The organism is Stenotrophomonas sp. SAM-B, assembly GCF_013387485.1.
Lineage (GTDB): Bacteria > Pseudomonadota > Gammaproteobacteria > Xanthomonadales > Xanthomonadaceae > Stenotrophomonas > Stenotrophomonas maltophilia_AA.
In genome coordinates this window covers 112,194-169,864 of the sequence record NZ_JABBXB010000007.1, presented here as the reverse complement: position 1 = coordinate 169,864, position 57,671 = coordinate 112,194, and the positions used below count along the sequence as shown (strand labels likewise).

The window sequence follows — 57,671 nt, the reverse complement described above, 5'->3', positions numbered from 1 at the left end:
CCGTCGCTGTCGCCGATGCAGCTGTGGTGCAACGAATCGCAGGAACGTTACGTGCTCGGTGTGCCGCAGGCGCGCCTGGCCGAGTTCGCCGCGCTGTGCGCACGCGAGCGTTGCCCGTTCGCCGCGGTCGGTGTCGCGACCGCCGAAGAGCGTCTGGTCGTGGCCTATGGCGCGACCGTGGGCAACACCCCGGCCGATGCCCCGATCGATCTGCCGATGGACGTGCTGTTCGGCAAGGCGCCGAAGATGCACCGCGACACCGTGCACCCGGCTGCACCGCGCTGGCCGGCGCTCAAGACCGCCGGGCTGGACCTGCACGAGGCCGGCCTGCGCGTGCTAGCGCATCCGTCGGTGGCCTCGAAGAACTTCCTGGTCACCATCGGTGACCGCAGCGTCGGTGGCCTGACCGCACGCGAACAGATGATCGGCCCGTGGCAGCTGCCGCTGGCCAACGTCGCCATCACTCTGGCCGGTTTCGATACCGTCGCCGGTGAAGCGATGGCGATCGGTGAGCGCACCCCGCTGGCCCTGCTGGATGCGGCCGCCTCGGCGCGCATGGCGGTCGGTGAAGCGATCACCAACCTGTGCGCGGCCCCGGTCGATGCGCTGGAAACGGTGAAGCTGTCGGCCAACTGGATGGCCGCGGCAGGTCACCACGGCGAAGACGCGCTGCTGTATGACGCGGTGCGTGCGGTCGGCATGGAACTGTGCCCGCAGCTGGACCTGAGCATTCCGGTCGGCAAGGACTCCCTGTCCATGCAGGCGCAGTGGCAGGCCGACGGCCAGGCGCACAAGTCGGTCTCGCCGGTGTCGCTGGTGATCTCCGCGTTCGCGCCCGTCGCCGATGCGACCGGCCAGCTGACCCCGCTGCTCGACCGCGATGCCGACAGTGAGCTGTGGCTGATCGGCCTGGGGGCTGGCAAACAGCGCCTGGGCGGTTCGATCCTGGCCCAGGTGCACGCCGATCATTCCGCACTGCCGGCCTTCGCCGGTGCCGTGCCGGACCTGGACGATGCGCAGCGCCTGCGTGCCTTCTTCGAGCTGATCCGCGACGCGCGCCAGGCCGGCCTGCTGCTGGCCTACCATGACCGCAGCGACGGCGGCGCGTTCGCCGCACTGTGCGAGATGGCCTTCGCTTCGCGTCTCGGTCTGGACATCACCCTCGATGCCTGGGGCGATGATCCGTTCCGCAGCCTGTTCAATGAAGAGCTGGGTGCGGTGGTGCAGATCGCCAAGGAAGACCGCGCGGCGTTCGCCGATCTGGTCGAGCGTCATGCCCTGACCGAATGCGCGCAGCGCATCGCGCGCCCGACCACCGCTCCGGTGGTGCGCGTCTCGCTGCAGGGCGACAGCCTGGTCGAGTGGCGCTGGGAAGCGCTGTTCGATGCCTGGTGGTCGGTCACCCACGCGATGCAGAAGCTGCGCGACAACCCGGACAACGCCGACCAGGAGCGTGCGATCGCGCGCAACTTCAACGCGCCGGGCCTGAAGCCCAAGCTGACCTTCGATATCAGCGAAGACGTGGCGATGCCCTTCATCAACACCGGCGCGCGTCCGCGCGTGGCGGTGCTGCGCGAGCAGGGCGTCAATGGCCAGATCGAAATGGCGAACGTCTTCGAACGTGCCGGCTTCAGTTCGTTCGATGTGCACATGAGCGACCTGATCGAAGGCCGCGTCGCGCTGTCCGATTTCACCGGCCTGGTGGCCTGTGGCGGCTTCAGTTACGGCGATGTGCTCGGTGCCGGCCGCGGCTGGGCCACCTCGGTGCTGGAGCGCAGCGCGCTGCGGGATGCCTTCGCGGCGTTCTTCGCCCGCGAGGACAGCTTCGCTCTGGGCGTGTGCAACGGCTGCCAGATGATGAGCCAGCTCAAGGACATCATCCCCGGTGCCGAACACTGGCCGCAGTTCCGCCGCAACCGCAGCGAGCAGTTCGAAGCGCGCACCGCGTTGCTGGAAGTGGTGGAATCGCCGTCGATCCTGCTGCGCGGCATGGCCGGCTCGCGCCTGCCGGTCGCGGTGGCGCATGGCGAGGGCCAGGCGGTGTTCGCCAATGCGGTCGATCAGGCCGCGGCGCGCGTGGCGCTGCGTTACATCGATGGCGATGGCAACGTGGCCACCCAGTACCCGCTGAATCCGAACGGCTCGCCCGACGGCATCACCGGCCTGACCACGACCGATGGCCGCACCACGATCATGATGCCGCATCCGGAACGCACCCCGCGTGCGATCAACCACAGCTGGCATCCGGACGACTGGAACGGCGATTCGCCGTGGCTGCGGATGTTCCGCAACGCAAGAGTATGGTGCGGCTGATACTGCGCACCGCATCGCATTCGATGCAGTGAAAGTCGCGTGAAGAAACCGCCGGCCTGTCCGGCGGTTTTCTTTTGCATGGCCGACAAACTGATCGACAGCAATGAGTTACATCGCGTTACAGCGTGAAAACGCGTTATGGCGATTGCTCACATACAGCTAACAGAATCAGGCAATAACACGTCGTTTCTGTGACGCAATTCGCGGTCATATGAATTTCAATGTCAAAGTCTTGACGTTGTTCAAACTGTACGTTAACACTGCATCCTCATTTCGACAGCGTTCAGTTCCGCAGTAAGCGCATGGATGGCGTGCACGCTGTAGGTATCTGCCAGCCATTGCGCACAACGCAGTAAATCAAGCGAAAAAACGCCCCCAGGGGACGTTGGACCACGCGGTCCGGCGTTGGCGTCGCTTTGCTTAAAACCAGCCTAATCAGGAGCCGCATCGATGAATCGGATTTATCGCAAGGTCTGGAACAAAGCACTGGGGCAGATGGTCGTCGCCTCGGAATTGGCCAGCAGCCAGTCCTCGGGTGTCGTCATCGATCAGCGCCGAACCTCTGGCGGACGCAACACCGCACTGCTCTCGGCCGCCGTCGCGTTGACGCTTGGATTGGGCACGGCAGGCGCCGTGCAGACGGCGTACGCGCAATCGGTGGAAGTGGGGGGCAATGCGAACTGCCTAGTGCTCAACAGCGGCATCGTCGACAGCTGCGTGGTCGATGGCAACGCCACGGCATCGGGCACCAACGCGGTCGCCATCGGCAGCAACAGCACGGCGTCGGCGGCCAACAGCGTGGCGCTCGGCGCCGGCTCGAAGGCCAACCGGGCCAACACCGTGTCGGTGGGGGATGCCGGCAAGGAACGCCAGGTCACCAACGTCGCCGCCGGCACGGCCGCGACGGACGCGGTGAACAAGGCACAGCTGGACAAGGTGGCGGTCGCGGCCGAAGGCGCGACCCGCTATTTCAAGGCCGACGGTGACGGCAGCGACGCCGATGCGGCAAAGATCGATGGCGAGGGTGCACTGGCCGCAGGTGCCAGCGCCAACGCCGATGGCGACGGCGCAACGGCGCTGGGTCGCAGCAGCCAGGCGGTCGGCAATGCCACCACGGCAGTGGGCAGCGAAGCGCTCGCGATCGGCCTCGGGGCGAGTTCGTTCGGCCAGGGCAGCATGGCCTTCGGTGATGCCAGCATCGCGCTTGGCCAGAGTGCCGCGGCGTTCGGTCTCGGCGATGTCGCCCTCGGCGCATCGGCCGTGGCGGCCAGTGAAAACGGTGCGGCCACCGCGATCGGCGGCCTAGCGGAAGCCAGTGCCGATGGCGCGACCGCGATCGGTGGGGGTGCCTTGGCCATCGGGCCGGGCAGCACCTCGCTCGGCCGCGGTGCGGCCAGTGCCGGTGAAGCCTCGGTCGCGGTCGGCGCGTTCAGCGTCGCGGTCGCGGATTTCAGCGCGACCCTCGGCGCGAACTCGGCTGCGGTGGCGGTGGGCAGCGTGGCGCTCGGCGCCGGTTCGTACGCCGATCGCGTCGATACGGTATCGGTCGGCAATGCGGAAAACGGCCTGCGTCGCCAGATCACCAATCTTGCCGATGGCACCGAAGACAGCGACGCGGTGAACAAGGCGCAGCTGGACCAGGTCGGTGCGGTCGCAGCCAACACCGACAAGCGCTTCCAGGCCACCGGCAGCAGCGACAGCGATGCCGGTGCCCTCGCAGCAGGCGACAACGCGACCGCGATCGGTGAAGCCGCCAACGCGCTGGCCAACGGCGCGACCGCGCTCGGCAGCGGTGCCACGGTTACCGCGCAGAACGCTACGGCCGTCGGCTACAACGCCAGCGCCACCGGCCAGAACAGCGCGGCGTTCGGCACCAATGCGCAGGCCAATGGCCCGGGCAGTGTGGCAGTGGGCGGTGCAGCGGTGGATGCCGATGGCAACCCGCTGATCACCAACGGCGGCGTGCCGGTGGATACCGGTGCGACCAGCGCCGGCGTTGGCGGCACGGCCGTCGGCGCGAGCGCGGAAGCCTCGGGTTTCGCTGCATCGTCCTACGGCGTCGGCGCATACGCGGCCGGTGCACAGGCCTCGGCGTTCGGGGCGGTGGCCAATGCCACCGGCGACTATTCCACCGCCGTCGGTACGCAGAGCGTGGCGACCGGCAACAGCAGCACCGCCATCGGCGGTCCGGCGGATCTGCTGCCGGGCCTGGGCTTCTTCGTGCAGACCCAGGCCAGTGGCGAAGCGGCCACCGCGGTGGGCGCAGGTGCGATCGCCAGCGGCGATTACGCGGTGGCCAACGGTACCCTGAGCGAAGCCTCGGGCACCGAAGCTACCGCCGTGGGCTACTTCGCCTACGCCCCGGGCGAGGGCGCCACGGCGCTCGGCGCGGAGACCTGGGCCAGCGGTGAACTGAGCACCGCGGTGGGCTTCTACAGCACTGCGCGCGGCGCGAACAGCGTTGCGCTGGGCGCCAACTCCACCGCCACCCGCGACAACACGGTCTCGGTCGGTGATGTCGGCAACGAGCGCCAGATCACCAGCGTCGCGGCCGGTACCGAAGCCACAGACGCGGTCAACAAGGCGCAGCTTGATGCGGTTGCGACGTCGGCCTCGGCGACCTCGGCGCAGTTCAAGGCGAACGGTGCGGCCAGCGGTGCGGTTGGTGCATTCGCCGATGGCGAGGATGCGCTGGCGGCCGGTGAAGCCAGCAATGCGCTGGGTGCCGGCGCCACTGCCGTGGGTGGTGGTGCGACCGCAGTCGGCGATGACACCGTCGCGCTGGGCCGCAATAGCAGCGCCACCGGCACGGGCAGTGTCGCCATCGGCGGCCTGGGCCAGGCGTATGACGAATACAACCAGCCGCTGGTCGATGACCAGGGCAATGCGATCCTGATCGGTGCCACTGCCGCGCCGGACAGCGTGGCGGTCGGTGCCGGCGCGCAGGCGACGGGCATCACCAGCAATGCGTTCGGTAGCGGTGCACAGGCTACCGGCAGCAACAGCCTGGCCAGCGGCTACAAGGCGCGCGCCACCGGCGATTACAGCGTGGCGCAGGGCGACAACGCCTTCGCCAGCGGCGAGGAAACCACCGCGACCGGCGCGTATGCGTGGGCCACCGCAGATGGTGCCACCGCCTTCGGTTCCAGTGCGTGGGCGACCGAAGCCAACGCCACAGCGGTCGGTCAGTCGGCCTGGGCCAGCGGCACCGGCTCGACCTCGATCGGCTACAACAGCTGGGCGCGTGGCAGCAGTTCCACCGCGCTCGGCCGCGGTGCTTTCGGCTACGGCGACAACAGCGTGGCCGTCGGTTTCCAGGCATTGGGCAACAGCATCAACAGCATCGCCATCGGCACCAACGTGGTCGCCGGCGGCGAGAGCGCGATCGGCATCGGTGCCGGCAGCAGCGCGACGGCGTCCAATGCGGTCGCGCTCGGGGCGGGTGCGGTCGCCGACCGTGCCTACACCGTCTCGGTCGGCAACGATGACCGGCAGCGCCAGATCACCCAGGTGGCCGCCGGTACCGAGGGCAGCGATGCGGTCAATCTGGATCAGCTGACCGCGGCAACCGACCAGTTCCAGGCCAGTGGCGAGGGTGTGGCCGTCGCCGGTGGCCAGGAAAGCGTGGCCGCCGGTGCGAACGCGGCCACCGATGGCGATTACGCCACCGCGGTCGGTTCAAGCAGCTTCGCGGCGGGCACGGGCGCGTCGGCGTTGGGCAGTGGCGCCTTCGCCCTGGCCGACAACGCCAGTGCCGTCGGCTTCAACGCGGTCGCCAGCGGTGCCAATGCGATCGCGGTCGGCGCCAATGCGCAGTCCACCGCCGAGTACGCGACGGCGACCGGTGCCGAAAGCCTGGCCTCCGGCGAGCAGAGCACCGCGACCGGTGCGGCCAGTGTCGCCTCCGGCGCCGGCAGCCTGGCCGGCGGCGCGCTGTCGGAGGCGGCCGGTGAAGAATCGGTGGCCCTGGGTTACTTCAGCAGCGCGAGCGGCGAAGGTGCGACCGCGGTCGGTGCGGAAAGCGTGGTCAGTGGGACGCTCTCGGCCGGTTACGGGTTCGCCTCCGAAGCGACCGCCAACTACACCACCGCGATCGGTGGCTACGCGGTGGCGTCGGCCTTCAACGCGACCGCACTGGGCAGTTTCGCGCAGGCGACCGGCTCCAACAGCGTGGCACTCGGTGGCGATGCCGAAGCCTCCGGTGCGTACAGCACCGCGACCGGCCAGGGCAGCCTGGCCAGCGGCATCAACAGCGTGGCCGTCGGTGGTGCGCTGTTCGGCCTGCTGCCCACCGAAGCCTCCGGCAACTACTCGACGGCCGTCGGCGGTGGTGCATGGTCGCCGGGCGTCAACAGCACCGCGCTCGGCAATGCGGCCACCTCGAGCGGCGCGAACAGCGTCGCCCTCGGCGCCGACTCGATCGCCGACCGCGATGACAGCGTCTCGGTCGGCAGTGCCGATGCGCAGCGGCAGATCACCAACGTCGCAGCGGGCACCGACGGCACCGATGCGGTCAACGTGAACCAGTTGAATGCAGTGGCCGATGCGGCCGCCACCACCAGCAAGTACTTCCAGGCCAGTGGCAGCGCCGACAGCGATGCCGGTGCCTACGTGGAGGGTGACAACGCGCTGGCCGCCGGTGAGGCGTCCAACGCCATCGGCAACGGTGCCACCGCGCTGGGCAGCGGCAGCACCGTGATCGGCACCGAATCCACCGCGCTGGGCTTCAACGCCACGGTCAGCGGGGACAACGCGGTGGCGATCGGCAGCAATGCGAGCAGCAGCGCCGCAGGCGCGGTGGCCATCGGCGATCTGAGCGCGGCGTCCGGCGCGGCCAGCGTCGCCATCGGCGGCGGTTCGCTGTCGCAGGGCTTCGGTGCGGTGGCGATCGGTGCCGGCTCCGAGGCTGCGGGCCTTGCCGCCACGGCGGTCGGTTACGGCGCCTGGGCGCTGGGTCGCGAGTCCACCGCGATCGGCAACTTCGCCACCGCGGACGGCTGGCAGGCCAGTGCGTTCGGCGCGAACGCCACCGCAGGGTTCTTCGGCACCGCACTGGGCAGCAATGCGCAGGCCGCCGACGTGGCGACCGCGGTAGGCCAGGGCACGCGTGCGGATGTCGCCGGTGCCGCCTTCGGCGTGCAGGCCAACGCAGGCCTGTATGGCGTGGCGGTGGGTAACAACGCCGCCACCGGGGAAGACGGCGTGGCCGTCGGCTTCAACGCGCTGGCCGGTGCGGATGCGGGCAGCGTCACGCAGGGCATCCAGACCACTGCGATCGGCAGTGAAGCCTGGGCGACCGAAGACGGTGCCACCGTCGTCGGCTACAACAGCTACGCACAGGCGGTGAATTCCACCGTGGTGGGCAGCAACACCTGGACCACCAAGGACGCCGACAACAGCGTCGCGCTCGGCGCCGGTTCGCTGGCTGATCGTGCCAACGCCGTCTCGGTGGGTGCCGCGCAGGCCTGGACCGACGCGGCGGGCGTGGTGCATGAGGCGATTGATCGGCAGATCACCAATGTCGGGGCCGGTACCGAAGACACCGATGCGGTCAACGTCGCGCAGCTGAAGGAGGTGGCAGCAACGGCTGAAGCCACCAGCAAGTACTTCCAGGCCAGCGGCAGCGCTGACAGCGACGCCGGTGCCTATGTGGAAGGGGACAACGCGCTGGCCGCCGGTGAGGCGTCCAACGCCATCGGCAACGGCGCCAGCGCGCTCGGCAGCGGGGCAACGGCCGTCGCCGACAACGCCACCGCGGTCGGCTTCAACGCCTTGGCAAGCGCCGAAGGCGCCGCGGCCCTGGGCAGTGACGCGCAGGCGACCGGCGAAGACAGCGTCGCGGTCGGCAACGGCGCCAGTGCCAGTGAGATCGGTGCCAGTGCCACGGGCGCCGGTGCGCAGGCCGGCGGTGCTTACGCCACGGCGACCGGCAGCCAGTCCACGGCGGCGGGCCAGCAGGCCACCGCCAACGGCTTCCGCGCGAATGCCTCCGAAGCCGGTGCATCGGCTTTCGGCAGCTACAGCGAAGCGACCGGGCAGCTCTCTTCCGCGCTGGGCTACGGGGCGGTTGCCTCCAACGCCTACGCCGTGGCGGTGGGTGCCGCCTCGACCGCCTCCGGCGCGGGTGCGGTGGCAGTGGGCGAATCGTCTGAAGCCACCGGCGATGAGAGCGTGGCGATCGGTGGCACGACCTTCTACGGTCTGCTGCCGTCGCGCGCCTCGGGCACCGGTGCTTCCGCATTCGGTGCAGGCGCGTGGGCAACCGATGATTACGCCACCGCGATCGGCTGGAACGCGTGGGCCGATGCGGGCAATGCGACCGCACTGGGCGCCAGTGCCAGTGCGGAGGGCGTGAACAGCGTCGCGCTCGGCGCCGGTTCCACCGCGGATCGCGACAACTCGGTCTCGGTCGGTACGGCCACCGCGCAGCGGCAGATCACCAACGTCGCCGCCGGTACTGAAGGCACCGACGCGGTGAACGTCGATCAGCTCAATGCGGTCGCCGATGTGGCGGAAACCACCAGCCGTTACTTCCAGGCGTCGGGCAGCGGCAATGGCGATGACGTCGGCAGCTATGTCGACGGGGCGTATGCCACGGCGGCGGGCGAAGCGGCCAATGCGTTCGGCACCGGGGCCTCGGCCTATGGCAGCGGCGCCCTGGCCTCCGGGCGCAACGCCTCGGCGTCGGGCTTCAACGCCTCGGCCACGGCCGATTCGGCGACCGCCATCGGTGGTGCGCTGTATTACGAAGATGACAATGGCAACGTGCTGCTGGACAAGGCCACCAGTGCCAGCGCCGTCGGTGCCACCGCACTCGGTGCGGGGGCGCAGGCGGACGGCAGCTTCAGTACCGCCACCGGCGCCGGCGCCACGGCAACGGGGCTGCAGTCCTCGGCGTTCGGCTACAGCGCCGAAGCCGGCAGCGACTACAGCACTGCGGTCGGTACCTTCAGCGCGGCCAGCGGCGTGCGCACCACGGCGTTGGGCTACGGCGCCGAAGCCAGTGGTGATTACGCGTCCGCACTGGGCTGGGGCAGCACCGCCTCGGGCAGCTACGCCAATGCACTGGGCTACGCGTCACAGGCCAGCGGCGACAACAGTGTCGCTGCCGGTTCCAACGCCTGGGCTACCGCGGCACGCACCACGGCGGTCGGGCAGCTGGCCTGGGCCACCTCCCAGGGCGCCACCGCCATCGGCCAGGACAGCTACGCGTACAGCGGCATCAATGCCACGGCGCTGGGCACCAGTTCGTCCGCCAGTGGCGCAGGCAGCGTCGCGCTGGGCGCCGGTGCCCGCACCAGCGAGGCCAACGTGGTCTCGGTCGGCGGTGGCAACGGCACCACCGGCCCGGCCACGCGCCGCATCACCAATGTCGGGGATGCGGTCAACGCCAGTGACGCGGTGACCAAGTCGCAGCTGGATACCGTGGCTGCCACCGCCGATGCGGTCGGCAAGCACTTCCAGGCCAGCGGCAGCGGTGTGGCCACGGCCAGCGGCAGCGATGCGCTCGCCGCCGGTTCCGGTGCGACCGCCAGCGCTACCCGCAGCAGTGCATTGGGTACCGCCGCCATCGCCTCGGCCACCGGTGCCACCGCAGTCGGCGCCGATGCCTCGGCACGCGGTGCCAACAGCACCGTGCTCGGCCGCCAGGCCTCGACCAATGCGACCAACGGTGTGGCGATCGGCAACGGCGCGTTCGCCAGCAACGGGGCCAACAGCATCGCGATCGGTTCGGCAGCGGGCGTCTCCGGTGCCAACGCCGTGGCGCTGGGTGCGGGGTCGCGCGCAGTGGAGGCCAACGTGGTCTCGGTCGGTGGCGGCAACGGCACCGACGGCCCGGCCACGCGCCGCATCGTCAACGTCGGCGCCGGCCGCATCGCGGCAGGCAGTACCGATGCGGTGACCGGTGGCCAGCTCAACACCACCAACCAGCGTGTCGGTGCGGTGGAAACCCGGGTCGGTGATATCGACACCCGGATCGGCTCGGTCGAGAACGTCACCGCCAATGCGCTGACCTATGACGACAGCAGCCGCGACACACTGACCCTGTCGGGTCTGCAGGGCACCACGCTGGACAACGTCGGCAGCGGTTCGATCGCGTCCGGCAGCCGCCAGGCGATCAACGGCGGACAGTTGTTCCAGTCGCTGACCGATGTCGCCACCTTCCTCGGCGGCGGCGCCAGTGTGGGCATGCAGGGTGTGTTCGTCGCGCCGAACTATGTGATCCAGGGGGCGACGTACAGCAACGTGGGCGATGCACTGGGTGCGCTGGACCGCAAGGTCAGCGATCTGGACCAGCGCGTGGCCGGTGGCGGCAGTGGCGGTGCACGTGCACGCACCGCCGCAGTGGCCACCGCCAGCGTCGCACCGGAAGCCAGTGTCATGAGTGCTGCCAGCGAGGACGCGATTGCGACGGTCCAGGGCACGCCGACCGCGGCGAGCGTGGGCAGCAGTCAGCCGCTCAGCGCGCCGGCGGCCGCACCGGCCGCGGTCAACGCGGTGGTGATGGGGGACGGTGCCGTGGCCAGCGGGGCGTCGGCCACGGCGATCGGCCAGGGCGCGACCGCCTCGGCCGCCAACTCCGTGGCACTCGGGCAGGGTTCGGTGGCGGATCGTGCCGATACGGTCTCGGTCGGCAGCGTCGGCAACGAGCGTCAGGTCGCCAACGTCGCGGCCGGTACGCAGGCCACCGATGCGGTCAACAAGGGCCAGTTGGACGGTGGCATCGCGACGGCCAACAGCTACACCGACCAGCGCTTCACCTCGATGGCCGACAGCTTCGATATCTACAAGGGGGAGATCGACCAGCGCCTGCGTCACCAGGACCGTCGCATTGATCGCCAGGGTGCGATGAGCGCGGCCATGCTCAACATGGCCACCAGCGCCGCCGGCGTGCGCACCCAGAACCGCGTCGGTGTCGGCGTCGGTTTCCAGGGGGGCGAATCGGCGCTGTCGCTGGGCTACCAGCGCGCGCTCAGCGAGCGCGCGACGGTGACCCTGGGCGGTGCCTTCAGCAGTGATGACAGCTCGGTCGGCGTGGGTGCCGGCTTTGGCTGGTAAGCCGTTTCAACGCGGGGCCGTGCGCGGCCCCGCTGCAACGCAATGCAAGGCCTGAGGGGGCGGGTCACGGGAACCCTGGCCAGGGCCGGCCAGGGAGCTCGCATGGAGTGTTGGCCTGAACAGTCGTTTGATCCATGACCTTGAAGAGGACGTCAACGTGACCAGTAAGCAGAACCTTCGCATCAATGTGCTGGCAGCCGCCGTGCTGTCGTTGTCCGCAGGCGCCAGCGCCTATGCCGCGGGCCTGCCGGCCAAGGAGCCGGTGCGCCAGCCGGCTGCCGCCCAGGGCGCAGAGCGCATCATCGTCAAGTACCGCACGGGTACCGCGGCGGCCACGGATCGTTCGGCCAAGCTGACGGCCGTGCAGTCGGCGGTCGCCCGTGCCAGCGTCGGTGGTTCCGCCGCCGGGCGTGCCAGTGCGGTGAACCCGCAGATCGTGCGCAAACTCGGCGTCGGTGCCGATCTTATCCGCCTGCAGGGCCGCCTGAGTCCGGCCGAACTGCAGAAGGTGCTGGCCGAGATCAAGGCCGATCCCTCCGTGCAGTACGCCGAAGTGGACGTGAAGCTGCAGCGCACCGACGTGCGCCCGCGCAATGCCACGCCGCAGCTGGTGCCGAACGATCCGTACTACGCCCAGTACCAGTGGCATCTCAACAGCGCCACCGGCGGCATCAACGCGCCGGCTGCGTGGGACGTCGCCCAGGGCGAAGGCGTGGTGGTGGCGGTGCTCGATACCGGCATCCTGCCGCAGCATCCGGATTTCTCCGGCAACCTGCTGGAGGGCTATGACTTCATCAGCGACGCGGAAACCTCCCGCCGCGCCACCGATGACCGCGTCCCGGGTGCGCTGGATTACGGCGACTGGGTCGAGAATGACAACGAGTGCTACGCCGGCTCGCTGGCCGATGACAGTTCCTGGCACGGCACCCACGTGGCCGGCACGATCGCCGAGTCCACCAACAATGGCGTGGGCATGGCCGGTGTCGCGTACAAGGCACGCGTGCTGCCGGTGCGCGTGCTCGGCAAGTGCGGCGGCTACCTGTCCGACATCGCCGACGCGATCACCTGGGCCTCCGGTGGCACCGTTGCCGGTGTGCCGGCCAACGCCAATCCGGCCGAGGTCATCAACATGAGCCTGGGTGGCGGCGGCGCGTGCGATGCGCTGTACCAGGATGCGATCAACGGTGCCGTCTCGCGGGGCACGACCGTGGTGGTCGCGGCCGGCAACTCGGCCTCCAACGCGGCCAACTTCCGTCCGGCCAGCTGCGCCAACGTGGTGTCCGTCGGTGCGACCCGGATCACCGGTGGCATCGCTTATTACTCCAACTTCGGCACGGTGGTGGATCTGTCCGGCCCGGGCGGCGGCGGCAGCGTGGACGGCAATCCGGGCGGCTACGTCTGGCAGTCCGGCTACAACGGCCTGACCACCCCGACCTCCGGCGCCTACAGCTACATGGGCATGGCCGGTACCTCGATGGCGTCTCCGCACGTCGCGGCGGTGGCGGCCCTGGTGCAGGGCGCGGTCACCGCCGCCGGCAAGGATCCGCTCAGTCCGGCTGCGCTGGAAACGCTGCTCAAGCAGACCGCGCGCGCGTTCCCGGTCACCATCCCGACCGCCACGCCGATCGGCTCCGGCATCGTCGATGCCAAGGCCGCGCTCGACAAGGCGCTGGAAGAAGAGTGCACCGAAAACTGCGGGCCGGTCGCCACGCCGCTGACCAACAAGGTTGCCGTCGGTGGCCTGAGCGGCGCCGGTGGCAGCGAAGCGCTGTACAGCTTCGAGGCACAGGCCGGCAAGGTGCTGAGCCTGCTCACCTACGGTGGCAGTGGCAATGTGTCGGTGTACGTGAGCCAGGGCAAGGAGCCGACCGCGACCGCGTTCGACGCCAAGTCCACGCGTCCGGGCAACAGTGAAACGGTGCGCTTCACCGCACCGGTGGCCGGCACGTACTACATCAAGGTTGTCGGCGAGTCCGCGTTCAGCGGCGTGAGCATTCTGGCCAACCAGTAATACCGCAGCACCCCGAACGGGAGTCCGTCATGTGACGGGCTCCCGTTTTTACATCTGGACGGTGTGCAATCCCGCGTAGGATCGCGGTGAACTGCTAAAGTCGCAGCGGTTGCCAGGAGAATGTTCTTGAACGCGGTTGCCCAGGATCCCACTGCAGCATCCACAGCCGAATCCCGCATCGTTGCGGTATTGCTGGAGAAAGGTCGGCTCAAGGACGGCGACCTGGCCCGTGCGCGCCCGCTGCACCGTGAATCCGGCGGCAGCCTGCTGGGCTTGCTGGTCCGGCTGGGGCTGGTCTCCGAGCGCGACCATGCACAGACCAGCGCCGAGGTACTCGGCCTGCCCCTGCTCGACGCCAAGACGGTGCCGGAATCGCCGCCCGAAGCCCTGCTCGACGGGCTGCCGCTGACGCTGCGGTTCCTCAAACAATTCCATGTCTGTCCGCTGGCGCTGCACGACGACGCGATCGATCTGTGGGTGTCCGATCCGCAGGACCCGTATGCGGCCGATGCGGTCCAGCTGGCGATCGGGCTGCCGGTGCGCCTGCACTGTGGCCTGCGATCGGAGATCGATGACCTGATCGAGCGCTGGTTCGGCCAGGGCCGCAGCGCGATGGGCGCGATCATCGAGACCGCCGATGGGGAGGGCGCCGCGGTCGACGACATCGAACACCTGCGCGATCTGGCCTCCGAAGCGCCGGTCATCCGCCTGGTCAATCTCGTCATCCAGCGCGCGGTGGAACTGCGCGCCTCGGATATCCACATCGAGCCGTTCGAGAATCGCCTGAAAGTGCGTTACCGCGTGGACGGCGTGCTGATCGAAGGCGAAAGCCCGCCGGTCAACCTGACCGCCGCGGTGATCAGCCGCATCAAGATCATGGCGCGGCTGAACATCGCCGAGCGCCGCCTCCCGCAGGACGGCCGCATCATGCTGCGCGTACAGGGCAAGGAGCTCGACCTGCGCGTGAGCAGCGTGCCGACCGCGCATGGCGAAAGCGTGGTGATGCGCCTGCTTGACCGCGATACGGTGGTGTTCGATTTCCATCGCCTGGGGTTCACCGACGCCTTCCTGCCGCAGTTCCGCAAGGTGCTCGAACAGCCGCACGGGATCCTGCTGGTCACCGGCCCGACCGGCTCGGGCAAGACCACGACGCTGTACACCGCGCTGAGCCAGCTCAATACCGCCGACGTCAAGATCATCACCGTCGAAGACCCGGTCGAGTACCAGATCGAAGGCATCAACCAGATCCAGGCCAAGCCGCAGATCGGGCTGGATTTCGCCAATGCGCTGCGCAGCATCGTGCGGCAGGATCCGGACATCATCATGATCGGCGAAATGCGCGATCTGGAAACCGCGCGCATCGCGATCCAGTCGGCGCTGACCGGCCATCTGGTGCTCTCCACGCTGCACACCAACAACGCGGCCGGTGGCATCACCCGCCTGCTCGACATGGGCGTGGAGGATTACCTGCTCACGTCCACCATCAACGGCATCCTGGCCCAGCGCCTGGTGCGCCGGCTGGAGCCGCAGCATGCGCAGCGTTATGCCGCCTCGCCGGAGGAGGTCGAGAAGTTCGGCCTGCGCCGGCTGCAGCCGGAGGGCGAGATCTTCCTGTACCGCGCGCAGCCCTCGGCGATCGCGCCGACCGGCTATCTCGGCCGGACCACCATCGTCGAGTTCCTGGTGATGAACGATGCGCTGCGCAGTGCGGTGATGCGTCGCGCCGGGATGGGCGAGATCGAGCAGATCGCCCGCGCCGCCGGCATGCGCACGATGTACGAAGATGGCCTGTCCAAAGCGCTGCAGGGCCACACCACGCTGGAAGAAGTGCTGCGCGTGACGGAGGAATCCTGATGCGCGTGCGCGGCCGGCAGTGGGAGAACGGCTGAGCATGGCCCAGTACCGCTACAAGGCGCTCAACGCGCATGGCGAACTGTTCGATGGCCAGATGGAGGCGGCCAGCGAAGCCGAGGTGGCCGCGCGCCTGCAGGACCAGGGCCACATGCCGATGGAAGCACGGCTGGCCACCGAGGGCGTGGCCGGCGCGTCATCCTGGGCGGCGCTGCTGCGCCGGAAGCCGTTCGACGGCGGCGGGCTGGTGCAGTTCACCCAGCAGCTGGCCACCCTGCTCGGTGCGGGGCAGCCGCTGGACCGCGCGCTGAGCATCCTGCTGGAGCTGCCCGAAGACGAGCGTACGCGCCGGGTGGTCACCGACATCCGCGACATCGTGCGCGGCGGTGCGCCGCTGTCGACCGCGCTGGAACGCCAGCACGGCGTGTTCTCGCGGCTGTACATCAACATGGTGCGCGCCGGTGAAGCCGGGGGCAGCCTGCACGACACGCTGCAGCGGCTGTCGGACTACCTGGAGCGCAGTGCCGAACTGAAAGGACGCGTCATCAATGCGCTGATCTATCCGGCGATCCTGCTGGCGGTGGTCGGCGGCGCGCTGCTGTTCCTGCTCGGCTACGTGGTGCCGCAGTTCGCGCTGATGTACGAAAGCCTGGATGTCGCCCTGCCGTGGTTCACCCAGTGGGTCCTCACCGCCGGCCTGGTCGTGCGCGAAGGCTGGATCATCATGATCGTGGTGCCCGCGGTGATCGCGCTGGTGGTGGAGCGCCGCCTGCGGCAACCGGCCGCGCGCCTGGCCGTGGATGGCTGGCTGCTGCAGCGCAAAGGCATCGGCCCGCTGCTGGCCAAGCTGGAGACCGCGCGCCTGGCCCGCACCCTGGGCACGTTGCTGCGCAATGGCGTGCCGCTGCTGTCCGGCCTGGGGATCGCGCGCAACGTGCTGGGCAACCGCGCGCTGGCCGCCGATGTCGACACCGCCAGCGACGAGGTCAAGAACGGCAACGGCCTGTCGGCGTCGCTGGCGCGCGGCAAGCGTTTTCCGCGCCTGGCGCTGCAGATGATCCAGGTCGGCGAGGAATCCGGTGCGCTGGATACGATGCTGCTCAAGACCGCCGATACGTTCGAGCAGGAAAGCGCGCGTGCGATCGACCGTCTGCTGTCGGCACTGGTGCCGGTGATCACCCTCGTGCTGGCATCGGTGGTCGGCCTGGTGATCGTGGCCGTGCTGGTACCGCTGTACGACCTGACCAATGCCATCGGCTGACCGGCCGCTGGCGAATACCCCCGTGATTCGATGCAAGGAGCCTGCCATATGCAACGTCGTCGCCTGACCCGCTTCACTTCCGCGCGCCACCAGTCCGGCATGAGCCTGCTGGAAATCATCATCGTGATCGTGCTGATCGGTGCGGTGCTGACCCTGGTCGGCAGCCGCGTGCTCGGCGGTGCCGATCGTGGCAAGGCCAACATCGCCAAGGCGCAGGTGCAGACCATGGCCGGCAAGATCGACAACTACCAGCTGGACACCGGCAAGCTGCCGGCCAAGCTGGATGATCTGGTCACCCAGCCGGGCGGCAGCGCCGGCTGGCTCGGCCCGTATGCCAAACCGGCCGACCTCAATGATCCGTGGGGTCACGCGCTGGAGTACCGCGTGCCGGGCGAGGGCCAGCCCTACGATCTGATCAGCCTGGGCAAGGACGGCAAGGTGGGTGGCAGCAGTTACGACGCGGACATCCGGTACGAGTAACCGGCCTTGGGAACACCGTGGCCCGTGTCGAGCAGACCGCCGCATCGCGTGCCGGCGGGCAGCCGTGCACGCGGTCTGTCGCTGCTGGAGATGCTGCTGGTGGTCGCCCTGATCGCGATCATCGGCGTGGTCACCGCCACCGCGATGAACGGTGGCATCGATGGCCTGCGCCTGCGCAATGCCGGCAAGGAGATCGCCACCCAGCTGCGCTACACACGCACCCAGGCGATCGCCACCGGGCAGACCCAGCGCTTCGTGATCGATCCGCGCGCGCGCAGCTGGCAGGCCGCGAACGGTCGCCATGGGCAGATTCCCGCCGCGCTGGACGTGCAGTTCCGCGGCGCCGGCCAGCTCAGCACCGCGCCGGGGCAGGGCAGCATCGCCTTCTTCGCTGACGGTGCCGCCAGTGGCGGCAGCATCGCGCTGAGCACGCGCGGTGCGGTGTGGGACATCCAGGTGGGCTGGATCACCGGCGAAGTCCGTGCGGGCCCGCGTCGGGAGGGCCGATGAAGAAGCGTCAGCGCGGCTACTCGCTGCTGGAGGTGATCATCGCCTTCGCCCTGCTGGCGTTGGCGCTGACCCTGCTGCTGGGCAGCCTGTCCGGCGCCGCGCGCCAGGTCGGGCAGGCCGAGGTGCGCAGTCGCGCCACGTTGTACGCGCAGTCGTTGCTGGCCAGCACCGGTGTGGAGGCGCCGCTGCAGGAGGGCAGCACGCAGGGCGAGTGGGAGCAGGGCAAGTACCGTTGGCGGCTGCAGGTCGAGCCTTATGCGGAGCCGCGCACGACCACCGCGCCGGTGACGACCGACGTCGGCGGCCCCACCCTGGCCCAGATCACCCTGCAGGTGCGTTGGGGCGAGGGTAACGGCGAACAGCTGCAATGGCGCAGCCTGCGCCTGCTGCCCGCCGTACCGGGCACGCCGCGATGACGCTGCGCGCTCGCCGTCCCCGCGGTTTCACCCTGATCGAAATCCTGCTGGCCACGGCGCTGCTGGTGGGCGGCCTGGCACTGGCCTTCGCCACTGTGCGCTCGGCGATGGCGATCAGCCAGCGCGGCGAGCGCATGGCCGCCCAGAACGAGCGCATGCGCGCGGTCGAAGGCTTCCTGCGCCGCCGTCTGTCGACCGCGTTGGTGATCGCGACGTCGCCGCCGGATCCCACCCGCGACCCGGTGTACTTCCTGGGCGAGCCGCAGCGGATGTTGTTCGTCTCCGATCTGCCCGGGTATCTCGGGCGGGGCGGGCCGTATGCGCATGAATTGCAGGTCCGGCGCGCGGGCGCGCAGCAGCAGCTGGAGGTCGGGTTGACCCTGCTGCAGAACGGCGAAGCGATCGAAGAAGCTCCGCCGCGACCGCCGGAGATGTTGGCCGATCAGCTGCGCGAGGTGCGCTTCCGCTATCGCGGCACGGATCCGCGCACCGGCCAGCTCACCGAGTGGCTGGACCGCTGGGAGGATACCCGGCGCCTGCCCTTGCTGGTCTCGATCGAGATCGTGCCGCTGCAGGGGCCGGCGTGGCCGCCGATGATCGCCGCCTTGCCGCCACCACGGACGGATCGCCCATGAGGCCGGCGCGCGGCGCGGCGCTGGTGCTGGTGCTGTGGTTGATCGCCCTGCTCACGGCGGTGATCGGCGCATTCGCGCTGAGCGCGCGCGTGGAGCACATGCAGCAGCGGGTGATCGGCGATGACGCCATCGGCCAGGAATATGCGCGTGCCGGGCTGGAATACGCCCTGCATCGCCTGCAGCCTCGCGCCAGCCAGCCGGCATGGGTGGCCGACGGCCGCCGCTACCGGTGGACCTTCGATGCGCGCCGGATCGATCTGGCGATCCTCGATGAGAACGGCAAAGTGAACCTGAATCTGGCCGATGCCAGTCTCCTCACCGCCTTCCTGCGCGCGATGGGTGAAGCGCCGGACCGGGCGCAGCTGTTGGCCGGGGCCATCGTCGACTGGCGCGATGCCGACAGCCTCAAGCAGCCCGGCGGGGGCGCGGAGACGCCGGATTACGTGGCGGCCGGCCTGCCCTATGGCGCACGCAATGCGCGCTTTGAGACCGTGGGAGAACTGCAGCGCGTGCTCGGCATGGATGCGGACCTGTATGCGCGGATCGAACCGATGCTGACCCTGTACAGCCGCCAGGCACGGCCGGACCCGCGGTTCGCGTCCGGCCCGGTGTTGACCGCGCTGGGGCTGGACGCAGAACGCCTGCTGGCCGAACGCGAGCGCGCCGCGGCCGCGGATGACGCCGGATTGCCGGTCGCACCGCTTGCAGGTGGCAGCGGCACCTATAGTATCGAGAGTCGCGCCACGGACGAACGCGGCCGGATATCGGTACTGCGCGCCGTGGTGAGGATGGGGTCGGCAGGCACGCCGGGAACGGCATACACAGTACTTCGCTGGGAACAGGGAATGGCAGCAAGATGACGGCATGGCGTGACAGTCTGGTGCGGGCCCGGGGGCGCGTGTCGCCTGGCGTGGGCAGCAGCCTGCGCTGGTGGCGGCAATCATTGCTGGCCTGGCTGCCGGTGCGCTGGCAATGGGCGATGGGCTGGTCGCGCTCGCGCCTGCTGCTGCAGCGCGACGGTGACGTCCTGCGCCTGCAGCGCCAGACCGGCGAACAGATCGAGGCGATCGCCGACCTGCCGTGGCCGGTCTCGCCCGGCGCGGTCGACGGCGTTCTGGATGCGCGCCTGCGCGGCCTGCCGCGGCACTGGCTGCTGCCCGCCGAGACGGTGCTGCGCCGCCCACTGCGCTTGCCGGCGGCGGCCGCCGAGCGGCTGCGCGACGTGGTCGGTTTCGAGATTGATCGGCAGACGCCATTCGATGCCAGCCAGGTCAGCTATGACGTACGCGAGCTGGGCGCGTTGCCGGATGGCCAGTTGCAGGTGGAGCTGGTGGTGATCCCGCGTCCGCAGCTGGAACAGTGGGCACAGCAGGCCGGGCCCTGGGCACAGGCCGTGGCCGGCGTGGATGCGGTCGACGCCGAGGGCCGTCCACTGGACGTCAATCTATTGCCGGTCGCGCAGCGGCAGCCGTATCGGGACCCGATGGCGCGCTGGAACGCGATCCTGGCGATCAGCGCGATCGTACTGATCGCGCTGGCCGGTCATCAGCTGCTCGAGAATCGCCAGGCGGCGGCGGATGCGCTGCGCGCGCAGGTCGATGACGCCGCACGCGATGCACGCCGGGTCGCCGCCGAGCGGCAGCAGGTGCAGAGCCTGGTCGAAGGCGCTGCGTTCCTGGAGGGCAAGCGCGCCGAACATGCCAGCACGGTGGAGATCTGGAATGAACTCACCCGCCCGCTGCCGGACGGCACCTATCTGGAAAAAATGTCGATCGAAGGCACGACGCTGCAGCTGATCGGGCTCAGCCGCGAAGCCTCGCAGCTGGTGCCGCTGCTGCAGGATTCGCCGCTGTGGCGCAAGGTCAACCTGACCGGCGTGCTGCAGGCCGATGGCGCGACCAGTGGCCGCGACCGGTTCACGCTGACGGCCGAGCTGCAGCCGCTGCCCGGCGCCACGCCACCTGCGAAGGAGGTTGCCGATGGCAGCACAACCGACGCGCCGTGATCGCTGGCTGGCGCTGGGTCTGCTGCTGGCGGTGATCGCCGTGGCCTACCTGCTGCTGGTGCATCCGTGGTTGACCCGCCCGCTGCTGGCGATCAACGCCGATATCGCCGCCGTGCAGGAGCGCCAGCAACGCGTGGACACGCAGTTGGCGCAGCGTGGGCAGATCGCCACCCAGCTGCGTGAGGTGCAGGCGGCGCTCGAAGGCCGCCCCGGCTTCCTGCGCGAGGCCACCGCTGAATCCGCCGCGGCCGCGCTCTCCAGCCGCCTGCAGGATGCCGTGGCCTCGGCCAGCCCGGGCAACCGCAGCTGCACCATCAGCAACCGCACGCCGCTGCCGGATGCCAGTCGTGAGCCGGCGTTCCCGCGCGTGGCGCTGCAGGTGCGCCTGCGCTGTGGCGTGCCGGAGATGGCCGCGGTCCTGCATACGCTGGAGACGGGCACGCCGCGCCTGTTCGTGGACAACCTCAATCTGCTCGCGCAGCGCTTCCAGCAATCCCCCAGCGAAACCGGTACGGGCCTGGACGTGTCGTTCGAACTGGTCGGGTATCTGCGCCCGGGCGCCGCGCTGGAGCCCGGTGCGGCGCCACCACCGCCGCCATCGCCGTTGCCGGCCGGGCCGGACGCCGACCCAGGCGCGGCACCGCCCGCCGATGTGGCGGAACCCCCGTCGGGTGATGCGGCCGACCCAGCGCCTGCACCGGCCGCTGCCGAGGAGGTCGAGCATGAAGCTTGAAGCAGCCGGCCTGCGCACCTGGTGGCTGGGCGGCATCGCACTGTGGGCGCTGGCGATCTGGGTGGCGACGTTGTTCGGGATGGGCAGCCGCATCGCCCCGGCCACCGATGGCGATGCCGGGGCCGCGCCGTTGCCGCGACTCGCGCCCGCTGCGCCCGAGCGCATGGCCTCGGCCAGTACCTATGCACAGATCGGCGCGCGCCCCTTGTTCGCCGAAGACCGTCAGCCGCGCCCGTACCTGCTCGGTGGCACCGAGCAGGGCACGGCCAGCAGCGTATCGCTGACCGGCGTGCTGCTGACACCCGGCTTCGGCATGGCGATCCTGACCACCGACCAGCGCCAGTCGCTGCGGCTGCGCTTGAACGGTGAGGCGGTCAACGGCTGGCAGCTGCTGGCGCTGGAACCGCGCCGCGCCACCGTCAGCGGCCCCGGCGGCACGCAGACGCTGGAGCTGCCGGTGTTCAACGGGCAGGGCGGCGAACCACCGACCGTGCTGGGCGCCACGCCACTCACATCGGTACCGCCGGCCGGCGCCGGTGCACGCCCGATCAACGGCGTGGCGGCACCGATGCCGCCGCCTCCGCCGGCTGCCGTGCCTGCCTCGCAGGCCACCGGCGCACCGTCGAATGCAGCAGCCCCCGCGCCGAATCCACAGGGGCCCAGCGAAGAGCAGATGAAGGCGATCCGCGAGCGCATCCAGGCGCGCCGCCAGCAACTGCAGCAGCAACAGCAACAGCAGTCGCAGCAACCGCCCGCGGGCGGCTCCGGCCACAACCCTTAGAGTGACAGCATGACCCTGCGCCTTTTCCCCGTGTCTTTCCTCGTCGCCCTGTTGGTGGGCTGCACCACCGTGCCCGCGCCGGAGGTACGCCGCGATGCGGTGCTCGACAGTCACCAGGTGGTTGCCGGCGACGGCTCCCGCGCGGGCATCGAGGCCGAACCGCTGGGCAACCATGGCGCCCCGCAGGCGGTGATCCGCCGCGGCACAGGCACCATGATCAACCGCAGCGCCGCGGCCGCACCGCAACCCTCGCTGGGCAATGCCTCCACCGGCAACGCCACGTTCAACTTCGAAGGCGAATCGGTGCATGCGGTGGTCAAGGCGATCCTCGGCGACTTCCTCGGCCAGAACTACGTGATCGCGCCGGGCGTGCAGGGCACCGTGACGCTCGCCACGCCCAAGCCGGTGTCCTCCGCACAGGCGTTGAACCTGCTGGAAATGGTGCTGGGCTGGAACAACGCGCGCATGGTCTACAGCGCGGGCCGCTACAACATCGTGGCCGCCGACCAGGCGCTGGCCGGGACGGTCTCGCCGAGCACCGCCCCGCCGGCCAATGCGCGTGGCTTCGAAGTGCGCGTGGTGCCGCTGCAGTACATCTCCGCCACCGAGATGAAGAAAGTGCTGGAGCCGTACGCGCGCCCCAACGCGATCGTCAACGTCGACAACGGCCGCAACGTGATCACCCTGGGCGGCACCCGCAGCGAGCTGGAAAACTACCTGCGCACGGTGGAGATCTTCGACGTGGATTGGCTTTCGGGCATGTCCGTGGGCGTGTTCCCGATCCAGTCGGGCAAGGCCGAGCAGGTCGCCGCCGATCTGGAAAAGGTGTTCGGCGAGGAGAGCAAGACCCCAAGCGCTGGCATGTTCCGTTTCCTGCCGCTGGAGAACGCCAACGCCGTGCTGGTGATCACCCCGCAGGCGCGTTACCTCGACCAGATCCAGCAGTGGCTGGACCGCATCGATACCGCCGGCGGCAATGCGCGGCTGTTCTCCTACGAGCTGCGCTACGTCAAGGCCAAGGACCTGGCCGAGCGCCTGGCCGAGGCGTTCGCCAACGAGAACGGCCGTAGCGGCCGCGGCAGCAGTTCGCTGGCGCCGGGCGCGTCGCCGATGGATATCGGCAGCCGCGATGGCAACAGCAACAGCAACTTTTCCAACACCGGCAGCAGCAACGGCAGCAGCCGCGGCGGACTGGGCGAAGGCACGATGAGCCTGCCGCAGCGCCAGTCCGGCAACGCCAGCTTCAGCCTGGAAGTGCAGGGCGATACCGTCGGTGTTTCCGCGGTGGAGGAAACCAACACCTTGCTGGTGCGCTCCACCCCGCAGGCCTGGCGCTCGATCCGCGAGGTCATCGAAAAGCTCGACGTGATGCCGATGCAGGTCCACATCGAAGCGCAGGTGGCCGAAGTCGCGCTGACCGGCGACCTGAGCTATGGCGTGAACTGGTTCTTCGAGCAGGCCGTCGCCACCGGCAAGACCGAGAGCGGCATCGACCTGCCGAGCGCGCTGGGTCGCTCGATCTGGGGCAGCATCTCCGGCACCGTCGGCAACGACGGCGTGGGCTGGACCTTCCTCGGCAAGAACGCGGCCGCCGTGGTCAGCGCACTGGACAAGGTCAGCAACCTGCGCCTGCTGCAGACCCCGTCGCTGTTCGTGCGCAACAACGCCGAAGCCACCCTCAACGTGGGCACGCAGATCCCGATCAACTCGGTGTCGGTCAATACCGGCGTGGGCGGCGACAACACCTACAGCCAGGTCCAGTACCTGGATACCGGCGTGATCCTCAAGGTGCGACCGCGCATCACCCGCGATGGCGTGGTGTTCCTGGACATCGTGCAGGAGGTCAGTTCGGCCGGCGCGATCCCGGCCGGGTGCGACCCGACCCGCACCACCTGCAATCCGCCGATCAATACCCGCAAGATCTCCACGGAGGCCGCGGTGCAGAGCGGCGACACCATCATGCTGGCCGGCCTGATCACCAACTCCGACGACGACGGCGCCAGGGGTGTCCCGGGCCTGAGCAGGATCCCGGTCATCGGCGCCCTGTTTGGCAGCAAGACGAAGAAGTCCGAGCGCTCCGAGGTGATCGTGCTGCTGACCCCGACCATCGTGCGCAACGCGCAGGAGTCGCGGAACCTGACCGACGAATACAGCAGCCGCTTCCGCGCGATGGAGCCGTTCCCCGAGCCCAAGGCCAAGCGCTGAGCGTCGCCCGGCCCCCGCTGTCACCGCGGGGGCCGATCTTGTTACGCTGGCCGCGCCCAAGGGAGGCTGCGATGACACAGCGACACGGCGAAGACGGCAGCACGCGGAGGTCGGCATGAGTACGGTCATCCTGCTGCCGATCGGGGTCGACGATGCCGCACTGGACCGCTGCCTGGCCGCGCTCGATGCCGGCACTGCGCCCGCGACCGCGATCTGGCTCGCCGACGATGGCCAGGCCGGGCCACGCGCGCAGGCGGTGATCGAACACTGGCTCGCACAGACGCCGCTGCAGGCCGAGTACACCCGCCGCGCCCGCGCCATCGGTGAAGTGGCCCACCTGGATGAGATGCTGGCCGCGTGCACCGGCGCCGATGTCGTGGTGCTCGCCCCGGATGCGATCCCGGCACCGGGATGGCTGCAGCAGCTGCAGGCCTGCCTGGCCCGCGATCCCTCGATCGGCTCCGCCACGCCGTGGTGCAACGCCGGTGAGACGGCGGCCTGGCCGCGGCTGGGCGAGATCAACCCTCTTCCGGACGACCTGGATCTGGCCCCGCTGGCGCAGGCCTGTGCGGCGATGCCGCCGCTGCATCCCGAGCTGCCGTCCGCAGTGACCCACGCGGTGCTGTTGCGCGGCAATGCGCGGCGCAAGGCAGGCGGCCTGGACATGCACAGCTACGCCTCGTGGAATGCCGCCCTGATCGACCTCAGCCTGCGCATGGCCGGGCTCGGCTGGCGGAATGCACTGTGCGAGACCGCGTTCGTCGCCCGGGTCGCCGAAGGCGTGACCAGCGAGGGCGACACGGAGGCGCTGGCAACGCGCTGGCCGGCCTGGCCGCCGCGGCTGGCCGGCTTTCTGATGGCCGATCCACTGCAGCAGGCGCGCCACGACCTGCAGCAGCATCACCGGCAGGCGATAATGCCCAAGGCGCAGGGCGATCTGTTCGCGCCGCCCGTCATTGCCGTCCCGGAGTCGCCTGTTTGAGCCCTGCCATCGCCGCCATCATCGTCAGTTACCAGAGCGCCAGCACGTTGGACGCCTGCCTGCTGCGCCTGCGCGAGGCGCGCGACATCGCGGAGATCCGCGTGGTCGACAACGACTCCACCGACGGCACCCTGGAAATCGTGCAGCGGCATGCCAGCGCGGATGCGCGGGTGCGCTTCATTGCCAACCCGGACAACCCCGGCTTCGCCGCGGCCAACAACCAGGGCGTGGCCGACAGCCAGGCGCCGTGGCTGGCCTTCATCAATCCGGACCTGATGGTCGGCCGCGAGACCCTGGCCGTGCTGCGCGAACGCGCGCTGCCGCTGGGTGACTGCGTCCTCGGTGTCGAGCAGGTCGACGAAGACGGTCGCCCGGACGATGCGGTGCGCCGTCGCGATCCGGATTTCGCCGCGATGCTGCGCAACCCCGGGCAGGGCGGGAAACTCGCCATCCCGGTCGACCGCAGCCAGCCGCTGCAGACCGTACCGGCCCTGTCCGGCGCATTGCTGCTGATGCCGCGCGCGCTGTTCGACCGGATCGGGGGATGGGACGCCGGCTATCGCCTGCACGCCGAGGACCTGGACCTGTGCCGTCGCGCGCGCGAGGCCGGGGCGGTGATCGCCATCGCCAACGACCTGCAGGTCACCCATGTGCGTGGTGTCTCCAGCCGCTCGCGGCCGTTCTTCGTGGAGTGGCACAAGCACCGCGGCCTGTGGCGGTACTTCCGCCGGTTCGAGGCGCCGCAGCGTCCCTGGCCGGTGCGCTGCGCGGTGTGGGGCGCGATCTGGGCGCATGCCCTGGTGCAGGTGCCACGCCTGCTGCGCCGCCGGTAGATGTCCGTGCTCTTGCGCCGACACCCGGGCGAGACGGGCCGTGAACGCAGTCCGCGCTGAGGGCACCGGCCGTTGGTCGTAGACAGTGGCAGGCGCATAATCGTCCGTATGATCATCCAGTCCCTGCTCGACACCGACCTGTACAAATTCACCATGATGCAGGCGGTGCTGCATCAGTACCCCGGCGCGCAGGTGCAGTACCGGTTCAAGTGCCGGACCCCGGGCATCGACCTGGCGCAGTTCATCGACCAGATCAACGCCGAGATCGACCACCTGTGCAGCCTGCGCTTCAGCGCCGAAGAGCTGGACTACGTGCGCGGCCTGCGCTTCGTCAAACCGGACTTCGCCGATTTCCTCGGCCTGTTCCACCTGGACCGCAAATACATCGCGCTGCGCCCGTCCACCACCGTCCCCGGTGAGATCGAGCTGGACATCACCGGCCCGTGGCTGCACACCATCCTGTTCGAAGTCCCGCTGCTGGCGATCATCAACGAGGTCTGGTTCCGCAACACCACCGACGCCGATTTCAGCGAAGGCGAGCGCCGCCTGCAGGCCAAGACCGCGCTGCTGCGCGATACCCCTGGTTTCGAGCTGTGCCGGATCGCCGACTACGGCAGCCGCCGTCGTTACTCGCGCGAGTGGCACGGGCGCATGCTGCCGATGCTGCGCGATGCGCTCGGTGACCAGTTCGTGGGCACCAGCAACGTGCATTTCGCCCGGCTGTACGGCATGACGCCGCACGGCACCATGGCCCACGAGTATCTTCAGGCGTTCCAGGCGCTGGGCCCGCGGCTGCGCGATTCGCAGGTCGCTGCGCTGGAATCGTGGGCGCGCGAGTACCGGGGCGACCTGGGCATCGCGCTGTCCGACGTGGTCGGACTGGAGGCCTTCCTGCGCGATTTCGACATGTATTTCTGCAAGTTGTTCGACGGTGTCCGCCACGACTCCGGCGACCCCTTCATCTGGGGCGACCGCATGCTGGCGCATTTCCACAGCCGCCGCGTGGATCCGCGCAGCAAGGTGCTGGTCTTCAGCGATGGCTTGAACATCGAAAAAGTGATGCAGCTGTTCGACTACTTCCGCGGCCGTTGCCAGGTGGCGTTCGGGGTGGGCACGCACCTGACCAACGACCTGGGGCCGACCCCGCTCAACATCGTCATCAAGATGGTCCGCTGCAACGGCCAGCCGGTCGCCAAACTGAGCGATTCGCCGGGCAAGAGCATGTGCGACGATCCGGGTTATCTGGCTTACCTGCGCCAGGTGTTCGAGCTGCCGGCCGAGGGATCTTGATCGGGTCTTGATCTCGATCCGGTCATCATTGACGTACGGCGGGCATTTACCTCATAAGTGTGACGCGCGTCGTGTAAAATGCGGCCAAGGGGCCTTCCTTTCTGGGGGGCGGGGCCAGCAATGGCGTCATCCGGCGCTGGCCGGCGGGGAAACAAGGAACCGATTTGCAGTCGATCTCGCTTGCGATCACGCAGTTGCAGCCTGAGTTCACCCGTCTTCGGCAGGGGGGTGTTTACTGGCTGGCATGCTCGGTACTGGAGCACGCAGACGTGGTCGGTGCCGGCATGCTGGGTGCTTCGGGAACAGTCGACCGAGCCGTGGTGGTTGGAATGGGGCGTTCGCCCCAGCCGATGCTCGATCGCCTTGAGGCCAGTGAGGGGCCGTCACGCATCCAGCTTTACCAGGTGCCGCAGACCCATCTTCAATCGGCGTTCGCGAACCTGCAGACAGAGTTGTCGCGGGCGGCGGGCCGACACCCGAGCCTCTGCCTGGTGCAGTTGCCAGCGGTCCTGCTGGATGCACTGAGCGATCCGCAACTGGCGCTGTGGTGTCAGCGGCTCAAGCAATGGGCATTGGCCCGCGGTAGCACGGTAGTGCTGCTTGGTCATGGCGATGCGGCGACCTTGGCGCCTCGGCTGGTACCATTGAATCGTTACTGCGCGGGTGTGGCCCAGTTGCATCCGCATCGTGGTGCGCTGCAATACCTGGTGCATTATTGGGCGAATGCGCTGGGTGTCGTCGCCCAACGCGAGTTCCGCGTGGAAATCGTCAATCAGCAATTGCACTGCGTTGCCGCCGAAGAGTCCCTCCTGCAGCCTGCGCAAGAGGCAAGTGACCGCTTCCTGTACCTGGCACACACCGCAGTTCTGGAAGGGGCGCCGCCACTGTCGCCGGCGTGGCGGTTGTACGACAGTTGGTCGACCCTTGTCGTTCCTGCGCTGCAGGCGCAGTCGGCCAGCGTGCTGTTTGGCATCTCGGAAAACGGTCAGGTCGACGATCTTGCGCGCAGCCTGTATCGGCTGCGCCGTGAGCGCGGCAATGCGTTGAAGCTGGTGGTGCGCGAAATGGCCCCGTGTCTGCGCTATGCCGATGAACGCCTGCTGCTCGAGTGCGGCGCCAATCTGGTCGTACCGCCGAGCACCCGTCTGCCCCGTTTCCTGTCCTTGCTGGATACGCTGCAGGGGCACCGCTGGCAAGGGGCGTTGCCGGACGATCCTGCACGCCTCATCCGCGCGCACCGTCCGCCCGACGTTGGCGGGATCGTCCCGGCGATGCAGTTCCGGCAGATTGTTGGTGCACTCCTGGCGGCTGAGGATCAGCGTGTCGAAAGCGCCCTGCTGGTCTTGCAGCCCGTCGCCGGGCTGCGCCCGGAGCAGGCGTTGCGGCAGTGTACGATCCGTCGCCGTGGCGACCTGGCCTGCGTGTACCGCGGGCAGATACGTCTGTTCCTGTTCGCGTGCCGCAGCGATGGTATCGAACGCGCTCTGGGCAACCTTTTCCGCCTGCCGTGGCAGGAAATGTTCGATGGGTATCAACGCCTTGCCGAGTACGACGTCGCCGCAATGAATGCCACCGAGCTGGAGCCGGATACCGTTCTGGACACACACATGGACGATGCGTTGGAGGCGACTGAAGCCGAGCCGGCGGCGGATGTTTCCGGGCCACTTCGCCCACGCGCGACCCGCCTGGGGGATCCCACATGAACTACCAACAGGTGTTCGGCCTGATCATGGTGTGCGCGCTGGTGATGATTCCGTTGGGCGCTCTGCTGGGCACTCTGTATCGCTGGGTCAGTGCCTGCATTCGTGATGCTCTGCCGCCTCGATACCTCAAAGCAGTGGGCGTACGCAGACGTACGGCTACGCGTGATGTGGGAGGTGCACGTTGACCCGCGTGGTGCCGGCAGCACCGTATGCCTGGGCGGACCTGCGCGGTTGGAACCTGTATTTCCTGTCCAAAGTCGTCCTGGCCTGGATGGGGGCACTGAATCTCAAGGTGCTGCCCAATCTGCTGTTCCTGGTCGCGCTGCTGGTGCCTCTGCGGTGGCGCTGGGCGCGTATCGCGCGCAGCGTTCTGGCCTTGCCGATCGGCGTCGCGCTCTACTATCAGGACACGTGGTGGCCGCCGTTCCAGCGCCTGTTGGCGCAGCCGGGCGTGTTGGATTTCTCGGCCTCGTATTGGCTTGAGTTGATGTCCCGTTTCGTCAACTGGCCCATGGTGGGGGCATTGACGCTGCTGGTCGTTGCTTACCTGCTGCTCAAGCCCTGGCTGCGGATGACCACGCTGAGTGTGATCGGCATGCTGGGTCTGGCACTCATCGCATTGCCGCTCCCGGCAGGGCTGCAATGGGGAGATCGAACTGACGTGGCCTCCGCCGACCCGACGCCTGGCCGTTCCACGGCTCCGCGCGGCCCGGCCAATACCGATAGTCTCAATGCCTACCTGGCCAATTTCTACCAGCAGCAGGACACACTCAAAACCAGCTTCCCGGGCCCCTCGGCGGGTGCGCCCTTCGATGTGATCATCCTCAACGTGTGCTCTCTGGCCTGGAGCGACCTGGACGAGGTCGGGATGCGCCAGAACGACCTGTTGGACCACATGGACGTTGTGTTCGATTCGTTCAATTCTGCAACGGCCTATAGCGGCCCCGCGGCGATCCGTCTGCTGCGCGCGAGCTGCGGACAGACCTCGCACACGCGTCTGTTTGATCCCGTGCCGGCTGAATGCCAATTGTTCTCCAATCTGCAGCGGCTGGGCTTCCAGAACGAGCTGGCCATGAACCACGACGGCCATTTCGATGATTTCATCGGTGAGCTGTCCAGCTACGGCGGACTACAGGCCAAGCCGATGGATACCAGTGCATTGCCGCGCGCCCTGGTCGCATTCGACAACACGCCTCTGCACCGGGATGGTGACGTCCTGATGAGCTGGTTGAAGCGCCGGCAGGCCGAACCTGCTGCGCAGGTCGCCCTGTTCTACAACACCATTTCCCTGCATGACGGCAATCGCATCGTGGGTGCTGATGGACGTGCAGCGGCGGCCGACTACAAGGCCCGCGCGAACATGGTGCTCGGCGACATGGCGAGCTTCGTCGATGCTGTGGAAAAGAGCGGGCGCCGCGCAATGATCGTGGTGGTTCCGGAGCATGGCGCTGCATTGCACGGAGATCGCATGCAGATCCCCGGAATGCGTGAGATTCCCAGTCCCTCCATCACCCATGTGCCTGTCGGGGTCAAGCTGGTGGGGATGGGTGCGCCAGCGGGGGGCGGTCCCCGTCATGTCACCGAGCCCAGCAGCTATCTCGCGCTGTCCGAACTGGTTTCGAGGGTGTACGCGCTCAATGCACAGGTGCCCGCCCAGGATCGCGATTGGAGCGCACTGCTGCAACGCCTGCCGGTGACGCCCATGGTGTCGGAGAACGAGGGTGCCAAGGTGCTCGACTACGACGGCAAACCGTACCTGCAGCTGCAGGGCAACCAAAGCTGGATGCCGTATCCGGAGGACGCACGCTGATGCCCAGCCATCCCGAGCCTGTACTGACACCGCGTTCGGTGCAGGACGACGATATCGCCTACCTGCGGCGCAGTCTGCAGATGCCAGAACTGCCGTACGTGGATTTTTCCGCGCAGCAGGAGCGCATGCAGGCGCTATCCCGCTGGCCGCTGCTGCGTGAGCTGGCCGGCATGCCGACCATCGACCTCGATCCGGTGCGCCGGTGAGTACCGTGCTGGCCATGTATGGGCTGCGCGGTGGTACGGGCGTCAGCACGCTGTTGGCCGGCCTGGCCGACGCGCTGCACGCGCTGCAGCAGCGCGTACTGCTGGTCGACATGAGTCCGGACAATCTGCTTGGCCTGCATTTCAACCTGCCGTTCATCGAGCCGACCGGCTGGGCACGTGCTCAGGTGGAGGGTAGCGATTGGCGCGATGCCGCGTTCGCCGTGGAAGATGGCTTGACAGTGGTGCCCTATGGACGCCTGGACCTCGTCGGCATCTCGTCGGTCGAACAACAGCTGGCTGCACGTCCCGAGCTGTGGAGCCAACGCATTGAGGCATTGTCCGCCGACGTGGATTGGGTGCTGTTCGACCTGCCGTCACATCTGCCCGCCCACGCGGCCTCGGTCCTCCGCCACGCACGTTGCGATATGGGGCTGCAGGTGGTCAACGTAGACAGTGGAAGCCATGCGCTGCTGCAGCGTCCCGAGCTGCGTGAGCGTGCGCAGGACTGGCTGCTGGTCAATCGCTACGATCCTGGCAGGCAGCTGCAGCGCGACCTGATGCAGCTGTGGCTGCACCAGTTCGACGCGCGCTTGGTGCCGCAACCTGTGCATGAGGATGGGAGTGCGCCGGAGGCGTTGGCCAGCAAGCTGCCGATCCGTCGGCATGCACCGGCCTCGCTTGCCGCTGCGGACCTGGACAGCCTGGCGGTCTGGTGCCTGACCCGTGCCAACCTGGACCCGGATGAGGCGCGCGGATGAATCTGCACTACCTGTCCTACGCGCACCTGCGCCGCAACGTCAGCGCCAGTCGTCCGACATTGTGGTGGCTGTGGTTGCTGCAGCAGGTGAGCTGGCTGTTCCTGCGCCTTGAGGGCCCCGCCTGGCAACAACAGGCGGCGCTGGTCAAACGTGGCTTTCCGCAGCTGCGCGAGAAGCGCTACTGGCGTGCCGGCGATCCATTGCGTCTGCTGATCCAGGCGGTTTGGATCGCGCTGGTACGAATCACGCCAAAGATGTCACCGCGGCGCACACGATTGCGCTTGGCGCAGCGCAAGCGTCTTGCGCGCCTGCGTGGTGTCGCCGGGCGTGGCCGCCTGCGTTACCTGCGGACCATGCAGGACGCGCCCCCCAGTCTGTGGAACAGCGCTCCCTGGCAGTGGCTCTGGGCGCGGCTCAACCGCCTTTCGCCGCGTGCACGCCGGATCATCACGCTGTTGATCGGCGGCCTTGCCGCCGTCCTCGCCGTGTTGTGCATCACCCAACCGTTCAATTACATGGCGCAGTTCGTGTTCGTGCTGCTGCTGTGGGGTATCGCCCTGCTGGTGCGGCGCATGCCGGGGCGGTATGCCACCCTGATCCTGGTCGTGCTGTCGATCACCGTGTCGTGTCGTTACCTGTGGTGGCGCTACACAGCGACGCTGAACTGGAACAGCACCTTCGATCTCATCTGCGGCGTCATCCTTCTGGCTGCTGAAACCTATTCCTGGCTGGTGCTGATGCTGGGCTACGTGCAGGTGGCCTGGCCGTTGAACCGCAAGCCGGCGCCCCTGCCGGCCGACACGTCGCAATGGCCGACGGTTGATGTGCTGATCCCGACCTACAACGAAGATCTCGCCCTGGTGCGACATACCGTTTACGCCGCCATGGGCCTGGACTGGCCCGCGGACAAGCTGCGCATCCATGTGTTGGACGACGGCAGGCGCGCCGAATTTCGCGCCTTCGCCGAGCGCGTCGGCGTCAATTACATTGCCCGCAGCACCAACGAGCATGCCAAGGCCGGCAACCTCAATCATGCCCTGACCCAGATAGATGGCGAGCTGGTGGCGATTTTCGACAGCGACCACCTGCCAGTGCGTTCGTTCCTGCAGATCACCACTGGCTGGTTCCGCCGCGACCCGCGCTTGGCGCTGGTGCAGACGCCGCACCACTTCTTCTCGCCGGATCCCTTCGAGCGCAACCTGCGGGTATTCCGTCGCGATCCAAACGAAGGCGAGCTTTTCTACGGCCTGGTCCAGGATGGCAATGATCTGTGGAATGCCGCGTTCTTCTGCGGCTCGTGCGCGGTTCTGCGTCGAGAGGCCATCGATGCCATTGGTGGCTTTGCCACAGAAACCGTCACCGAGGACGCACATACCGCATTGCGTCTTCACCGCAATGGGTGGAATTCGGCCTATCTGCGCATCCCACAGGCGGCCGGGCTGGCGACCGACAGCCTGGGTGCGCACGTCAACCAGCGCATCCGCTGGGCCCGCGGCATGGTGCAGATTTTCCGCATTGACAATCCCCTGCTCGGCAAAGGGCTGTCACTGTTCCAGCGCTTCTGCTACGCCAATGCGATGCTGCATTTCATGGCCGGCATCCCACGCCTGGTGTTCCTGACCGCCCCGCTGGCGTTCCTGCTGATGCATGTCTACATCATCTATGCGCCCGCGTTGGCGATCATGCTGTTTGTGTTGCCACACATGGCGCATGCCAGCCTTACCAACTCGCGTATTCAAGGCAAGTACCGTCGGCCGTTCTGGGGCGAGGTGTATGAAACGGTCCTGGCGTGGTACATCGCACGGCCCACCACGGTTGCGCTGTTCAGTCCCCGCCGTGGCAAATTCAACGTCACTGACAAGGGCGGCATGCAGGCCCAGGACACCTTCGATTGGCGGGTCGCGCGTCCCTATCTGGTGCTGGCTCTGCTGAACGTGGCCGGCCTTTGCTTCGCGGTATGGCGATTCCTGCATGGGCCGGTGGATGAGCGCGGTACGGTGGTGGTCAGCTCACTCTGGGTGCTCTACAACCTCCTGATCATCGGCGGCGCGCTCGCAGTGGCGGCCGAGGTGCAGCAGGTACGCAAGACGCATCGGGTCACCACCGATCTGCCCGCGGCGTTGCAGCTCCCAGGTGGCCGCCGTTGCACGGGGGTGCTGCGCGACTATTCCAACGACGGTGTTGGTATCGAGCTTTCCGCGCCGGTGGGCCTCGCCGATGGCAGTGAAGTCACCCTGTTGCTGGGTCGTGGCCGACGGGAGTTCGCGTTCCCGGGCATCGTCCAGCGCAACGTCGGTCAGCGCTTGGGCATCCTGTTGCGCTTCGATACCGAGCAGCAGCGGGTGCAGTTCGCCCAATGCACCTTCGCCCGTGCCGATGCCTGGCTGGACTGGCACGCCGGCTATGAAGCGATGAGCCTGCCGCGCAGCTTGTGGAGCGTTCTCTCGCTCGGCTGGCGAGGCTATCGCCGTATGGGTGAATTCGCGCCCTTTGATGCTCAGCGCCCCGTGCACTGGACACGTCACGCTCTGCAGTGGCTGGCCAGCTTCGCACCGCAACGTCCACTTCCTTCTCCATCGGCTGACCCAGCCGTCCACACAGGGCCCCGTCCATGAGCTTGCCTACCTCCCTGCGCTGGCTGCTGCTGCCATTGCTGGCATTGCCGATTGCCAACGGCAGCAGCGCACCGGTTGCCCCCGCATCCGCGCGTCCCGCCCCTGCGGCTGATCCGTCCACCTCCGCCCCGGCCGCGGTTTCAACGCCGGTCGCTGTTGCGTCGGTCCCTGCGTCCCCAACGTCAACGGTGGCGGCGCAGGCGCAGAGCTGGCGAGGTCAGGCGTGGCCGTGGCAGCGTGCGAGCAGTTTCGCAGACCTCGGCCGACGACAGGATGTCATGCTGTCCGGCGTCCGTAATGCGGCGACGTACGAGTTCCAGGTTCGCCGGGATCGGTTGGCCCGTGATGCGGAACTGGATCTGAGTTTCACTCCCTCGCCCGCGCTGTTGCCGACCCTGTCGCATCTGCGCGTATTCCTCAACGATGCATTGATGGATGTTGTACCGATCAGCGACAGCCAACTGGGCAAGCCAGTACAGGCAAAGGTGGCACTGGACGCTCGGTTGATCGGCGATTTCAATCAACTGCGCCTGGAGTTTGTCGGTCATTACACCGACATCTGCGAAGAGCCGACCCACAGCTCACTCTGGGTGAACGTGGCCAGCAGCAGCGTGGTGCGCCTGGGCGGCCAGCCGCTGGCAATGCAGGATGACCTGGCCAACTTCCCGCTGCCGTTCTTCGACCCGCGCGACAGCGCGCGGCTGGAGCTGCCCGTGCTGTTTGCCGGTGCGCCGTCGCTGCAGCAGCAACGCGCCGCAGCCGTGATGGCGTCCTACTTCGGCAGCATGGCAGGGTGGTGGCGACAGGCGCGATTCCCCGTGTCGTTCGACCAACTGCCGGAGAAAGGCCACGCCGTGGTGTTTGCGGTCAATGGCAAGTTCCCCTCCGTCATCGCCGGGCATGCACCCGTGCAGGGGCCGGTGATCGAGCTGGTCTCGCTCCCTTCGGATCCGGAACGCAAGCTGTTGCTGGTGCTGGGTCGCAATGATGCGGACCTGCAGACCGCCGTGGCCGCGATGGCCGCAGGCAATGCACTGTTCCGTGGCAACGTGGTCAAGGTCGACGAGGTCAAGGCGCTGGCGCCGCGCAAACCGTACGATGCGCCCAACTGGATGCGCACGGACCGCGCCGTACGCTTCGCCGACCTGCTCGACTACCCGCAGCAGCTGCGGGTGCAAGGGGTGTCCCCACAGCCGATCACGCTCAACCTCAACCTGCCGCCGGATCTGTTCATCTGGCGCAACCAGGGCATTCCGCTGAACCTGCGGTATCGCTATACCCCGCCTTTCAATAGTGATGAGTCGCGGCTCGGGGTCAGCATCAACGACCAGTTCATCTCCAGTTTTCCGTTGATCAAGCGCACCGGGAAACAGGGGCTGGAAGAGATCCGTCTGCCTGTCATGGGCAGCGATGCGGGTAGCGGCGACGGCAGTCTGTTGATTCCGGCGCTGAAGATCGGCAACCGCAACCAACTACGCTTCGATTTCAATTTTGCCAGTGTCATGGGCAGTGCGCAGCGCGATCATTGCCAGACCACGTTGCCCCCCAACCTGCAGGCGGCGATCGAAGAAGATTCGACCATCGATTTCTCCGGCTTCCACCACTACATCGGGCTTCCGGACCTGTCGGCATTTGCACTGAGCGGCTTTCCTTTCACGCGCATGGCCGATCTCTCCGAGACCGTGGTGCTGGTGCCGCCGCAGGCCAACGCCGCTCAGGTCGGGATGCTGCTCAATGCGGTCGGCGGCCTTGGCGTGCAAAGCGGATATCCGGCTTACGCGCTGCGTGTGAGCGATGACTGGAAGCAGGCTGTGACGCTGGATGCGGACCTGCTGGTGCTGGGGACGTTGCCTGAGAACCTGCGTGGCAGCGACCAGCTGTCGCTGTTGATCGATAATCAGCGCAGTACGCTGCTCAACGGCCGCGTACCGTCGCCGCAGACTGCCGTGGCCGAGGCGCGCCAGGGCAGCCGCGGTGCGGATGCGCCCATCAATCGGGTCGCGGTCACTGCCGATGCTCCTTTCGCGGCGATCATCGGCATGCAGTCACCAAACCATCCCCAGCGCAGTATCGTGTCGCTGGCGGCCAACCAGTCGGCCGATTACGCGCTGCTGGATGACGCATTGACCGACATCGGCAAGCGTGCGGCCATCGCCGGCTCCGTGGCGATCCTTCGCAGCTCCGGCATCCATAGTCAGTTCGTTGGCGAGCACTATTACGTGGGCTCGCTACCCTGGTGGCTGCTGCTTTGGTATCACCTGGCCGACCATCCTGCACTGCTGGCCGTATTCGCCACGGTGGTGGTGCTGCTGGCTGCGTTCCTGCTGTGGCGTCTGCTGCGTTGGGTGTCGTTGCGCCGGTTGAATCCGGAGCCATGAGATGAAGCCAGCCGCACGACCGCTCGCCGTTGCCGGTAGCCTGGTCTTCCTGGGGTTGGCTGGTGCTGGCATGGCGTGGGCGCAGGATGCTCCGCTACCTGTCAACGGCACCCTCGCCGAACAACGCCAGTGGCTCTTGCAGCAGGTGCGGGTGGGCGAGGCGACCGGCCGCCAGGCGCTGATCGAAGATGCGCTGGCTCGTCTGCGGATGCTGGCCCCGGATGATCGCGACACACTGCTCGCGATCGTGGAAGTCCAGTTGTCGCAACAGAAAGTCGATGATGCCACCGCAACCCTGCAGCGACTGCGCCAGATCGGTGTCGGCACTGCGGAATTGGCCTCCGCCGAGCGCCTGTGGCGTGCCTATCGCGGCGACCTGCAACAGGAACTGCAGCAAGCGCGCCTGCTCGCCACCGGCGGGCGGACGGACGAGGCCATGGTGATTTACCGACGCCTGTTCGACGACAACCCGCCCGGCTTGCAGCTGGGCATCGAGTACTGGCGCTTGCGCGGCGCCCAGCCCACGGGACGAAGCCTGGCGATCACCCGGTTGTCTGCACTCGATGCGCGCTACCCGGGCAACACGAACGTGCTGCAGATTCTGTCGCAGCTGTTGTTCAACGCCGGTCGCGATGATGAAGCCCTGGCCGTGCTGCAACGCATTTCACGAAATCCTGAGACCCGCACCCTGGCTGCCCAGAGCGAGTGGTCGTACTTGTCTTCGCAGCCGGCGACCGAGCGAAGTGTGCGGCTGCTGCGTGCCTTCATTACCCGGTATCCGGCCTGGGCGCAGCTGGACGACGCGCGAAAGCGTTACGCCGAGCAGAACAAACTGGTCAGCGACCCGGCCTGGCGGGCCGGCCTTCGAGCCCAGCAGCAGCTGGAACGCGGGAACAACGCTGCCGCAGAGACAGGCTTTCGCGAGGCATTGAAGCGCTATCCGCGGGAAGCCGATTTTCTGGGGGGCTTGGGCCTTGCGTTGATGCGCCAAGGAGATCGAAGCCAGGCCCTGGATTACTTCCAGCAGGCGCAGCGCGCGGTCACCGATGGCGCCAGCGGAAAATGGCAGGACCTCATCGCGAGTACGCGCTACTGGCTGCTGCTGGAGCGGGCGGATGCCGCGATGGCCGCCGGCGATACGGCGAGCGCACGCAGCCTCTATACCCAGGCGCACCGCCAGCAGCCACGCGAGGTCAACGCGATGCTGGGGCTGGCCGACGTCGCGGTGGCAGAGCAGGACGATGCGGGGGCCGAGCGTCAGCTGCTGGCTGCTCAGCGCACCGCGCCGCGAGATGCCAATGTGATCCGCAAGCTGGTGCAGCTGTATGGGCGCACCGATCCGGACCGGCTGGAGACGTACATCGCCCAGCTGCCTGCATCGCAGCGCACGCTGTACACCGCTGACCTGCTGCAGTTGCGCCTGCAGCGACTACAGCAGCGACTGGACCTCGCGCATGCACGGGGCGAGGTGAGGGAGGCAATCGTTCTGGGGCGTGAGATGCGCCTGCAGCGGCCCGCAGATCCGTGGCTGGCCTATCGGCTGGCCAACGATCTGCGCGCTGTCGGTGAAGATGCCGACGCCGACGCGGTGATCACCGACATGCTGTCACACGCGGCCGGCGATCCGGTCGCGCGCTATGCGCAGGCGTTGTACTTGTCGTCCATCGGTCACCTCGATGCCGCCTTGGCGGCTCTGGCCCAGGTCCCCGCCACGGCGTGGGATGAGGACATTCGAGCGCTGGATTCACGGCTGCGCCGCCAACAGCTCATCGACACCGTATGGACACTGCATGGCAGCGGCCGTGAGGCGGAGGCGGTTGCACTGTTGGAAGCGCAGCCGCCGAGCGCGGATAACCTGCTGATCCTGGCCGACTGGGCGCGCGAACGCGATGACTTCGAGGCCGCGTTGGCACATTACGCGCGGGTGCTCGAGGCTGAGCCGGAAAACGTCGATGCGCAGTTGGGGCGCATCCAGGCCTGGATAGGGATAGGCGACCTGCCGAGGGCGCGGCAGGCGATGGCCAGCACACCACCGGCCGTGGCCGACGATGCGGTTGGACAGCAGCGCCAACTTGCCGGCATCTGGACCGACCTGCATGAGAATGCAAAGGCCTTGGCGATTCTGCGCCAGCTGATTCAGCGCAAGACCGGACCGGACGCGCAGACATACCGTGATGCTGCACGCTTGGTACGCCGCGACGCGCCCAGCGAGTCGCTGGATCTGTATGCACTGTCCATGCAGGACAACGGAGTGCTTGCCCCGGCCCAGGCACTTCCTCGCGATGACCGCGCGCTGACCTTGGCTTCCCGCGAGAACGCACAGGACGACTGGCTGCGGCGCAGCATCCGCAGCGATGTGGAAACCTTGTACCAGCAGCAGAATCCCACCCTGACCGTCATGCAGGATTCCGGACGCCGCAGCGATGGCACGCCCGGCATCTCGCGACTGGCCCGTGATACCCGCATCGTGCATCTGGACGCGCCTGTCGCACAGGGCCTGGGCTTCGCACGGATCGAGCAGGTGTCGCTGAACGCCCGCAGCTTCCAGACAGACGCCGACGGTAGCTACGACGAGGATTACGGAACCTGCCAACTTGATCTGGTACAGACGGACGGTACCCGCGTGCGGGCTCCGGGGTGCAATCGCAACGTCCACCAGCGCATGAACTCCGGTGCGGGACTCGCGGTGGGGTGGCGCACGCTGGACGATACCTTCAGCGTTGACGTCGGGCACACCGCATCCGGTTATCCGGTCGGCAATTGGCTCGGGGGGGTGACGGTAGGGGGGGATCTCGGCGTGCTGGGCTGGTCTGCCACGGCATCCCGGCGACCGATGACCAACTCCCTGCTGTCGCAGGCCGGGGCGGTGGACCCGCGTAGCGGCATCCGCTGGGGCGGCGTCACAGCCAACGGCGCGACCTTCAGCCTGGGCTACGACCGTGGCGGGCGCAACGGCGTGTGGTCGAACTGGAGCTGGCATCGCCTGCTGGGAGAGAACGTTGCCGAGAATGACCGTGCGCGCGCCATGGCGGGGTGGTACCACAAGCTGATCGTGCGCACCGACATGCGCTTGGACGCCGGAGTGACCGCGATGTACTGGCGCTATCGGCACGATTTGGGCGGCTACTCGCTGGGGCAGGGCGGCTACTACAGCCCGCAGCAGTACACCTCTCTCAGCCTGCCGGTCAGTTTCGCCTGGCGCAATGATGATTGGTCGGTGCGCCTGGATGGCTCGGTGAGCTGGTCACGCTCGCGAACCGACAGCTACAGTCGCTATCCAGAGGTGGGACTGATGGACGCGATCCTGGCCGGACTGGCCGACACCTATGGTCCGGTAACCCTGGATCCCTCCGGGCTGTATACCGGCGACAGCCGCAGCCGTGGAACCGGCTACCGGTTCTATGCGGCGGTCGAACGCCGGCTCGGCGACCATCTGGTACTGGGCGCGGCCGGCACCCTCCAGCGCAGCGAAGACTTCGCGCCGAACACGTTCCAGCTCTACCTGCGGTATACCTTCAATCCTTGGCAGGGAAATCTGCCGCTTCCGGTTGCGCCACTGGTGCCCTATGGCGAATTCCGCTGAGTTTCCGAGTCTGCGCCGCCGTCGTCTCATGCAGGCGATCGCTGCGGTGGGCGTTGCTGCCAGCCTCCCGAACCTGCGCGCAGCAACGGGGTCGGCGCGTGGGAAGGCTGCCTGGCTGGAATGGGGGATCCTGGCCGATTCCAGTCTGAGCAGCGACGGACGCATGATCGACCGTAGCGCATCGGACCTGCGGACAACTTCAGAGGGGCAGTCCTATGCGCTGTTCTTCGCACTGGTCAGCAACGATCAGGCGCAATTCGACCGCATTCTTGGCTGGACGGTGGATAACCTTGCCGGGGGCGACATGTCCAAGCGCTTGCCGGCCTGGCTGTGGGGACGCGACGAGGCAGGGCGCTGGAGGGTGTTGGACGACAACCCTGCCTCCGATTCTGACCTGTGGCTGGCCTACACGTTGATTGAAGCGGCCCGGCTGTGGCGCCGACCGGCGTTGCTGGAGGTGGCCAAGGGCATGCTGGCCCAGGTGCGCGAGCTCGAGATCGTCGACCTGCCCGGACTGGGACCGATGCTCCTCCCGGGGGCGCAGGGGTTTGTCGAGGATGATTACTGGCGTCTCAACCCCAGCTATCTGCCGATGCCGCTCCTGCGCCGTTTCGCTGGGGTCGACACCCGTGGCCCGTGGCCGACAATCGCACGAAATACGCTGCGGATGCTGCAGGACACGGCCCCGAAAGGGTTCGCCCCGGATTGGACCGCGTGGCGCTCCAGCGGCTTCTTCGCCGATCCCGTAAAAGGTGCAATGGGCAGCTACGATGCGATCCGCGTGTACCTGTGGGCAGGCATGACCGACCCGCGCGATCCGGCGTTCAAACCAACGCTGGCCGCGTTGCATGGCCCCTTGGCCCGGTTGCGTGATCAGGCGACGATGGTTGAGCGCGTGGATACACGCGCGGGTACCCAGACCGGCACCGGGCCTTACGGATTCACCGCCGCGGTCCTGCCCTACCTGCAGGCGCAGGGGGAGAGCGCACTGGCGACGCGACTCCGCGCGACGCTGCCGGAGGTGGCTCGGCTCCGCGCCGATCCGCCGGCGTATTACTCACACAATCTGCTCCTGTTCGGAAGTGGCTGGTTTGACCGCCGCTACCGTTTCCGCGCCGACGGCCAATTGCGGCCGTCCTGGGCCTGATCCGCCCCATACCGATCGTGGCTCGGCATGCCCATCCTCATTCCAGCGCGTAGCGCAGCACGAACAACCCAGCCACCAGCCACACGGCCGGATGCACTTCGCGCCAGCGCCCGGTGCCGGCCTTCAGCACCGCATACGCGATGAAGCCGAACGCCAGGCCATTGGCGATCGAGTAGGTGAACGGCATCGCCAACGCGCACAACGCAGCCGGAACGGACTCGGTCAGGTCGCCCCATTCCACGTCCACCAGTTCGCGCAGCATCAGCCCGGCCACGAACAGCAGGGCGGGCGCGGTGGCGTAACCGGGCACCATCTTGGCCAGCGGCGAGAACAGCAGCGCCGCCAGGAACAGCGCGGCCACCACCAGCGCGGTCAGGCCGGTGCGGCCACCGGCCTGCACGCCCGAGGCGCTTTCGGCGAATGCGGTGGTGCTGCTGGTCCCGAGCAGCGAACCGGCCACGATCGCGGTGCTGTCGGCCAACAGGGCCCGTCCGAAGCGTTTCTGTGCGCCCGGCAGCTTGAGCAGGCCGGCACGACCGACCACGCCGTACAGCGTGCCGGTGGCATCGAACACTTCCACCAGCACGAACACCAGCACCACCTGCAGCAGCACCGCCATCGGCGCGCCGCCGTCGTGGTGCAGCAGCCCGGGCAGATCGAGCTGAAGGAAGGTCGGGGCCAGGCTCGGCGGCAGCGAGATCAGCTCCGTGTACTGCACCTCGCCCAAGGCCCATGCCGCGCCCGTCACCGCCAGGATGCCGATCAGGATCGCGCCGCGCACCCGCCGCGCCTCCAGCACGGCGATCAGCAGGAAACCTGCCAGTGCCAGCAGCGGCGGTGCGGTATTGAGCGGGCCCAGCGCGACCAGGGTGTCGGTGTTGGCAATGATCACGCCGGACTTCTGCAGCGCGATGATCGCCAGGAACAGGCCGATGCCGGCCACGATCGCCGCCCGCAGCGAGGGCGGAATGCCCGCCACCAGCCAGGCGCGCACGCCCGTCAGCGACAGCACCAGGAACACCAGGCCGGAAATGAAGACAGCTGCCAGTGCCTGCTGCCAAGGCAGCCCGGCCGCGCCGACCACGGTGAACGCGAAGAACGCATTCAAGCCCATGCCGGGGGCCATTCCGACCGGGAAATTGGCCGCGAACGCCATCACCAGCGAACCCAGCGCGGCGGCCAGGCAGGTGGCGACGAACACGGCATCCGGGTCCATGCCGGTGGTGGCCAGGATGTCCGGGTTGACGAAGACGATGTAGGACATCGTCAGGAAGGTGGTCAGGCCGGCCAGCAACTCGGTGCGCACGGTGGTGCCGTGCTGCTGCAGCTGGAACAGGCGTTCGGGGAGGGACATGGTGGAATCTCTTGACGATAAGGCGTCACGACCCGCGGTCGTGACTTACCGGAATGCAAAACAGCCGCGCGGTGCGCGTCTGCGTCACGACCCACGGTCGTGACCTACCGGAATGCAAACGGCCGCGCAGTGCGCGGCCGTTCTTCATTCCCTTATTTCAGCGCCTTGAAGCGCAGCCGCTTCGGCGCAGCGTCGTCGCCCATGCGGCGGCGCTTGTCTTCTTCGTACTCGCGGTAGTTGCCCTGGAAGAACTCCACGTGCGAGTTGCCTTCGAAGGCCAGGATGTGGGTCGCGATGCGATCCAGGAACCAGCGGTCATGCGAAATGACGAAGGTGTTGCCCGGGAACTCCAGCAATGCATCTTCCAGCGCACGCAGGGTTTCGATGTCCAGATCGTTGGACGGTTCATCGAGCAGCAGCACGTTGCCACCCTGCAGCAGGGTCTTGGCCATGTGCAGGCGGCCACGCTCACCACCGGACAGCGAACCAACCAGCTTCTGCTGGTCCTGGCCCTTGAAGTTGAAGCGGCCGATGTACGCGCGCGACTGGATCTCCACGCCGTTGATGTTGAGGATGTCCAGGCCGCCGGCGATTTCCTGGAAGACGTTGTGGTTGCCTTCCAGCGCGTCGCGGCTCTGGTCCACGTAGGACAGCTTGACGGTCGGGCCGACCACGATCTCGCCGGTATCGGGCTTTTCCTGGCCGGTGATCATCTTGAACAGGGTCGACTTGCCGGCACCGTTGGGACCGATGATGCCGACGATCGCGCCACCGGGAACCAGGAAGTTCAGATCGTCGAACAGCAGGCGATCACCGAACTTCTTGGAGACATTCTTGAACTCCATCACCGCATTGCCCAAGCGCTCGCCCGGCGGGATGAAGATTTCATTCGTCTCGTTGCGCTTCTGGTAATCCACCGACTGCAGCTCTTCCAGGCGGGCAAGACGCGCCTTGCCCTTGGTACGGCCGCCCTTGGCGTTCTGGCGCGACCATTCCAGTTCCTTCTGGATCGCCTTCTGGCGGGACTTTTCCTGGTTGTCTTCCTGGCGCAGGCGGTCGTCCTTCTGGGTCAGCCAGTCGGTGTAATTGCCCTTCCACGGAATGCCGCGGCCGCGGTCCAGTTCCAGGATCCACTCGGCGGCGTTGTCCAGGAAGTAGCGGTCATGGGTGACCGCCACGACGGTGCCGGTGTAGCGCGCCAGGAACTGTTCCAGCCATTCCACGGACTCGGCGTCCAGGTGGTTGGTCGGTTCGTCGAGCAGCAGCATGTCCGGCTTCTGCAGCAGCAGGCGGCACAGCGCCACGCGGCGCTTTTCACCACCGGACAGGGTGCCGACCACGGCTTCCCACGGCGGCAGGCGCAGCGCATCGGCGGCCACGTCCAGCTGGTTTTCCAGGGTGTGCGCGTCGCCGGCGGCCAGGATCGCCTCCAGGCGCTCCTGTTCCTTGGCCAGCTTGTCGAAGTCGGCGCCTTCCTCGGCATAGGCCAGGTACACCGCGTCCAGCGCGGCCTGGGCCTGCAGCACCTCGCCCACGCCTTCCTCGACCGACTCGCGCACGGTCTTGGTCGGGTCCAGCTCCGGTTCCTGGGCCAGGTAGCCGACCTTGATGCCGGCCTGCGGACGGGCTTCGCCCTCGAAGTCGGTATCCACGCCGGCCATGATCTTGAGCACCGTCGACTTGCCCGAGCCGTTCAGGCCCAGCAGGCCGATCTTGGCACCGGGGAAGAACGACAGCGAGATGTCCTTGATGATCTGCCGCTTGGGCGGGACCACCTTGCTGACGCGGTTCATGGTGTAGATGTATTGCGAGGACATGAGGTCTCCGAAGGCGCAACCCTGCGCCCGTTCCATACGGAACAGGAACAGATGGAAGAAAAGGATGGCCCGATTATAGCCGGAAGCGATCAGGACCGCCGGGAGCCACCGGCCCTGGGGCTTGCCGCCGCCTGAATGCGGGGTCAAAGCCCTTGAATTGGAAACCGTTTCCAGCCGGAGACCGTTCAGACGCCGTGCGCATGATGGAGCCATCAACCCACCAAGCGAGGCCAGTCATGCGCATGAATCGATTTGTGGTCGGGGCCGTTGCCTCGCTGCTGGCCTTGGGCACCGTGGCCCCGGCCTTTGCCGATGACCACCGTGGCCGCGGTCACGACCGCCGGGAGTGGCGTGATGACCGCCGCGACAACCGCCACGATCGCCATGACCGGCACGATCGTCATGACCGTCGCGAGGTCCGCCATGACCGCCGTTACGACCATCGCTACGACAATCGTGGTTACTACCGTCCAGGCCCGCCGCCGCCGCGTGTGGTCTATCGCCCGGCGCCAGGGTACGGCTCCTACGGCTGGGCGCGTGGCCACCGCTACCGTGAGTACTACGGCGGCCCGGTCTACGTGGTCAATGATTACAGCCGCTATTCGGTGCGCCGCCCGCCGCGCGACCACCACTGGATCCGCGACGACCGCGGCAACCTGCTGCTGGTCGCCATCGCCACCGGGATCATCGCGGACTATGTGATCAACAACCGGTAAGGCCGGGTCCGGTCACTGCGGAAGTGAACAGCAACGGCGCCCTTCGGGGCGCCGTTCTGGTTTCCCCGGCGGACCATTGCGGCTGGCGTCCTGGTCTGCACGCGGCGGCCCGCCGAGGGGCGGCGCCATTGGTCAGCCCCGCCCCCGCGGACTACAATCCAAGGCTCGCGCTGTACCCCCTCTGCCTGCCTGGAGTAACCGATGTTCCCGCGTGACGTCCGCATCGAAACCTACGATCCCGAACTGGCCAAGGCCATCGCCGCCGAAACCCAGCGCCAGGAAGACCACGTCGAGCTGATCGCCAGCGAGAACTACACCAGTCCGGCAGTGATGGAAGCCCAGGGCAGCCAGCTGACCAACAAGTACGCCGAGGGCTACCCGGGCAAGCGCTACTACGGTGGCTGCGAATACGTGGATATCGCCGAGCAGTTGGCCATCGACCGCCTCAAGCAGCTGTTCGATGCCGACTACGCCAACGTGCAGCCGCACAGCGGTTCGCAGGCCAACCAGGCCGTGTACTTCGCGCTGCTGCAGCCGGGCGACACCATCCTGGGCATGAGTCTGGCGCATGGCGGCCACCTGACCCACGGTGCCAAGGTCAATGCGTCGGGCAAGCTGTTCAACGCCATCCAGTACGGTGTCGACGAAGCCGGCCTGATCGACTATGACGAGGTCGAGCGCCTGGCCCTGGAGCACAAGCCGAAGATGGTCGTCGCCGGCTTCTCGGCTTACTCGCAGGTGGTGGACTGGGCGCGCTTCCGCGCCATCGCCGACAAGGTCGGTGCCTACCTGTTCGTGGACATGGCGCACGTGGCCGGTCTGGTCGCCGCCGGCGTCTACCCGAGCCCGCTACCGCACGCCCACGTGGTCACCTCGACCACCCACAAGACCCTGCGCGGCCCGCGTGGCGGCATCATCATCGCCAAGGGGGCCAGCGAAGAACTGCAGAAGAAGCTGCAGTCCATCGTGTTCCCGGGCATCCAGGGCGGTCCGCTGATGCACGTCATCGCCGGCAAGGCCGTGGCCTTCAAGGAAGCGCTGGAGCCGGGCTTCAAGGCCTACCAGCAGCAGGTGGTCAAGAATGCCCAGGCGATGGCGAATACCCTGATCGCGCGCGGCTACAAGATCGTCTCCGGCGGTACCCAGAACCACCTGATGCTGGTCGACATGATCGGCAAGGATGTCTCGGGCAAGGATGCGGAAGCCGCGCTCGGCCTGGCCCACATCACCGTCAACAAGAACTCGGTGCCCAACGACCCGCGTTCGCCGTTCGTGACCTCGGGCCTGCGCCTGGGTACGCCGGCGGTCACCACGCGCGGTTACGTGGAACAGGACTGCGTGGAGCTGGCCAACTGGATCGCCGACGTGCTCGACGCCCCGGCCGACGAGGCCGTGATCGCCCGCGTCCGCGATGCGGTCAGCGCGCAGTGCCGCAAGTACCCGGTCTACGGCTGATATGGACGAGGGCCGGCAACGGCGTACCTACGCCGTGCTGGCCCTGGTCTGCGGCATCGTGGGGATGGCCGGCGGCGGCACCTTCGCCGCCATCGGGGTCTGGGTCGCGTTCGTCGAACCGGCTTATCTGGACCGGGCCTCGCGCCTGTTGATCGGCGGCTGGGGCGCGGCGGGGCTGATCGGGGTAGGCGGCTGGCTGTGGTTGAGCAGCCGCTATCTCCGGCACGGCCGGGCAGGCCTGCAGGACAGCGGGCGCTGGGCGTGGGGTGCGCTGGCCATCGGCGTGCTTGCCGCCGTGGCGGTCGTGGGAATGGCGTTCTGGCAGGCCACGGAAAGTCCGATGGCCCTGGTCCTGCTGCTGGCGGGGCCGCCATTGATGCTGCCCGCGGTCATGCTGGTGCGGCTGCGGCGCAGCCGGGGCAACTGACCGGATGGACATCCATCGCAGGCGGCAGCGCGCCCTGCTGCTGCACGTCGGTGTGGTTGGACTCCCCCATGCCGTGGCGGCGTTCGTGCTGGTGGGTCTTTGCCTGCGCGACGTGCTCCACCAGTACGGTGGCGCGGGCGACGCGCCGGGCTGGGCAGCGGCGTGGTTCGGGACGGCAAGTCTCATCGTCATGACCTGGCTCACCCTTGCCCGGCGGTGGTGGCAGGGCGGCCCCGGCACGGTTCCGGCAGCGTCGACGGTCTGGTGGGCAGGTCTGCTGCTCGCCCTGGTGGCAACGGGCATTGCCTGGACCGGCCTGGTGCGGTCGATCTTCCACCTTCATCTGTCCGATGCGACTGTGCCAGCCGCTGCCCTGGTCCTGGTGGCGGGGCTCCCGCTGCTCTCCTGCGCGGCGCACCTGCTGTGGTTATGTCGGCAGGCCCGCTAGACAGGGCTGGACTCTGCCCCCGCCCATTTGCTGTAGCCGGTCCCTCTCAGGTACCGTTGCGACGCTGCCGTGACCACGGCATGACGTTTTCCTGATGCAAGGCGTTCCATGTATTGTCCGTTCTGCCAGCATGCCGACACCCGTGTGATTGATTCGCGCGTCTCCGAAGACGGCGCGACGATCCGGCGTCGCCGCGAGTGCGAGGCCTGCAACGAGCGCTTCAGTACCCTGGAAACCATCGAGTTGAAACTGCCGGCCATCGTGAAAAGCGACGGCAGCCGCGAGGCCTTCGACGCCCGCAAGGTCCGCAGTGGTTTCGACCGCGCGCTGCAGAAGCGGCCGGTCCCCGAAGACAAGATCGAACTGGCGGTGCGCGCGGTGATGCAGCAGGCGCGTATCTGCGGCGAACGTGAAATCCCCTCGATCAAGGTCGGCGAGTTCGTGATGAACGAACTTCGCAAGCTCGATCACGTGGGCTACGTGCGTTTCGCCTCGGTGTACCGCAGCTTCGAGGACGTGGCCGATTTCCGCGAGGAGATCGAGAAGCTCGAGCGCGAACTGCCCTCCAGCACCGAACAGCTGCAGCTGCTCGGCGACGTGATCGCGCTGACCAAGAAAAAGAAAGGCTGAGCCGCGCCGCATCACGGCCACCACGGCTGGGCTACCATCGCGGCTGCCTGCCGCCGGACGCCCACCGCCATGACTGACTTCACCGCTCTCGACCACCAGCACATGGCGCATGCGCTGCGCCTGGCCGAGCGCGCCGCGTATACCGCGCGGCCCAATCCGATGGTCGGCTGCGTGATCGCACGCGATGAGGTCGTGGTGGGTGAGGGCTGGCACCAGCGCACCGGCGGCCCGCACGCGGAAGTGTTCGCGCTGCGCCAGGCCGGCGAACAGGCGCGCGGCGCCACCGCCTACGTCACCCTGGAGCCGTGCGCACACCATGGCCGTACCCCGCCGTGCGCGCTGGCCTTGATCGAGGCGGGCGTGAGCCGGGTGGTCGCGGCGATGCGCGATCCGTTCCCGAAGGTCGACGGCGGCGGTTTCGTGCTGCTGCGCGAGGCCGGCATCGAGGTGGCCGAAGGGCTGATGGCCGCGCAGGCGCGCGAACTCAACCAGGGCTTCCTCTCCCGCATCGAACGCGGCCGTCCCTGGGTGCGGGTGAAGCTCGCCGCCAGCCTGGATGGGCGCACGGCGATGGCCGATGGCCGCTCCAAATGGATCACCGGTGCGGCCGCCCGCGAGGATGTCCAGCACTGGCGCGCGCGTGCCGGCGCGATCCTGACCGGCGCCGCCACGGTGCTGGCCGACGACCCGATGTTGACTGTCAGGCTGACCGATACCGAGGTGCTGCCGCCGCTGCGCGTCGTGCTCGATGCGCGGCTGCGCTCGCTGGACTGCGCACGCGTGCGCGAGGGCGGGGCGCCGACCTTGTATCTGCATGACGCCGCGGTCCGTCCGCCGGAGGCTGCCGACGCCGAATTCGCCAGCGTGCCCAGCCATGACGGGCGACTGGATCTGGGCGCGGTGCTGGCCCTGCTCGCCGAACGCGGCATCAATGAGGTGCATACCGAGGCCGGCGCGACGCTCGCGGGCGCGTTGCTGGCCGGCGGCTGGGTCGACGAACTGCTGCTCTACCAGGCCCCGACGCTGCTCGGCGAGCATGGCCGGCCGCTGCTGTCGGGCCTGGGCATCCACGCGATGGACGATCAGCGCCGGATGCGCGTGGTGGATCAGCGCCAGGTGGGCGGCGACCTGCGGTTGCTGCTGCGCCCATAAAAAACGGGTCCCTTGCGGGACCCGTTCGATCATGGCGCGGCGCGGACGCCGCGGCCCGATCAGTAACCGACGCAGGCACCCCTCTCTCCAAGGGTGCAGCGCGCAGTCGGTGAGCTTAACACTTATTTAACTTAAAGCCCCCAGTCAGGGTGCCCTGTTACACTAGCCGGGCCGGTTCGCCGGTACACAAACGTCTTCAGGGCGGGGTGCGATTCCCCACCGGCGGTAGGTGCGCAAGCACGAGCCCGCGAGCGCTTCCCGTTCCCCGGGAAGGTCAGCAGATCCGGTCCGATGCCGGAGCCGACGGTATAGTCCGGATGAAAGAAGACGGTGCGGCCGGGCCTTGCGCTCGGCGTGCACCTATATGCCTTGCGGCGTTTTTCGCTCACTTTCCGCGGAGAACGTTACTTGTTTACTGGAATCATCGAAGGCGTCGGCCGTCTGGCCGCACGCGACACCCTTGGCGGCGATGTCCGCTTCACCTTTGACGTAGGCACCCTGCCGTTCGAGAACGTGCAGATGGGCGAGAGCATCGCCATCAACGGGGTCTGCCTCACCGTCATCGCGCACGACGCCACCCGCTTCCAGGCCGACGCCTCGACCGAGACGCTGGGCCTGACCACGCTGGGCCAGCTGGCCGTCGGCGCCGTCATCAATCTCGAACGCGCGATGCGCCCGACCGATCGCCTCGGCGGTCATCTGGTCAGCGGCCATGTCGATGGCCTCGGCCAGGTACTGTCGGTGCATGACGATGCGCGTGCCCAGCGCTGGCGCTTTGCTGCGCCGGCCGCGCTGCTGCGCTACATCGCCAAGAAGGGCTCGATCTGCGTGGACGGGGTCAGCCTGACCGTCAACGAGGTGGACGAGCAGGGCTTCGAGGTCGCGCTGATCCCGCACACCGTGGCCAACACCGCCTTCGCCGCGACGGCCGTCGGCAGTGCAGTCAATCTCGAGATCGATCTGGTCGCCCGTTACGTCGAACGTTTGTTGGGTGCAGGAGCACGCGCATGAATTTCGCCCCCATCCCCGAGATCCTCGAGGACATCCGCCTCGGCCGCATGGTCGTCATCGTCGATGACGAAGACCGCGAGAACGAAGGCGACGTGATCATGGCCGCCGAGTTGGTCAAGCCCTCGGACATCAACTTCATGGTCACCCATGGCCGGGGCCTGGTGTGCCTGCCGCTGACCCGCGAGCGCGCCGCCGACCTGGGCCTGGCCCCGATGGTCCAGGCCAATACCGCGCAGTTCCAGACCAACTTCACGGTCAGCATCGAGGCCGCCGAAGGGGTCACCACCGGCATCTCGGCCTACGACCGTGCGCACACCATCCGCACCGCGGTGAAGCCGGACGCCAAGCCGGCCGACCTGCACCAGCCGGGCCACATCTTCCCGCTGATCGCCCAGCCGGGCGGCGTGCTGACCCGCGCCGGGCATACCGAGGCCGGCGTCGATCTGGCCCTGCTGGCAGGCCTGGAGCCGGCCGGTGTGCTGGTGGAGATCCTGAACCCGGATGGCAGCATGGCGCGCCGCCCGGAGCTGGAGGTGTTCGCCCGCGAGCACGGCCTGAAGATGGGCTCGATCGCCGACCTGATCGCCTACCGCCTGGCCACCGAGAAGACCGTCGAGCGCGTCGACGAGCGTGAGATCGAGACCGAGTTCGGGCCGTTCACGCTGGTCACCTACCGCGACCGGATCGCCCACGACCTGCACTTCGCCCTGGTCCGCGGCACGCCGGACAGCGAGCCGACCCTGGTCCGCGTGCAGGTTGAAAACCCGCTGGCCGACCTGCTGCACTGGCGCCGTGACGATTTCGGCGTGGCGTCCACCGACGCCCTGCGCGCCATTGCCGCCGCCGAGCGCGGCGTGATGGTGGTGCTGTCCGCGCCGCGCGATACCAACAGCCTGCTGGCCCGCCTGCGCCAGCAGCCGGCGCCGGTCACCCCCGGCAAGGACAAGGACGTGAGCCAGTGGCGCCGCAACGGCGCGGGGGCGCAGATCCTGTCCGACCTGGGCCTGGGCAAGCTGCGCGTGCTGGGCACGCCGCGCCGCCAGATCGGCCTGGCCGGCTATGGCCTCGAAGTGGTCGAGACGGTTACGCCCTGATCGGAACCGCCCCGCGGCGCCGGGATTCGCCCGGCCCCACGGGGCGTTCCCAGGCTGCATTGAGAACGCGCGGCCCGCGTAGGCGGCCCGCGCGCGTTAAACTAATCAACCTTTTGGATCCCCCGCCGAACATGAGTCACTACGAAGGCGACCTTCGCACCCCCGGAACGGCCCGTTTCGCCATCCTCGCCAGCCGCTGGAATGCCCGCATCACCGACGTGCTGGTGGCCGGCGCGCGGCAGAGCCTGGCCGGCAACGGGATCGACGAGTCCGCCATCGACGTGATCCGCGTGCCCGGCGCATGGGAACTGCCGCTGGTCGCCGCGCGTCTGGCGGCGGCCCATCAGCATGCCGCGATCATCACCCTGGGCTGCGTGATCCGGGGCGATACGCGCCATTACGAACACGTGGCCGACCGCTGCGCCGAGGGCCTCATGCGCGTGCAGCTGGACTTCGGCGTGCCGGTGCTCAATGGCGTGCTGGCGGTGGAGCGGGTCGAGGATGCCGAAGCCCGCGCCGGCGGCAGCCACGGCAACAAGGGTGAGGAAGCCGCACTGACGGCGTTGGAAATGGTCAATCTTCTGGAGCAGCTGCCATGAACAAGTCAAACCAGGGCAAGCCTGCTGGAAAGCCCGTCCGCCGCGATGGCGTCGACCCCGTGCTGCGTTCGCGCGCCCGTCGTCGTGCGCTGCAGGCGATCTATGCGTGGCAGATCTCGGGCGGCAACGCGCAGAGCGTGATCGCCCAGTTCGCCCACGAGCAGGCCCGCGAAGTTGCCGATCTGGCCTACTTCGAAGCGCTGGTCCACGGCGTGCTCGACAACCGCAAGGATCTCGACGCGGCGCTGGATCCGTACCTGGACCGCGGCATCGAAGAAGTGGATGCGATCGAGCGCGCCGCGCTGCGCGTGGCCGCCTATGAAATGCGCTTCCGCCTGGACGTGCCGTACCGCGTCGTGATCAATGAAGCGATCGAATCGGCCAAGCGTTTTGGTTCCGAGCATGGCCACACCTACGTCAATGGTGTGCTGGACCGCGCCTCCGTCGAGTGGCGCAAGGTCGAATCGGGTCACTGATCCGCCGCATGTCGCTTGCCGAATTTGCTCTGATCGACCGCATCCGTGCGCGCACCACCGCGCGGGCCGATGTCGTGCTCGGCATCGGCGATGACGCGGCGCTGCTGCAGCCGCGTGCGGGTGAGCAACTGGTGGTCACCGTCGATACGCTCAACAGCGGCGTGCATTTCCCGGCGGAAACCCAGGCCTACGACGTCGGCTGGAAAACCCTGGCGGTGAACCTGTCCGATCTCGCCGCGATGGGCGCCCGCCCGGCGTGGTGCACGTTGGCGCTGTCCCTGCCGGACGCCGACGCGGACTGGATCGAGGCGTTCGCCGATGGCTTCTTCGCCCTGGCCGACGAACACGACATCGTGCTGATCGGGGGCGACACCACGCGGGGGCCGTTGTCGCTGTCGGTTACCGCGATGGGCCAGGTCGCGCCCGGCCAGGCCCTGCGCCGTGATCGCGCGCAGGTGGGGGACGACATCTGGGTCAGCGGCAGCCTGGGCGATGCGGCCGGCGCTCTGCGCCTGTGGCAGCAGAACCGGTTGAAGGTGGCGGTCGCCACGCTGCTCGGCGATGACGAAACCTTGCGCCAGCGCCTGCTGCGTCCGACCCCGCGGGTGACGCTTGGCCTGCGCCTGCGTGCGTACGCGCATGCGGCCGTGGACATCTCCGATGGCCTGCTCGCCGATCTGGGCCACATCGCCGCACACAGCGAGGTGCGCGCCGAGGTCGATGCCGATGCATTGCCGATCTCACCGGCGCTGCGCGCGCTGCTGGGGCGCGATGGCGCCCGCGACTGTGCGCTGCGCGGTGGCGATGATTACGAACTGTGCTTCACCGTCGCGCCGTCGCAGCGCGCGGGAATCGAGGCCTTGTCGGCGTCGTTGGGCCTGCCGCTGACCCGCATCGGGCGGATCGTGGAAGGGCAGGGCGTGCACTGCGCCGATGCGGACGCCACCGATGGTGGCTACGAGCATTTCGCCGCACGCCGTTAGAACGGCTTACACCGGCGGCAGCACTTTCCCGGGGTTGAGAATCCCCTCAGGATCCAGCGCGGCCTTGATCGCGCGCATCGCCGCCAGCGTGGCCGGGGTGAACGCCTGCGCCATGAAATCGCGTTTGGCCAGGCCGATGCCGTGTTCGCCGGAGAGCGTGCCGCCCAGCGCGAGGGTCAACGCGAACACGCGCGGCAGCGCCGCATGTGCGCGTGCGTTTTCACCGGCATCGTCCGGGTGGTAGAGAATGTTGACGTGCAGGTTGCCGTTGCCGGCATGGCCGAAGGTGACGATCGGCAGATCAAACTCCGCCGACAGCGCCTGCACCCCGGCGACCAGCGCGGGAATGCGCGAGACCGGCACCACCACGTCTTCGTTGATCTTGCCCGGGGCGATGCTGCGCAGCGCCGGTGACAGGGCCTTGCGCGCGGCCCACAGGGTTTCGCGCGCGCTGCCTTCCATCGCCACGTCCAGCGCGATCAGACCGTCACCTTCGGCGGCCGCGGCCAGGGCCTGCAGCAGGTAGGGCAAGGTATCGTGGTCGCCGTCGGCCTCCACCAGCAGCATCGCGCCGGCCTCGGGCACCTCGGCCCCATTGCGTCGCAGCAGCTCAAGGCTGCGCGCATCCATGAATTCCAGGCGGGTGGGCACCACCGGCTGCGCCATCAGGCGAGACACCGCCTGCGCGGCGGCATCCGCATCGCGGTAGAGCACGCGCAGACCGGCCTGCGTCACCGGCAGCGGGGTCAGCTTCAAGGTGGCTTCCACGATCAACGCCAGCGTGCCTTCGCTGCCGACCAGCAGGTGGGTCAGGTCGTAACCGGTGGCGTCCTTCGTGTACGGGCCGCCGCAGGTGATCAGTTCGCCGGCGCCGGTGACGGCGACCAGGCCGAGCACGTTGTCGCGGCTGGTGCCGTACTTCACCGCGCGCGGTCCCCCCGCATTGCAGGCGAGGTTGCCACCGATGGTGCAGATCTCCGCACTGGAGGGATCCGGTGGCCAGAACAGGCCGTGCGGCATCAGCGCCTGCTGCAGGTCGCCGTTGAGCACGCCGGGTTCGACGATCGCGCAGCGGTCGCCGGGCTGGATGGCGAGGATGCGGTTCATGCGCGCGAACGAGAGCACGATGCTGCCTTCGATCGGCACTGCGGCGCCGGTGGTGCCGGTGCCCGCGCCACGCGCGACCAGCGCGATGCGGTGCTCGCGGCAGGCGCGGACCAGGGCGACTACCTGCTCGCGATCGCGCGGAAACGCCACGCCGGCAGGACGCGTATGCCGCCAGGAGTTGTCCTGCGCATGTGCCTCGAGTGCGCGGTCATCGGTGCGCCAGTCGTCCTCGCCCAGCAGGGCGTGCAGGGTGGCAGCGAACGCGGCGGGCAGGGCAGGGGTCATCATCAGGTCCGGGAATCCAGGGGCGCGCGTTGGATCGCCCGCCAGCCGATCACGGCCAGCGTCAGGGGCAGCCAGACCCAACGCAGTTCGGAAAGGACGGTCGCCATGCCGCGCGCGCTGAAGAACTGCGGCGCGAAGGGCGAGACGCGGATCGGTCGCCACGGGGCGAAGAAACGTTCGCCACTCCACGGCCACCACAGCGCGACGCCGAGACCGCCGGAGGTCAGCGCATCCAGCAGCGGGTGCGACAGCGCGCAGATACCGACGAACGCGGCCGCCTGCACCGCCGTGGCGCGCAGGCGGCGGTGCAGCAGCGCGGCGAGCAATGCCATCAGCGCGGCGAACAGCATCGAATGACTGGCGCCCCGATGGCCGAAGCCGTCGGCATAGGGAATGTGCAGCGCGAAGGCGAGTACGTCCGCATCCGGCAGCATGGCCGCGACGACGCCGGCGGCGAGCAATGGCGTGGCGATGCGGCCGCGATCGGCGGCGCACCACAGCGCCAGCGGAATGGCGGCGTGGGTGAAGATGGAGGGCATCAGCAGTCTTCCAGCCGGAACGCGTCGCGCAGCCAGTTCAGCTGCGGCGGATCGCCACTGCCTTCGACCACGTCGAAACGGCAGGGCTGCTCGGCGAGCCAGGGATGCGACTGCAGGAACAGCTGCGCGGCGAGCACCAGCTTGCGTCGCTTGCGCCGATCCACCGAGGCCGCGCCGCCACCGAAGCGGTCGTTGGCGCGGTAGCGCACTTCGACGAACACGACGACGTCGCCGTCGCGCATGATCAGGTCGATCTCACCGCCGCGATAGCGCGCGTTGGTGGTGACCGGGCGCAGCCCGGCATCGCGGAGATGGGCCTGGGCGGCGGCTTCCACCGCCGCACCACGCACCGCGCGCCCGGTCGGCACGTGCTTCAGTTGCTGGTGGCGATCGGCATCGGCCGGCCACCGCTGAAGGTCGACCACGCCGGCACCCGCAGCACGTTGCCGTTGCTGTCCAGGAACAGGGTGCCGGTAGCGCCGGCCAGGCCGCCTTCGGTCGCGACCTTGTCCAGGTAGGCGCTGATCTTCCAGGCATCGAAGCCGAACGCGAACAGGCGGCCGGACGCACCGCGCGCCGAGGGCAGGATCTGGCCGGCGGTGGAGGCGGCCGGCAGGCCGGGCACGCCGCGCACGTTCCAGGCTTCGTTCGGATAGACGATGCCGTCCAGCGCCATGTCTTCCTCTGGCTTGCCGGTACCGACGGTCAGCTGCGAGGTACCCACGCGGGTCGCACCACCGGCGCCGGCCAACGCCAGCTGCGGGGTCAGCGCACGCGCCTGCGGGGCCTTGACCGCCAGCAGCACGCCATCGATGGCGCCGGCGCCACGCACCTGCGCACCGATGTCGCCGACCGTGTCGCTCACGCCGATCGTGGCCACCACCTGGCCACCGCGCTGCGCAAAGCGCTCGCGGAAGGCGGCGGCGGCACGGCGGCCGTTGTCGTCGTTGCTGTGGATCACCAGCACCTTGCTGCGCTCGCGCCCGCGCAGGTACTCGGCGGCGATGATGCCGTCGTCTTCCGGGGCCAGCGAGAAACCGGCGCTGCCAGCCGGCGGGGTGTCCTTGCCGCGGTTCAGGGCGAGCACCGGCACCGGCAGCTCGCGGCGGCCGAACACGGCATCCACTTCGTCGCGGCCGAGCGGGCCGACGATGAAGTCGGCACCGGCGGTCACCGCCTTGTCGTAGGCGGCCACGGCACCGGCGGCGGTGCCGGCGGTATCGATGAACTGGATGTCCGGGCGGCGGCGGGTCTCACCGTAGTAACCGCTGAGCAGGCCATCCCGGACCGGCTGCGCGGCAGTGGCCAGGCGGCCGCTGAGCGGCAGCAGCACGGCCATCTTCACCGGCGGCCGGTAGCCATCGCTCATCGCCGGCGGGCGCTTGCTGGTATCGAACTGCGAGGCACCTTCGCGATCGAACGGCCGCGGCAGCGGCAGGCCGCGGGCGATCAGCGCACGGCCGGCGAAGTTGTACAGGGGCTCGTTGGCCGGCAAGGCCGCCGTGCGGGCGCGGAGGGTGGCATCGTCCAGCGTGCCGAGCAGGCCGGCGATGGCCTGCTGGTTGTCAGCGCGCGCCTTGCCGGTCAGCGCGGCGTGGGCACGGGCGCGCTCGAGTGCGGCACCGAGGTTGTCGCCGGTGGCCTGCAGTGCGTTGGCGCGGGCCAGCTGCCAGCGCGTACGCAGCGCGGGCGTCACTGCTTCGGACGGTTCTTTCAGCGCGGCCAGCGCCTGTGCCGGCTGCTTGTCGGCCAGGGCCAGTTCGGCGGTGGTCAGCTGGTAACGCTGCAGGCTGGGGCCGCTGAGCTGGCGCGCGGTGACCTGGGCCAGCAGGGTGCGGGCGCGGGCGGCATCGCCGGCTTCGTGCCAGGCGAACGCGGCATCGGCCAGCGCGGCGCTGCGGGCACCGCCGCGCAGGGTATTGGCCAGCGCTTCCAGCTGGACCGCCGCATCGCGCGGCTTGCCCTGCTCGATCAGCGCCAGGGCCTGGCTCTGGGCCGGTGATTCCGGCGCA

The 57,671-nt window shown here is 68.1% G+C and carries 43 protein-coding genes and 1 riboswitch (2 of these 44 cut by a window edge); of the genes, 37 read left to right on the top strand and 6 right to left on the bottom strand.

What is annotated here, in order from left to right; genetic code table 11:
- The 26 genes from purL to bcsZ all read left to right on the top strand — a co-directional run.
- Nucleotides 1-2,313, top strand: partial view of a phosphoribosylformylglycinamidine synthase gene (purL, locus tag HH110_RS15220; RefSeq protein ID WP_176990445.1) — the 3' portion only. It extends 1,572 nt beyond the left edge of the window; 2,313 of the gene's 3,885 nt are visible here — the last part of the coding sequence; its start codon lies off the left edge, out of view; its stop codon occupies nt 2,311-2,313.
- A 450-nt stretch (nt 2,314-2,763) separates the two neighbouring features.
- Nucleotides 2,764-11,373 carry an ESPR-type extended signal peptide-containing protein gene (locus tag HH110_RS15215; protein WP_176990444.1) on the top strand — a complete coding sequence of 2,870 codons (8,610 nt, stop codon included), beginning with the start codon at nt 2,764-2,766 and terminating at the stop codon, nt 11,371-11,373.
- 157 nt (nt 11,374-11,530) lie between these two features.
- Nucleotides 11,531-13,384 carry a S8 family serine peptidase gene (locus tag HH110_RS15210; RefSeq protein WP_176990443.1) on the top strand — a complete coding sequence of 618 codons (1,854 nt, stop codon included), beginning with the start codon at nt 11,531-11,533 and terminating at the stop codon, nt 13,382-13,384.
- 126 nt (nt 13,385-13,510) lie between these two features.
- The gene (gspE, locus tag HH110_RS15205) at nt 13,511-15,238 is read left to right on the top strand and encodes a type II secretion system ATPase GspE (RefSeq protein ID WP_176990442.1); all 1,728 of its coding nucleotides are present in this window, start codon (nt 13,511-13,513) and stop codon (nt 15,236-15,238) included.
- Nucleotides 15,239-15,275: 37 nt separating this feature from the next.
- Nucleotides 15,276-16,496 (top strand): type II secretion system F family protein, encoded by a 1,221-nt coding sequence (locus HH110_RS15200; protein ID WP_176990441.1) that lies wholly within the window; start codon nt 15,276-15,278, stop codon nt 16,494-16,496.
- Between the two features lie 48 nt (nt 16,497-16,544).
- Complete coding sequence (gspG, locus tag HH110_RS15195) at nt 16,545-16,976, top strand: type II secretion system major pseudopilin GspG (protein ID WP_176990440.1); 432 nt, start codon at nt 16,545-16,547, stop codon at nt 16,974-16,976.
- 90 nt (nt 16,977-17,066) lie between these two features.
- Nucleotides 17,067-17,486: a GspH/FimT family pseudopilin gene (locus HH110_RS15190; RefSeq protein WP_241696592.1), complete on the top strand. Its 420-nt coding sequence runs from the start codon at nt 17,067-17,069 to the stop codon at nt 17,484-17,486.
- Entirely contained in the window at nt 17,483-17,902 is a 420-nt protein-coding gene (locus tag HH110_RS15185; protein ID WP_176990438.1) for a prepilin-type N-terminal cleavage/methylation domain-containing protein, read from the top strand. Before HH110_RS15190 ends, HH110_RS15185 begins: the two co-directional genes overlap by 4 nt.
- On the top strand, nt 17,899-18,537 hold the full coding sequence (locus tag HH110_RS15180; RefSeq protein WP_176990437.1) for a type II secretion system protein J: 639 nt from the start codon (nt 17,899-17,901) through the stop codon (nt 18,535-18,537). Before HH110_RS15185 ends, HH110_RS15180 begins: the two co-directional genes overlap by 4 nt.
- Entirely contained in the window at nt 18,534-19,397 is an 864-nt protein-coding gene (locus HH110_RS15175) for a general secretion pathway protein GspK (RefSeq protein WP_176990436.1), read from the top strand. The genes HH110_RS15180 and HH110_RS15175 overlap by 4 nt, the downstream gene beginning before the upstream one ends.
- The gene (locus HH110_RS15170; protein WP_176990435.1) at nt 19,394-20,542 is read left to right on the top strand and encodes a PilN domain-containing protein; all 1,149 of its coding nucleotides are present in this window, start codon (nt 19,394-19,396) and stop codon (nt 20,540-20,542) included. The genes HH110_RS15175 and HH110_RS15170 overlap by 4 nt, the downstream gene beginning before the upstream one ends.
- On the top strand, nt 20,517-21,275 hold the full coding sequence (gene gspM, locus HH110_RS15165) for a type II secretion system protein GspM (protein ID WP_241696588.1): 759 nt from the start codon (nt 20,517-20,519) through the stop codon (nt 21,273-21,275). The genes HH110_RS15170 and gspM overlap by 26 nt, the downstream gene beginning before the upstream one ends.
- The gene (locus tag HH110_RS15160) at nt 21,265-22,056 is read left to right on the top strand and encodes a general secretion pathway protein GspN (RefSeq protein WP_176990433.1); all 792 of its coding nucleotides are present in this window, start codon (nt 21,265-21,267) and stop codon (nt 22,054-22,056) included. The genes gspM and HH110_RS15160 overlap by 11 nt, the downstream gene beginning before the upstream one ends.
- A gap of 9 nt (nt 22,057-22,065) precedes the next feature.
- Nucleotides 22,066-24,261, top strand: coding sequence for a type II secretion system secretin GspD (gene gspD / locus HH110_RS15155; protein ID WP_176990432.1), 2,196 nt, complete (start codon nt 22,066-22,068; stop codon nt 24,259-24,261).
- A 115-nt stretch (nt 24,262-24,376) separates the two neighbouring features.
- On the top strand, nt 24,377-25,243 hold the full coding sequence (locus tag HH110_RS15150; protein WP_176990431.1) for a glycosyltransferase family 2 protein: 867 nt from the start codon (nt 24,377-24,379) through the stop codon (nt 25,241-25,243).
- Nucleotides 25,240-26,076 carry a glycosyltransferase family 2 protein gene (locus tag HH110_RS15145; protein WP_176990430.1) on the top strand — a complete coding sequence of 279 codons (837 nt, stop codon included), beginning with the start codon at nt 25,240-25,242 and terminating at the stop codon, nt 26,074-26,076. The genes HH110_RS15150 and HH110_RS15145 overlap by 4 nt, the downstream gene beginning before the upstream one ends.
- Nucleotides 26,077-26,184: 108 nt before the next feature.
- Nucleotides 26,185-27,366, top strand: a complete 1,182-nt coding sequence (pncB, locus tag HH110_RS15140; protein ID WP_176990429.1) for a nicotinate phosphoribosyltransferase — start codon at nt 26,185-26,187, stop codon at nt 27,364-27,366.
- A 164-nt stretch (nt 27,367-27,530) separates the two neighbouring features.
- Nucleotides 27,531-29,069, top strand: a complete 1,539-nt coding sequence (gene bcsE / locus HH110_RS15135; protein WP_176990428.1) for a cellulose biosynthesis protein BcsE — start codon at nt 27,531-27,533, stop codon at nt 29,067-29,069.
- Nucleotides 29,066-29,254, top strand: coding sequence for a cellulose biosynthesis protein BcsF (gene bcsF / locus HH110_RS15130; protein ID WP_176990427.1), 189 nt, complete (start codon nt 29,066-29,068; stop codon nt 29,252-29,254). Before bcsE ends, bcsF begins: the two co-directional genes overlap by 4 nt.
- A gap of 5 nt (nt 29,255-29,259) precedes the next feature.
- Nucleotides 29,260-30,879, top strand: coding sequence for a cellulose biosynthesis protein BcsG (gene bcsG / locus HH110_RS15125; protein WP_176990456.1), 1,620 nt, complete (start codon nt 29,260-29,262; stop codon nt 30,877-30,879).
- A complete protein-coding gene (gene bcsR / locus HH110_RS15120; protein ID WP_176990426.1) occupies nt 30,879-31,085 on the top strand; it encodes a cellulose biosynthesis protein BcsR in 207 nt (68 codons plus the stop codon). Before bcsG ends, bcsR begins: the two co-directional genes overlap by 1 nt.
- On the top strand, nt 31,082-31,843 hold the full coding sequence (bcsQ, locus tag HH110_RS15115) for a cellulose biosynthesis protein BcsQ (RefSeq protein ID WP_206677556.1): 762 nt from the start codon (nt 31,082-31,084) through the stop codon (nt 31,841-31,843). The genes bcsR and bcsQ overlap by 4 nt, the downstream gene beginning before the upstream one ends.
- Nucleotides 31,840-34,458: a UDP-forming cellulose synthase catalytic subunit gene (bcsA, locus tag HH110_RS15110; protein WP_176990425.1), complete on the top strand. Its 2,619-nt coding sequence runs from the start codon at nt 31,840-31,842 to the stop codon at nt 34,456-34,458. Before bcsQ ends, bcsA begins: the two co-directional genes overlap by 4 nt.
- Nucleotides 34,455-36,836 carry a cellulose biosynthesis cyclic di-GMP-binding regulatory protein BcsB gene (gene bcsB / locus HH110_RS15105; RefSeq protein WP_176990424.1) on the top strand — a complete coding sequence of 794 codons (2,382 nt, stop codon included), beginning with the start codon at nt 34,455-34,457 and terminating at the stop codon, nt 36,834-36,836. Before bcsA ends, bcsB begins: the two co-directional genes overlap by 4 nt.
- 1 nt (nt 36,837) lies before the next feature.
- On the top strand, nt 36,838-40,419 hold the full coding sequence (gene bcsC / locus HH110_RS15100; RefSeq protein ID WP_176990423.1) for a cellulose synthase complex outer membrane protein BcsC: 3,582 nt from the start codon (nt 36,838-36,840) through the stop codon (nt 40,417-40,419).
- Nucleotides 40,403-41,566, top strand: coding sequence for a cellulose synthase complex periplasmic endoglucanase BcsZ (gene bcsZ, locus HH110_RS15095; protein WP_176990422.1), 1,164 nt, complete (start codon nt 40,403-40,405; stop codon nt 41,564-41,566). The genes bcsC and bcsZ overlap by 17 nt, the downstream gene beginning before the upstream one ends.
- A 37-nt stretch (nt 41,567-41,603) precedes the next feature.
- Here the strand turns inward: bcsZ and HH110_RS15090 are convergent, their stop codons facing one another.
- Complete coding sequence (locus tag HH110_RS15090) at nt 41,604-42,920, bottom strand: NCS2 family permease (protein WP_176990421.1); 1,317 nt, start codon at nt 42,918-42,920, stop codon at nt 41,604-41,606.
- Between the two features lie 152 nt (nt 42,921-43,072).
- Complete coding sequence (gene ettA, locus HH110_RS15085) at nt 43,073-44,737, bottom strand: energy-dependent translational throttle protein EttA (RefSeq protein WP_176990420.1); 1,665 nt, start codon at nt 44,735-44,737, stop codon at nt 43,073-43,075.
- Between the two features lie 236 nt (nt 44,738-44,973).
- Here ettA and HH110_RS15080 point away from each other — a divergent pair, with 236 nt between their 5' ends.
- From HH110_RS15080 to thiL, 11 genes are all read left to right on the top strand, one after another.
- The gene (locus HH110_RS15080) at nt 44,974-45,453 is read left to right on the top strand and encodes an RcnB family protein (protein ID WP_176990419.1); all 480 of its coding nucleotides are present in this window, start codon (nt 44,974-44,976) and stop codon (nt 45,451-45,453) included.
- Between the two features lie 201 nt (nt 45,454-45,654).
- Nucleotides 45,655-46,908 carry a serine hydroxymethyltransferase gene (gene glyA, locus HH110_RS15075; protein WP_176990418.1) on the top strand — a complete coding sequence of 418 codons (1,254 nt, stop codon included), beginning with the start codon at nt 45,655-45,657 and terminating at the stop codon, nt 46,906-46,908.
- A gap of 1 nt (nt 46,909) precedes the next feature.
- Complete coding sequence (locus HH110_RS15070) at nt 46,910-47,335, top strand: hypothetical protein (RefSeq protein ID WP_176990417.1); 426 nt, start codon at nt 46,910-46,912, stop codon at nt 47,333-47,335.
- 4 nt (nt 47,336-47,339) lie between these two features.
- Nucleotides 47,340-47,783, top strand: a complete 444-nt coding sequence (locus tag HH110_RS15065; RefSeq protein ID WP_176990416.1) for a hypothetical protein — start codon at nt 47,340-47,342, stop codon at nt 47,781-47,783.
- Between the two features lie 108 nt (nt 47,784-47,891).
- Nucleotides 47,892-48,413, top strand: coding sequence for a transcriptional regulator NrdR (nrdR, locus tag HH110_RS15060; protein ID WP_019182518.1), 522 nt, complete (start codon nt 47,892-47,894; stop codon nt 48,411-48,413).
- A gap of 69 nt (nt 48,414-48,482) precedes the next feature.
- Nucleotides 48,483-49,565, top strand: a complete 1,083-nt coding sequence (gene ribD, locus HH110_RS15055; RefSeq protein WP_176990415.1) for a bifunctional diaminohydroxyphosphoribosylaminopyrimidine deaminase/5-amino-6-(5-phosphoribosylamino)uracil reductase RibD — start codon at nt 48,483-48,485, stop codon at nt 49,563-49,565.
- Between the two features lie 188 nt (nt 49,566-49,753).
- Nucleotides 49,754-49,898: riboswitch (FMN riboswitch) on the top strand.
- 75 nt (nt 49,899-49,973) lie between these two features.
- The gene (locus HH110_RS15050; RefSeq protein ID WP_176990414.1) at nt 49,974-50,576 is read left to right on the top strand and encodes a riboflavin synthase; all 603 of its coding nucleotides are present in this window, start codon (nt 49,974-49,976) and stop codon (nt 50,574-50,576) included.
- Complete coding sequence (gene ribB / locus HH110_RS15045; protein WP_176990413.1) at nt 50,573-51,670, top strand: 3,4-dihydroxy-2-butanone-4-phosphate synthase; 1,098 nt, start codon at nt 50,573-50,575, stop codon at nt 51,668-51,670. The genes HH110_RS15050 and ribB overlap by 4 nt, the downstream gene beginning before the upstream one ends.
- Before the next feature lie 131 nt (nt 51,671-51,801).
- Entirely contained in the window at nt 51,802-52,269 is a 468-nt protein-coding gene (gene ribH / locus HH110_RS15040) for a 6,7-dimethyl-8-ribityllumazine synthase (RefSeq protein WP_176990412.1), read from the top strand.
- On the top strand, nt 52,266-52,745 hold the full coding sequence (gene nusB, locus HH110_RS15035; RefSeq protein ID WP_176990411.1) for a transcription antitermination factor NusB: 480 nt from the start codon (nt 52,266-52,268) through the stop codon (nt 52,743-52,745). Before ribH ends, nusB begins: the two co-directional genes overlap by 4 nt.
- A gap of 8 nt (nt 52,746-52,753) precedes the next feature.
- Nucleotides 52,754-53,728, top strand: a complete 975-nt coding sequence (thiL, locus tag HH110_RS15030) for a thiamine-phosphate kinase (RefSeq protein WP_176990410.1) — start codon at nt 52,754-52,756, stop codon at nt 53,726-53,728.
- A 6-nt stretch (nt 53,729-53,734) separates the two neighbouring features.
- Here thiL and HH110_RS15025 read toward each other — a convergent pair whose 3' ends face one another.
- The 4 genes in view from HH110_RS15025 to HH110_RS15010 are tightly spaced (at most 5 nt apart) and all read right to left on the bottom strand, a layout consistent with a single transcriptional unit that may run on beyond the window.
- Nucleotides 53,735-55,120 carry an FAD-binding oxidoreductase gene (locus tag HH110_RS15025; RefSeq protein WP_176990409.1) on the bottom strand — a complete coding sequence of 462 codons (1,386 nt, stop codon included), beginning with the start codon at nt 55,118-55,120 and terminating at the stop codon, nt 53,735-53,737.
- A 2-nt stretch (nt 55,121-55,122) separates the two neighbouring features.
- Entirely contained in the window at nt 55,123-55,659 is a 537-nt protein-coding gene (locus HH110_RS15020; protein WP_176990408.1) for a metal-dependent hydrolase, read from the bottom strand.
- On the bottom strand, nt 55,659-56,027 hold the full coding sequence (locus HH110_RS15015) for a YraN family protein (protein ID WP_176990454.1): 369 nt from the start codon (nt 56,025-56,027) through the stop codon (nt 55,659-55,661). Before HH110_RS15015 ends, HH110_RS15020 begins: the two co-directional genes overlap by 1 nt.
- A 5-nt stretch (nt 56,028-56,032) precedes the next feature.
- Nucleotides 56,033-57,671 carry the 3' portion of a penicillin-binding protein activator gene (locus tag HH110_RS15010; protein ID WP_176990407.1) on the bottom strand. Its footprint extends 83 nt past the window's final position, so 1,639 of the gene's 1,722 nt are visible here — the last part of the coding sequence; its start codon lies off the right edge, out of view — the gene reads right to left on this strand; its stop codon occupies nt 56,033-56,035.

What these genes read in the sequence shown, in the direction of transcription:
- HH110_RS15020 (WP_176990408.1), bottom strand. Translation starts at nt 55,659, where the DNA reads ATGCCCTCCATCTTCACCCACGCCGCCATTCCGCTGGCGCTGTGGTGC.
- HH110_RS15070 (WP_176990417.1), top strand. Translation starts at nt 46,910, where the DNA reads ATGGACGAGGGCCGGCAACGGCGTACCTACGCCGTGCTGGCCCTGGTC.
- ettA (WP_176990420.1), bottom strand. Translation starts at nt 44,737, where the DNA reads ATGTCCTCGCAATACATCTACACCATGAACCGCGTCAGCAAGGTGGTC.
- thiL (WP_176990410.1), top strand. Translation starts at nt 52,754, where the DNA reads ATGTCGCTTGCCGAATTTGCTCTGATCGACCGCATCCGTGCGCGCACC.
- ribH (WP_176990412.1), top strand. Translation starts at nt 51,802, where the DNA reads ATGAGTCACTACGAAGGCGACCTTCGCACCCCCGGAACGGCCCGTTTC.
- HH110_RS15090 (WP_176990421.1), bottom strand. Translation starts at nt 42,920, where the DNA reads ATGTCCCTCCCCGAACGCCTGTTCCAGCTGCAGCAGCACGGCACCACC.
- HH110_RS15065 (WP_176990416.1), top strand. Translation starts at nt 47,340, where the DNA reads ATGGACATCCATCGCAGGCGGCAGCGCGCCCTGCTGCTGCACGTCGGT.
- HH110_RS15200 (WP_176990441.1), top strand. Translation starts at nt 15,276, where the DNA reads ATGGCCCAGTACCGCTACAAGGCGCTCAACGCGCATGGCGAACTGTTC.
- bcsB (WP_176990424.1), top strand. Translation starts at nt 34,455, where the DNA reads ATGAGCTTGCCTACCTCCCTGCGCTGGCTGCTGCTGCCATTGCTGGCA.
- bcsA (WP_176990425.1), top strand. Translation starts at nt 31,840, where the DNA reads ATGAATCTGCACTACCTGTCCTACGCGCACCTGCGCCGCAACGTCAGC.
- gspM (WP_241696588.1), top strand. Translation starts at nt 20,517, where the DNA reads ATGGCAGCACAACCGACGCGCCGTGATCGCTGGCTGGCGCTGGGTCTG.
- gspG (WP_176990440.1), top strand. Translation starts at nt 16,545, where the DNA reads ATGCAACGTCGTCGCCTGACCCGCTTCACTTCCGCGCGCCACCAGTCC.
- HH110_RS15080 (WP_176990419.1), top strand. Translation starts at nt 44,974, where the DNA reads ATGCGCATGAATCGATTTGTGGTCGGGGCCGTTGCCTCGCTGCTGGCC.
- nusB (WP_176990411.1), top strand. Translation starts at nt 52,266, where the DNA reads ATGAACAAGTCAAACCAGGGCAAGCCTGCTGGAAAGCCCGTCCGCCGC.
- gspD (WP_176990432.1), top strand. Translation starts at nt 22,066, where the DNA reads ATGACCCTGCGCCTTTTCCCCGTGTCTTTCCTCGTCGCCCTGTTGGTG.
- HH110_RS15170 (WP_176990435.1), top strand. Translation starts at nt 19,394, where the DNA reads ATGACGGCATGGCGTGACAGTCTGGTGCGGGCCCGGGGGCGCGTGTCG.
- bcsZ (WP_176990422.1), top strand. Translation starts at nt 40,403, where the DNA reads ATGGCGAATTCCGCTGAGTTTCCGAGTCTGCGCCGCCGTCGTCTCATG.
- HH110_RS15175 (WP_176990436.1), top strand. Translation starts at nt 18,534, where the DNA reads ATGAGGCCGGCGCGCGGCGCGGCGCTGGTGCTGGTGCTGTGGTTGATC.
- bcsR (WP_176990426.1), top strand. Translation starts at nt 30,879, where the DNA reads ATGCCCAGCCATCCCGAGCCTGTACTGACACCGCGTTCGGTGCAGGAC.
- pncB (WP_176990429.1), top strand. Translation starts at nt 26,185, where the DNA reads ATGATCATCCAGTCCCTGCTCGACACCGACCTGTACAAATTCACCATG.
- nrdR (WP_019182518.1), top strand. Translation starts at nt 47,892, where the DNA reads ATGTATTGTCCGTTCTGCCAGCATGCCGACACCCGTGTGATTGATTCG.
- HH110_RS15190 (WP_241696592.1), top strand. Translation starts at nt 17,067, where the DNA reads ATGCTGCTGGTGGTCGCCCTGATCGCGATCATCGGCGTGGTCACCGCC.
- HH110_RS15180 (WP_176990437.1), top strand. Translation starts at nt 17,899, where the DNA reads ATGACGCTGCGCGCTCGCCGTCCCCGCGGTTTCACCCTGATCGAAATC.
- glyA (WP_176990418.1), top strand. Translation starts at nt 45,655, where the DNA reads ATGTTCCCGCGTGACGTCCGCATCGAAACCTACGATCCCGAACTGGCC.
- HH110_RS15185 (WP_176990438.1), top strand. Translation starts at nt 17,483, where the DNA reads ATGAAGAAGCGTCAGCGCGGCTACTCGCTGCTGGAGGTGATCATCGCC.
- bcsF (WP_176990427.1), top strand. Translation starts at nt 29,066, where the DNA reads ATGAACTACCAACAGGTGTTCGGCCTGATCATGGTGTGCGCGCTGGTG.
- ribD (WP_176990415.1), top strand. Translation starts at nt 48,483, where the DNA reads ATGACTGACTTCACCGCTCTCGACCACCAGCACATGGCGCATGCGCTG.
- HH110_RS15160 (WP_176990433.1), top strand. Translation starts at nt 21,265, where the DNA reads ATGAAGCTTGAAGCAGCCGGCCTGCGCACCTGGTGGCTGGGCGGCATC.
- HH110_RS15150 (WP_176990431.1), top strand. Translation starts at nt 24,377, where the DNA reads ATGAGTACGGTCATCCTGCTGCCGATCGGGGTCGACGATGCCGCACTG.
- bcsC (WP_176990423.1), top strand. Translation starts at nt 36,838, where the DNA reads ATGAAGCCAGCCGCACGACCGCTCGCCGTTGCCGGTAGCCTGGTCTTC.
- ribB (WP_176990413.1), top strand. Translation starts at nt 50,573, where the DNA reads ATGAATTTCGCCCCCATCCCCGAGATCCTCGAGGACATCCGCCTCGGC.
- HH110_RS15025 (WP_176990409.1), bottom strand. Translation starts at nt 55,120, where the DNA reads ATGACCCCTGCCCTGCCCGCCGCGTTCGCTGCCACCCTGCACGCCCTG.
- HH110_RS15215 (WP_176990444.1), top strand. Translation starts at nt 2,764, where the DNA reads ATGAATCGGATTTATCGCAAGGTCTGGAACAAAGCACTGGGGCAGATG.